This window comes from Quadrisphaera sp. RL12-1S (assembly GCF_014270065.1).
GTDB lineage: Bacteria > Actinomycetota > Actinomycetes > Actinomycetales > Quadrisphaeraceae > Quadrisphaera.
In genome coordinates this window covers 173,015-229,828 of record NZ_JACNME010000001.1, presented here as the reverse complement: position 1 = coordinate 229,828, position 56,814 = coordinate 173,015, and the positions used below count along the sequence as shown (strand labels likewise).

Annotated in this window: 51 protein-coding genes (2 of these 51 only partly in view); 27 read left to right on the top strand and 24 right to left on the bottom strand. The window is 74.6% G+C overall.

Annotated features, from left to right (window positions below; all coding sequences use genetic code 11):
- A protein-coding gene (locus H7K62_RS21430; protein ID WP_222436858.1) for a MerR family transcriptional regulator crosses the window boundary here: on the top strand, positions 1-308 show its final stretch. The gene continues 736 nt to the left of window position 1, outside the view; only the last 308 of its 1,044 coding nucleotides appear in the window; the start codon falls outside the window, past its left edge; the stop codon is at positions 306-308.
- A 137-nt stretch (positions 309-445) separates the two neighbouring features.
- Positions 446-1,051, top strand: coding sequence for a response regulator transcription factor (locus tag H7K62_RS00960; protein WP_186716429.1), 606 nt, complete (start codon positions 446-448; stop codon positions 1,049-1,051).
- Positions 1,052-1,149: 98 nt separating this feature from the next.
- Here H7K62_RS00960 and H7K62_RS00955 read toward each other — a convergent pair whose 3' ends face one another.
- Entirely contained in the window at positions 1,150-2,805 is a 1,656-nt protein-coding gene (locus H7K62_RS00955) for an APC family permease (protein ID WP_186715543.1), read from the bottom strand.
- A gap of 356 nt (positions 2,806-3,161) precedes the next feature.
- Here H7K62_RS00955 and guaB point away from each other — a divergent pair, with 356 nt between their 5' ends.
- The gene (guaB, locus tag H7K62_RS00950; protein WP_186715541.1) at positions 3,162-4,682 is read left to right on the top strand and encodes an IMP dehydrogenase; all 1,521 of its coding nucleotides are present in this window, start codon (positions 3,162-3,164) and stop codon (positions 4,680-4,682) included.
- 37 nt (positions 4,683-4,719) lie between these two features.
- A complete protein-coding gene (locus tag H7K62_RS00945; RefSeq protein ID WP_186715538.1) occupies positions 4,720-5,871 on the top strand; it encodes a GuaB3 family IMP dehydrogenase-related protein in 1,152 nt (383 codons plus the stop codon).
- Between the two features lie 66 nt (positions 5,872-5,937).
- Here H7K62_RS00945 and H7K62_RS00940 read toward each other — a convergent pair whose 3' ends face one another.
- The 3 genes from H7K62_RS00940 to H7K62_RS00930 all read right to left on the bottom strand — a co-directional run bounded on the left by H7K62_RS00940 (position 5,938) and on the right by H7K62_RS00930 (position 10,268).
- Positions 5,938-7,257 carry an MFS transporter gene (locus tag H7K62_RS00940; protein WP_186715536.1) on the bottom strand — a complete coding sequence of 440 codons (1,320 nt, stop codon included), beginning with the start codon at positions 7,255-7,257 and terminating at the stop codon, positions 5,938-5,940.
- Positions 7,258-7,397: 140 nt separating this feature from the next.
- Positions 7,398-9,113, bottom strand: coding sequence for a glycerol-3-phosphate dehydrogenase/oxidase (locus tag H7K62_RS00935; protein WP_186715535.1), 1,716 nt, complete (start codon positions 9,111-9,113; stop codon positions 7,398-7,400).
- A gap of 186 nt (positions 9,114-9,299) precedes the next feature.
- Entirely contained in the window at positions 9,300-10,268 is a 969-nt protein-coding gene (locus H7K62_RS00930; protein ID WP_222436857.1) for a sugar-binding transcriptional regulator, read from the bottom strand.
- Between the two features lie 155 nt (positions 10,269-10,423).
- On the opposite strand from H7K62_RS00930, the gene H7K62_RS00925 reads away from it, so the two are divergent.
- The 3 genes from H7K62_RS00925 to glpK all read left to right on the top strand — a co-directional run bounded on the left by H7K62_RS00925 (position 10,424) and on the right by glpK (position 14,617).
- On the top strand, positions 10,424-12,190 hold the full coding sequence (locus tag H7K62_RS00925) for a glycerol-3-phosphate dehydrogenase/oxidase (protein WP_186715533.1): 1,767 nt from the start codon (positions 10,424-10,426) through the stop codon (positions 12,188-12,190).
- 112 nt (positions 12,191-12,302) lie between these two features.
- Positions 12,303-13,028, top strand: a complete 726-nt coding sequence (locus H7K62_RS00920; RefSeq protein ID WP_370591546.1) for an MIP/aquaporin family protein — start codon at positions 12,303-12,305, stop codon at positions 13,026-13,028.
- A gap of 71 nt (positions 13,029-13,099) precedes the next feature.
- The gene (gene glpK, locus H7K62_RS00915; protein ID WP_186715532.1) at positions 13,100-14,617 is read left to right on the top strand and encodes a glycerol kinase GlpK; all 1,518 of its coding nucleotides are present in this window, start codon (positions 13,100-13,102) and stop codon (positions 14,615-14,617) included.
- Positions 14,618-14,715: 98 nt separating this feature from the next.
- Here the strand turns inward: glpK and H7K62_RS00910 are convergent, their stop codons facing one another.
- The 5 genes from H7K62_RS00910 to H7K62_RS00890 all read right to left on the bottom strand — a co-directional run bounded on the left by H7K62_RS00910 (position 14,716) and on the right by H7K62_RS00890 (position 20,458).
- Entirely contained in the window at positions 14,716-15,729 is a 1,014-nt protein-coding gene (locus H7K62_RS00910) for a D-ribose ABC transporter substrate-binding protein (protein WP_186715531.1), read from the bottom strand.
- A gap of 117 nt (positions 15,730-15,846) precedes the next feature.
- Positions 15,847-16,971: an ABC transporter permease gene (locus tag H7K62_RS00905; RefSeq protein WP_186715530.1), complete on the bottom strand. Its 1,125-nt coding sequence runs from the start codon at positions 16,969-16,971 to the stop codon at positions 15,847-15,849.
- A 58-nt stretch (positions 16,972-17,029) separates the two neighbouring features.
- The gene (locus H7K62_RS00900; RefSeq protein ID WP_186715529.1) at positions 17,030-18,571 is read right to left on the bottom strand and encodes a sugar ABC transporter ATP-binding protein; all 1,542 of its coding nucleotides are present in this window, start codon (positions 18,569-18,571) and stop codon (positions 17,030-17,032) included.
- A complete protein-coding gene (locus H7K62_RS00895) occupies positions 18,568-19,260 on the bottom strand; it encodes a DUF2291 family protein (RefSeq protein WP_186715528.1) in 693 nt (230 codons plus the stop codon). Before H7K62_RS00895 ends, H7K62_RS00900 begins: the two co-directional genes overlap by 4 nt.
- 106 nt (positions 19,261-19,366) lie before the next feature.
- Positions 19,367-20,458, bottom strand: coding sequence for a zinc-binding dehydrogenase (locus tag H7K62_RS00890; protein ID WP_186715527.1), 1,092 nt, complete (start codon positions 20,456-20,458; stop codon positions 19,367-19,369).
- 154 nt (positions 20,459-20,612) lie between these two features.
- Here H7K62_RS00890 and H7K62_RS00885 point away from each other — a divergent pair, with 154 nt between their 5' ends.
- Positions 20,613-21,578 (top strand): sugar-binding transcriptional regulator, encoded by a 966-nt coding sequence (locus tag H7K62_RS00885; protein WP_370591545.1) that lies wholly within the window; start codon positions 20,613-20,615, stop codon positions 21,576-21,578.
- Positions 21,579-21,625: 47 nt separating this feature from the next.
- Here the strand turns inward: H7K62_RS00885 and H7K62_RS00880 are convergent, their stop codons facing one another.
- From H7K62_RS00880 to H7K62_RS00865, 4 genes are all read right to left on the bottom strand, one after another.
- Positions 21,626-22,159, bottom strand: a complete 534-nt coding sequence (locus H7K62_RS00880) for a ribose-5-phosphate isomerase (protein ID WP_370591544.1) — start codon at positions 22,157-22,159, stop codon at positions 21,626-21,628.
- 51 nt (positions 22,160-22,210) lie between these two features.
- Entirely contained in the window at positions 22,211-23,986 is a 1,776-nt protein-coding gene (locus H7K62_RS00875) for a dihydroxyacetone kinase family protein (protein ID WP_186716420.1), read from the bottom strand.
- Between the two features lie 154 nt (positions 23,987-24,140).
- Positions 24,141-25,493, bottom strand: coding sequence for an MFS transporter (locus tag H7K62_RS00870; protein ID WP_186715523.1), 1,353 nt, complete (start codon positions 25,491-25,493; stop codon positions 24,141-24,143).
- Between the two features lie 156 nt (positions 25,494-25,649).
- Positions 25,650-26,354 (bottom strand): GntR family transcriptional regulator, encoded by a 705-nt coding sequence (locus H7K62_RS00865; RefSeq protein ID WP_222436856.1) that lies wholly within the window; start codon positions 26,352-26,354, stop codon positions 25,650-25,652.
- A 102-nt stretch (positions 26,355-26,456) separates the two neighbouring features.
- On the opposite strand from H7K62_RS00865, the gene H7K62_RS00860 reads away from it, so the two are divergent.
- The 7 genes from H7K62_RS00860 to H7K62_RS00830 all read left to right on the top strand — a co-directional run bounded on the left by H7K62_RS00860 (position 26,457) and on the right by H7K62_RS00830 (position 32,042).
- Positions 26,457-27,302 carry a sugar phosphate isomerase/epimerase family protein gene (locus tag H7K62_RS00860; protein WP_186715521.1) on the top strand — a complete coding sequence of 282 codons (846 nt, stop codon included), beginning with the start codon at positions 26,457-26,459 and terminating at the stop codon, positions 27,300-27,302.
- A gap of 62 nt (positions 27,303-27,364) precedes the next feature.
- Positions 27,365-28,141 carry an SDR family NAD(P)-dependent oxidoreductase gene (locus tag H7K62_RS00855; RefSeq protein ID WP_186715519.1) on the top strand — a complete coding sequence of 259 codons (777 nt, stop codon included), beginning with the start codon at positions 27,365-27,367 and terminating at the stop codon, positions 28,139-28,141.
- A 67-nt stretch (positions 28,142-28,208) separates the two neighbouring features.
- Positions 28,209-29,105, top strand: coding sequence for an SURF1 family protein (locus tag H7K62_RS00850; RefSeq protein ID WP_186715517.1), 897 nt, complete (start codon positions 28,209-28,211; stop codon positions 29,103-29,105).
- A complete protein-coding gene (locus tag H7K62_RS00845) occupies positions 29,102-29,503 on the top strand; it encodes a DUF3817 domain-containing protein (RefSeq protein ID WP_370591543.1) in 402 nt (133 codons plus the stop codon). The genes H7K62_RS00850 and H7K62_RS00845 overlap by 4 nt, the downstream gene beginning before the upstream one ends.
- Positions 29,500-31,140, top strand: a complete 1,641-nt coding sequence (gene guaA / locus H7K62_RS00840; RefSeq protein WP_370591542.1) for a glutamine-hydrolyzing GMP synthase — start codon at positions 29,500-29,502, stop codon at positions 31,138-31,140. Before H7K62_RS00845 ends, guaA begins: the two co-directional genes overlap by 4 nt.
- Before the next feature lie 7 nt (positions 31,141-31,147).
- Positions 31,148-31,501, top strand: coding sequence for a hypothetical protein (locus tag H7K62_RS00835; RefSeq protein ID WP_186715515.1), 354 nt, complete (start codon positions 31,148-31,150; stop codon positions 31,499-31,501).
- A gap of 70 nt (positions 31,502-31,571) precedes the next feature.
- Positions 31,572-32,042 (top strand): YdeI/OmpD-associated family protein, encoded by a 471-nt coding sequence (locus H7K62_RS00830; RefSeq protein ID WP_186715513.1) that lies wholly within the window; start codon positions 31,572-31,574, stop codon positions 32,040-32,042.
- A 188-nt stretch (positions 32,043-32,230) separates the two neighbouring features.
- On the opposite strand, the gene H7K62_RS00825 is transcribed toward H7K62_RS00830, so the two are convergent.
- The 5 genes from H7K62_RS00825 to H7K62_RS00805 are packed head-to-tail and all read right to left on the bottom strand — an operon-like array spanning position 32,231 to position 36,655.
- Positions 32,231-33,667 carry an AI-2E family transporter gene (locus tag H7K62_RS00825; RefSeq protein WP_222436855.1) on the bottom strand — a complete coding sequence of 479 codons (1,437 nt, stop codon included), beginning with the start codon at positions 33,665-33,667 and terminating at the stop codon, positions 32,231-32,233.
- Complete coding sequence (locus H7K62_RS00820) at positions 33,664-34,143, bottom strand: gluconokinase (protein ID WP_186716405.1); 480 nt, start codon at positions 34,141-34,143, stop codon at positions 33,664-33,666. The genes H7K62_RS00825 and H7K62_RS00820 overlap by 4 nt, the downstream gene beginning before the upstream one ends.
- Positions 34,144-34,160: 17 nt before the next feature.
- Entirely contained in the window at positions 34,161-35,135 is a 975-nt protein-coding gene (locus H7K62_RS00815; protein ID WP_186715511.1) for an aldose 1-epimerase family protein, read from the bottom strand.
- Between the two features lie 9 nt (positions 35,136-35,144).
- On the bottom strand, positions 35,145-36,050 hold the full coding sequence (locus H7K62_RS00810) for a sugar phosphate nucleotidyltransferase (RefSeq protein ID WP_222436854.1): 906 nt from the start codon (positions 36,048-36,050) through the stop codon (positions 35,145-35,147).
- 47 nt (positions 36,051-36,097) lie between these two features.
- Complete coding sequence (locus H7K62_RS00805) at positions 36,098-36,655, bottom strand: NUDIX hydrolase (protein WP_186715509.1); 558 nt, start codon at positions 36,653-36,655, stop codon at positions 36,098-36,100.
- Between the two features lie 207 nt (positions 36,656-36,862).
- Between H7K62_RS00805 and H7K62_RS00800 the strand changes: the two genes are divergently transcribed.
- The 3 genes from H7K62_RS00800 (at position 36,863) to H7K62_RS00790 (ending at position 41,395) form a co-directional block, all read left to right on the top strand.
- Complete coding sequence (locus H7K62_RS00800) at positions 36,863-37,933, top strand: glycerophosphodiester phosphodiesterase family protein (RefSeq protein ID WP_186715507.1); 1,071 nt, start codon at positions 36,863-36,865, stop codon at positions 37,931-37,933.
- A gap of 77 nt (positions 37,934-38,010) precedes the next feature.
- A complete protein-coding gene (gene pcrA / locus H7K62_RS00795) occupies positions 38,011-40,461 on the top strand; it encodes a DNA helicase PcrA (protein WP_186715505.1) in 2,451 nt (816 codons plus the stop codon).
- 124 nt (positions 40,462-40,585) lie between these two features.
- On the top strand, positions 40,586-41,395 hold the full coding sequence (locus tag H7K62_RS00790) for a carbon-nitrogen hydrolase family protein (protein ID WP_186716402.1): 810 nt from the start codon (positions 40,586-40,588) through the stop codon (positions 41,393-41,395).
- 116 nt (positions 41,396-41,511) lie between these two features.
- Here H7K62_RS00790 and H7K62_RS00785 read toward each other — a convergent pair whose 3' ends face one another.
- Complete coding sequence (locus tag H7K62_RS00785; protein WP_222436853.1) at positions 41,512-42,228, bottom strand: pyridoxamine 5'-phosphate oxidase family protein; 717 nt, start codon at positions 42,226-42,228, stop codon at positions 41,512-41,514.
- A gap of 90 nt (positions 42,229-42,318) precedes the next feature.
- Between H7K62_RS00785 and pdxR the strand changes: the two genes are divergently transcribed.
- The 4 genes from pdxR (at position 42,319) to sucD (ending at position 47,113) form a co-directional block, all read left to right on the top strand.
- Positions 42,319-43,788, top strand: a complete 1,470-nt coding sequence (pdxR, locus tag H7K62_RS00780) for a MocR-like pyridoxine biosynthesis transcription factor PdxR (RefSeq protein WP_186715503.1) — start codon at positions 42,319-42,321, stop codon at positions 43,786-43,788.
- Positions 43,785-44,852, top strand: a complete 1,068-nt coding sequence (locus tag H7K62_RS00775; protein ID WP_186715501.1) for a glycerophosphodiester phosphodiesterase family protein — start codon at positions 43,785-43,787, stop codon at positions 44,850-44,852. Before pdxR ends, H7K62_RS00775 begins: the two co-directional genes overlap by 4 nt.
- Before the next feature lie 143 nt (positions 44,853-44,995).
- Positions 44,996-46,177, top strand: a complete 1,182-nt coding sequence (sucC, locus tag H7K62_RS00770; RefSeq protein WP_186715499.1) for an ADP-forming succinate--CoA ligase subunit beta — start codon at positions 44,996-44,998, stop codon at positions 46,175-46,177.
- Between the two features lie 33 nt (positions 46,178-46,210).
- On the top strand, positions 46,211-47,113 hold the full coding sequence (gene sucD / locus H7K62_RS00765; protein WP_186715497.1) for a succinate--CoA ligase subunit alpha: 903 nt from the start codon (positions 46,211-46,213) through the stop codon (positions 47,111-47,113).
- Between the two features lie 87 nt (positions 47,114-47,200).
- On the opposite strand, the gene H7K62_RS21815 is transcribed toward sucD, so the two are convergent.
- Positions 47,201-47,782 (bottom strand): hypothetical protein, encoded by a 582-nt coding sequence (locus H7K62_RS21815; protein WP_186715495.1) that lies wholly within the window; start codon positions 47,780-47,782, stop codon positions 47,201-47,203.
- 79 nt (positions 47,783-47,861) lie between these two features.
- On the opposite strand from H7K62_RS21815, the gene purN reads away from it, so the two are divergent.
- Together purN and purH are read left to right on the top strand one after the other, a co-directional pair.
- Positions 47,862-48,497 carry a phosphoribosylglycinamide formyltransferase gene (gene purN, locus H7K62_RS21810; RefSeq protein ID WP_370591541.1) on the top strand — a complete coding sequence of 212 codons (636 nt, stop codon included), beginning with the start codon at positions 47,862-47,864 and terminating at the stop codon, positions 48,495-48,497.
- Positions 48,494-50,149, top strand: a complete 1,656-nt coding sequence (gene purH, locus H7K62_RS00755) for a bifunctional phosphoribosylaminoimidazolecarboxamide formyltransferase/IMP cyclohydrolase (RefSeq protein ID WP_370591540.1) — start codon at positions 48,494-48,496, stop codon at positions 50,147-50,149. The genes purN and purH overlap by 4 nt, the downstream gene beginning before the upstream one ends.
- A 97-nt stretch (positions 50,150-50,246) precedes the next feature.
- Here purH and H7K62_RS00750 read toward each other — a convergent pair whose 3' ends face one another.
- Positions 50,247-51,005 carry a Type 1 glutamine amidotransferase-like domain-containing protein gene (locus H7K62_RS00750; protein WP_186715491.1) on the bottom strand — a complete coding sequence of 253 codons (759 nt, stop codon included), beginning with the start codon at positions 51,003-51,005 and terminating at the stop codon, positions 50,247-50,249.
- Between the two features lie 47 nt (positions 51,006-51,052).
- The gene (locus tag H7K62_RS23405; RefSeq protein ID WP_370591539.1) at positions 51,053-52,816 is read right to left on the bottom strand and encodes a RecQ family ATP-dependent DNA helicase; all 1,764 of its coding nucleotides are present in this window, start codon (positions 52,814-52,816) and stop codon (positions 51,053-51,055) included.
- A gap of 97 nt (positions 52,817-52,913) precedes the next feature.
- On the opposite strand from H7K62_RS23405, the gene H7K62_RS23400 reads away from it, so the two are divergent.
- The 3 genes from H7K62_RS23400 to H7K62_RS23395 all read left to right on the top strand — a co-directional run bounded on the left by H7K62_RS23400 (position 52,914) and on the right by H7K62_RS23395 (position 55,860).
- Positions 52,914-53,348 carry a DUF3017 domain-containing protein gene (locus H7K62_RS23400; protein WP_222436851.1) on the top strand — a complete coding sequence of 145 codons (435 nt, stop codon included), beginning with the start codon at positions 52,914-52,916 and terminating at the stop codon, positions 53,346-53,348.
- Positions 53,349-53,599: 251 nt separating this feature from the next.
- On the top strand, positions 53,600-54,808 hold the full coding sequence (gene sfnG, locus H7K62_RS00735; protein WP_186715489.1) for a dimethylsulfone monooxygenase SfnG: 1,209 nt from the start codon (positions 53,600-53,602) through the stop codon (positions 54,806-54,808).
- 107 nt (positions 54,809-54,915) lie between these two features.
- Positions 54,916-55,860, top strand: a complete 945-nt coding sequence (locus tag H7K62_RS23395; protein WP_186715487.1) for an AEC family transporter — start codon at positions 54,916-54,918, stop codon at positions 55,858-55,860.
- A 28-nt stretch (positions 55,861-55,888) separates the two neighbouring features.
- On the opposite strand, the gene H7K62_RS00725 is transcribed toward H7K62_RS23395, so the two are convergent.
- Complete coding sequence (locus H7K62_RS00725) at positions 55,889-56,401, bottom strand: hypothetical protein (RefSeq protein ID WP_186715485.1); 513 nt, start codon at positions 56,399-56,401, stop codon at positions 55,889-55,891.
- A 156-nt stretch (positions 56,402-56,557) separates the two neighbouring features.
- A protein-coding gene (locus H7K62_RS00720; protein ID WP_186715483.1) for an alpha/beta hydrolase family protein crosses the window boundary here: on the bottom strand, positions 56,558-56,814 show its end. It continues 1,822 nt past the right edge of the window; only the last 257 of its 2,079 coding nucleotides appear in the window; the start codon falls outside the window, past its right edge; it ends in the stop codon at positions 56,558-56,560.

Here is a 56,814-nt window from a genome sequence, read left to right as displayed (position 1 = left end):
ACGTCCTGGCCGCCGCCGTGGCCGCCCACGGCGTCCGGCCGTGGGTCCTGGCCCCCGGGCTGCCCCGCGAGGCCGTGGCGGCCGCCGTGCGGCGCACGGGTCCGGCCGCCGTCCTCGTGCACGCCGAGGAGCCGGTGGCCGACGCCGCGGCCCAGCTGGGCCCGCTGCCGCGCCTGCGGCACCCGGTGCGCCTCGTGCTGTCCGGGCCGGGCTGGTCCCTCGCGCAGCTGCCGGCCGGCCGTGCGGCGCTGCGGGCCCCCGCCCTGCCCGCCGCGCTGGAGGTGCTGCTCGAGGCCACCGAGCCCTGAGCCCGCCGCAGCTGGGTCCGCGCCGGCCGGGGTCGCAGCCCCGCTAGCTCTCAGGTCCGCCCGATCCGTGCCGATGACACCTCCAGGACAGCCGACCGCACGGGTCGGCGCACACGGAGGTGGCGACGGTGTCTGCGATGGCGACGGTCATGGTCTGCGACGACTCCCCGCTGGTGCGGGAGAACCTGCGGCGAGCGGTCGCGGGCGTGGCCGGGGTGGGGCGCGTGATCGGCGCCAGCTCCGGTGAGGAGGTGCTCGCCCGCTGGCCGGTCGAGCGCCCCGCGCTCGTGCTCATGGACGTCCGCATGCCCGGCATCGGCGGGGTCGAGGCCGCCCGCCGCCTGCTGGCGCGCCACCCCGGTGCCGGCGTGCTCATGCTGACCGTGGCCGAGGACGTCGAGGGCGTGGCGCGCGCCGTCGCCGCCGGCGCCCGCGGCTACGTGGTCAAGGACGCCACCCGCTCCGAGCTGGTGGCCGCCGTCATCGGCGCCATCAGCGAGGCCGGCGTGCGCGGCCGAGGCGCCCGCCGCACCGAGGCCGGCGCCACCCCCGCGCTGACCGAGCGCGAGCTGCAGGTGCTCACCGGCATGGGCGAGGGGCGCAGCAACGCCGAGATCGGCAAGCAGCTCTTCCTGTCCGAGGACACCGTGAAGACCCACGCGCGCCGCCTGTTCCGCAAGCTGGACGCCGCTGACCGCGCCCAGGCCGTGGCCAAGGGCTTCCGCCTGGGCATGGTCCACTGACCCACCCGCCGGTCGGCCCTCGACCGGCGTCACGACGAGGCCCGGCCCCCCTCGGGGGTGCCGGGCCTTGTCGTCGTCGTCGTGAGGTGGTGCAGCCGTCAGTGGGACGGCAGCGACGGCAGCGCGTCCTCCTCGGCGGCGACCTGGTCGATCATGGCGCGGATCTCCTCGGCGGGCAGCGAGACCGCCACGGCCCAGTAGTGGATGGCCAGGCTGAACACCGCCGTCACCACGAGGCTCACGGACAGGTCGAGCCAGCCCTGCCCTCCGTAGGTGGAGGCGAAGGTGATGAGCAGCATGCCGACCAGCCACACGGGCAGCCACTGCGCCGAGCGCCAGTGCAGCGGCGGGCGGTGGCTCGTGAAGCCCCCGGCGCGGCTGACGAAGAGGATCACGTAGCCGATGACGATCGCGACGGCGAGCTTCCAGTCCGTGTCCCACCCCGACCACAGGATGATCAGGTCGGAGATGACGAAGCCCAGCGGCGCCAGCACGGCCGCACCCGGCAGCCGGTAGGGGCGCTCCACCTCCGGCAGGCGCTTGCGGAAGACCGCCAGCGCGAGCGGCGCGCCGGCGTACATGAGCACGCTGGCCGAGGTGATGAGGCCCACGAGGGACTGCCAGCTCGGGAACGGCAGGAAGCAGACGCAGCCGATGACGAAGCTGACGATGACGCCGACCCACGGCACGCCGTTGGCGTTCAGGCGCTCGAAGGCGGTGGGCACGTAGCCGTTGCGCGCCAGGCCGTAGCTGACGCGGCTGGTCGCCGCGGTGTAGATGAGGCCGGTGCCCCCGGGGGAGATGATCGCGTCGGCGTAGAGCACGGCGGCGAGCCAGCCCAGGCCCACGAGGGAGGCGAGCTGCGCCCAGGGGCCGGTGAAGGCGCCGACCACGTCACCGGTGGTCTGCGCCCACGTGGAGCCGATGGAGCTGGCGGGCAGGGCGAGCAGGAAGACCACCTGCAGCGCCACGTAGACGACCACGCCGATGACCACCGAGCCGATGATGGCCAGCGGGACGTCGCGCTTGGGGTTGGTGCTCTCGCCCGCCAGCTGGTCGGCCTGCTCGAAGCCCAGGTAGCTGAAGATGATGCCGCTGGTGGAGACGGCGCCGAGGACGCCCTGCAGGCCGCCGGGGGCGAAGCCGTCCGCGGCGGTGAAGTTGCCCGTGTGCAGGCCTCCGCCCGCCATCGCGATGGCGAAGATGGCGACCAGGGGGACCGCCACCTTCCACCACGTCGCCGTGCTGTTGGTCAGCGCCAGCGCGCGCACGCCCAGGAAGTTGATGGAGCTGATGACGGCCATGAGGAGGATCGCGACGACCAGGCCGCTCGCGGTGAGGGTCTTGTCCGCGGTGAGCCAGCCGCTGGCGAAGGAGTAGTGCTTCGCGTAGTTGATCATCGCCGAGACCTCGATCGGCGCCACGGTGGCCGTCTGCAGCCAGGCGTACCAGCCGAAGGAGGCGCCCGCCGCGCCTCCGAAGGCGTAGTGCGGGAACCGCGCCGAGCCCCCGGAGACGGGGTACATGCCGCCGAGCTCGGCGTGGATGAGTGCCAGGACGAGGACGGCGACCCCGCCGATGACCCAGGCGATGACCGCCGCGGGGCCGGCCGCTGTCAGCCCGTTCTGGGCGCCGAAGAGCCAGCCCGAGCCGATGATCGAGCCGACCGAGGCCCAGAGCATGCCGATCGCGCCGATCTCGCGCTTGAGGACCCGCCTCGGCGCCCCCGGTGGTGCGGCGGTGGAGCTGGTCATCGTTCCCTCCTCGGGTGTGCGGGCCGCCCCGCGGGCGCCCCTCCTCAGCGGCTGATGGTCCGAGCCTGAGAGGGGTCTGACAAGGCGCTGACCTGCGAGTTCGCTGGGTCTTCCCCGGGCCCTGGGGTTCCTTTGCCCCCGCTTGACCATCGGCCCCGGTTCCTTGACCAGCTCTTGACCGGTCCATGGGGATCTCATGACCCGGGCCGGAGGGCCACCGGGCTCACCGGCTCCCGTGGGCGGTTCCGGTGGTGGTCCGGTGGTGGTCCGGTGGTGGTCCGGTGGTGGTCCGGTGGTGGTCCGGTGGCGGTCCGGTGGCGGGAGGAGCAGGCCGTCGCGGCCTCTACGATCGGAGGGTGCCGTCTGACGACTCCCTCCTCGGTGCCTCCGCCCTCCCGATCGACGGACTCGGTCTGACCTTCGACGACGTCCTGCTCCTGCCGGGCCAGAGCGACGTCATCCCCAGCTCCGCCGTCACCGCCTCCCGGGTCTCCAAGCGCGTCGAGGTGGCGGTCCCGCTCCTCAGCTCCGCCATGGACACCGTCACCGAGTCGCGCATGGCCATCGCCATGGCGCGCCAGGGCGGCCTGGGCGTGCTGCACCGCAACCTCTCGCCGGAGGAGCAGGCCAACCAGGTGGACCTGGTGAAGCGCTCCGAGTCCGGCATGGTCACCGACCCGGTGGTGTGCACGCCCGAGACGACGCTCGACGAGGTCGACGCCCTCTGCGCGCGCTACCGCATCTCCGGCGTGCCCGTGGTCGACGAGGGCTCCCACCTGGTGGGCATCGTCACCAACCGCGACCTGCGCTTCGAGGCCGACCGCTCGCGCACCGCCGGCGAGGTGATGACCCGCATGCCGCTGGTCACCGCCCCCGTGGGCACCTCGGGCGAGGCGGCCATGGCGCTGCTGGCCCAGCACAAGGTCGAGAAGCTGCCCCTGGTCGACGGCGAGGGCCGGCTGCGCGGGCTCATCACCGTCAAGGACTTCACCAAGCGCGAGCAGTACCCGCTCGCCACCAAGGACGAGGCCGGCCGCCTGCGCGTGGCCGCCGCCATGGGCGTCTTCGAGGGTGCCTGGAAGCGCGCGATGCTGCTGGTCGAGGCCGGCGTGGACGTCCTCGTCGTCGACATGGCCCACGGGCACTCGCGCGCGGTGCTGGAGATGGTCGCCGCCCTCAAGGCCGAGCCGGCCGCCGCGCACGTGGACGTGGTCGGCGGCAACGTGGCCACGCGCGCCGCGGCCGCCGCGCTGGTGGAGGCCGGCGTCGACGGCGTCAAGGTGGGCGTGGGCCCCGGGTCGATCTGCACCACCCGCGTGGTGGCCGGCGTCGGCGTCCCGCAGGTCACCGCCATCGCCGAGGCCGCGGCGGCCTGCCGCCCCGCGGGCGTCCCGGTGATCGGCGACGGCGGTCTGCAGTACTCCGGCGACATCGCCAAGGCGCTCGTCGCCGGTGCCGACACCGTGATGCTCGGCTCGCTGCTGGCCGGCTGCGACGAGAGCCCGGGGGAGCTCGTCTTCATCAACGGCAAGCAGTACAAGTCCTACCGGGGCATGGGCTCCCTCGGCGCGCAGCAGACGCGGGCGGGCGGGCGCGGCTTCTCCAAGGACCGCTACTTCCAGAACGACGTCGCCGCCGCCGAGCAGTTCGTCCCCGAGGGCATCGAGGGCCAGGTGCCCTACCGCGGTCCCCTCGCCGCCGTCGCGCACCAGCTGGTGGGCGGCCTGCGGCAGTCGATGTTCTACACGGGCGCGGCCACGGTGCCCGAGCTCAAGGAGCGCGGCCGCTTTGTGCGCATCACGTCCGCGGGCCTCAAGGAGAGCCACCCGCACGACGTCCAGATGGTGCTCGAGGCGCCCAACTACACCGGTCGCTGAGAAGCCGACCACCACCTGCTGAGCAGCGAGGAGCCCCATGGCCTACGAGATCGAGATCGGGCGCGGCAAGCGCGGCCGGCGCGCCTACTCGCTGGACGACGTCGCCGTCGTCCCGAGCCGGCGCACCCGCGACCCGGAGCTGGTGAGCGTCTCCTGGCAGATCGACGCCTACCACTTCGCGATGCCCGTGATCTCGGCGCCGATGGACTCCGTGGTGAGCCCCGAGACCGCCATCGCCATCGGCCGGCTCGGTGGGCTCGGCGTGCTCGACCTCGAGGGCCTGTGGACCCGCTACGAGGACCCGCGCCCCCTGCTGGCGGAGGTGGCGGCCCTCAGCGACGGCGCCTCCGCCGACAGCACCGCCGTGACCCGGCGGATGCAGCAGATCTACAGCGCCCCCATCGACCCCGACCTCGTGGCCCAGCGGCTGCGGCAGGTGCGCGACGCCGGCGTGGTGGTGGCCGGGGCGCTGTCGCCGCAGCGCACCGCGCAGCTGTGGAAGACCGTCGTCGACGCCGGGGTGGACCTCTTCGTGATCCGCGGCACGACGGTGTCCGCCGAGCACGTCGCCGCCAGCGAGGCCGACGCGCCGCCGCTGAACCTCAAGCAGTTCATCTACGAGCTCGAGGTGCCCGTCATCGTGGGTGGCGCCTCGACGTACACCGCCGCCCTGCACCTCATGCGCACAGGTGCCGCCGGCGTCCTCGTGGGCTTCGGCGGGGGAGCGGCGCACACCACGCGCGGCGCCCTCGGCGTCCACGCCCCCATGGCCACGGCCATCGCCGACGTGGCCGCCGCCCGGCGCGACTACCTCGACGAGTCCGGGGGCCGCTACGTGCACGTCATCGCCGACGGCGGCATGGGCCGCTCCGGCGACGTGGTCAAGGCCGTCGCCTGCGGCGCTGACGCCGTGATGCTCGGTGCCGCGCTCGCCCGCGCCACCGAGGCCCCCGGCGGCGGCTGGCACTGGGGTCCCGAGGCGCACCACGCCGACCTGCCGCGCGGCCGCCGCGTCAAGGTGGGCACCGTGGGCTCGCTCGAGGAGATCCTCGTCGGTCCCGGCACCACCCCCGACGGCACCACCAACCTCCTCGGCGCCCTGCGCCGGGCGATGGCCACCACGGGCTACTCCGACCTCAAGGAGTTCCAGCGCGTCGAGGTGGTCGTCAGCCCCTACCAGCCGACCTGACCGGCGCCCCCGGCCGCTGCCCCCGCGACCACCGGCCCCGGTGGTCGCGGGCGCTGGTGGCAGGGGTCAGTGGTGGGCGTCCTTCGGCTGCTCCACCCGGAGCCAGTGGCACAGCACGAACGCCACGCCGTAGAGGACCACGAAGGCCCACACGGTGCCGGCGTCGCCGCCCCACGGCCGCACCAGCGCGACCACGGCGGCCCCCAGGAAGGCGGCCCCACCGGCGGCCGTCGTGTACACGGCCATCGCCGCCCCCTTGCGCTCGGTGAGCTGCGGCAGGATCGCGCCCAGCGGGACGAAGCCCGCCAGGAGGATGCCGAAGACCACTCCGGCCGCCACCGAGAGCGCGTAGCCCCAGTCGGAGCCGGGCGCCACCGCGTGCGGCACGTACCACCACAGCAGCAGGCCGATGGCGGAGCCGAGCACGCCGAACCACCGCACGGTGCGCACCCAGCCCCAGCGGTCGCCGATGGCGCCGAAGACGGCGTTGAAGGCGATGTTGGAGGCGTAGACGATGCTGCTCATCAGCAGCCACTGGGACTGCGACCAGCCCAGGGACCCGCCGATGACGCCCGGCAGGATGACGAACATCCCGTACTGCGGTGCGGTGTTGATGATGCGGACGAGGAAGCCCACGAGGACCTTCGGCTCCTGCGCCGCGAGCTTGACGCCGCTGCCGAGCACCGCCCCTGTCGACTCCTCCCGTGAGACCAGCCGCCGGCGCCCGTGGGGCTCGCGCACGAGGAACGTCAGCGCGTAGCCGGCCACCACGAGCGCGATCGACAGCCACATGGCGCCGGTCTCGCCCTGGTAGCCGCCCCCGAAGGCGGGGATGGCGGCGATCGCCACCAGCGCCCCGAGCGTGGGCAGCCCGCCGGTGAACATCACGTAGAACCAGCCGACGGCGGTGCCCGCCCGCTCCCGCGGTGCCACCGCGTTGATCCACACGAGGAAGGCGAAGGCGAAGAGCGGGTAGCCGAACCCGCGGACGAAGTACGTCGCGGCGATCGCGGGCAGGTTCCCGGTCTGCAGCGACAGCAGGAAGAGCACCTCGAAGACCACCCACACCGCGAAGCCGAGCGTCATCACCCGGTGGGGTCCGAGCAGGTCGGACAGCGCCCCCGCGAGGTAGGAGCCCAGCAGCGCCGCCAGGCCGTACGCGGAGATGATGGTGGCGGCCGCCGCGCCCTGCGAGCCGAGCGCCTGGGCCAGGTGGGGGGCGATGAAGTTGGTCTCCACCGCGTTGCCGGTCATGAAGACGATGACCGCCGCGAACCCCCAGCGGAGCACGTGCGGGATGCCGACCCGGTCCAGGCGCGTCTCGCGCGGGTCGTTCAGGGGCGGTGCCGTGGGACCGCCCACCGTCGTCCGGCTGCTGCCTGCCATCGCCGTGGCCCCCTCGCCGCGCTCGCCCTCGGTGCTCTCCACCTGGGTGCGCGGCGCTGGCAGCTCCGCGCACCGCCACCGTGGCACGCGCAGGGGGAGGCGGCGACCCGGCGGGCCGCCGCCTCCCCTCGGCGTGCTCGTCAGGCGTTGAGCAGCGGCCGCGAGTCGGGTGCCTCGCGGCGGGCGGCGTCGGCGGCCTCGTCGTCCGGGAGCTCCTGGCTGGCCCGCTCCGCGGCCACGCGCTCGCTGTAGCTGCGGACCTCCTCGGCCACCCGGTCCGCGTCCCAGCCGAGCACGGGCGCCACGAGGTCGGCCACCGCCTGCGCCGAGCCGACGCCGCGGTGGCCGTACTCGATGGACATGCGGGTGCGGCGCGCGAGCAGGTCGTCGAGGTGGAGGGCGCCCTCGTGCGTGGCGGCGTGGACGACCTCCACGCGCAGGTAGTCCTCGGCGCCCTCCAGCGGCTGCAGCAGGTCCGGCGTCTCGCGACCCAGCTCCAGCAGGTCCAGCGCCTCGGCCCCGTACCGGTTCAGCAGGTGCAGCACGCGGTGCTCCGGGACCCGGTACCGCTGGGCGAGGGAGGGGACCTGGTTCACCAGCGCGTGGTACCCGTCCGCGCCGAGCAGCGGGACGTGCTCGGTGACCGACGGCGGCACCTGGGAGCCGAGGTCGGCCCTGGCCGCGTCGACGGCGTCGGCCGCCATGACGCGGTACGTCGTGTACTTGCCGCCCGCGATGGACACCAGGCCGGGCTGCGGGCGGGCGACCGCGTGCTCGCGCGACAGCGTGCTCGTCCCCTCGGACTCCCCGGCCAGCAGCGGCCGCAGGCCCGCGTAGACCCCGCGGACGTCGTCGCGGGTCAGCGGGGTCCGCAGCACCGTGTTCGCGTGCTCGAGGATGTAGTCGATGTCGGCCCGGGTGGCCGCGGGGTGCGCCCTGTCGAGCGACCAGTCGGTGTCCGTGGTCCCGATGATCCACCGGGTGCCCCACGGGATGAAGAAGAGCACCGACTTCTCGGTGCGCAGGATCAGCCCGGTCTCGGAGGCGAACCGGTCCCGGGGGACGACGATGTGCACGCCCTTGGAGGCGCGCACCCGGAACCGCCCGCGGCCGCCGGCGAGGTGCTGCATGTCGTCGGTCCACACGCCGGTGCAGTTGATGACCACCGTCGCCCGGACGTCGGTGGTCTGGCCGGTCTCGACGTCGCGCACCGTGGCCCCGACGATCCGGTCGCCCTCGTGCAGCAGGGACACCACCTCGGTGCTGTTGCGCACCACCGCGCCGTAGTGGGCTGCGGTGCGCACGACGGCGAGGGTGTGGCGGGCGTCGTCGGCCTGGGCGTCGTAGTAGCGCATCGCGCCCACGAAGGCGTCGGGCTTCAGGCCAGGCGCCAGGCGGAGCGCGCCGCGGCGGGTGAGGCTCTTGAAGCCCGGCACCGAGCGCGCGCCGCCCATGGTGTCGTACATGGTCAGGCCGGCCGCCATGTACGGCCGCTCCCAGATCCGGTGGTTGAGCGGGTAGAGGAACGAGACCGGCTTCACCAGGTGCGGACAGATGCGCGTGAGCATCAGCTCGCGCTCCTTCAGCGCCTCGCGCACCAGCGAGAAGTTCAGCTGCTCCAGGTAGCGCAGGCCGCCGTGGAAGAGCTTGGACGAGCGCGAGGACGTGCCCGAGGCCCAGTCGCGCTGCTCCACCACGGCCGTGCGCAGCCCGCGCGTCGCGGCGTCGAGGGCCACACCGGCGCCGGTGACGCCGCCGCCGATGACGAGCACGTCGAACGGGGCCTCGCCGAGGGCCTGCCAGGACCGCTCCCGGTACTCCGGACCCAGCGTGCTCATCTGCGTCGCAGCCGTCATGGCGATCGCTCCCTCGCGCTGTCAGAACCGGGGGGCGGTGCCGGGAGGGGCCCGCCCAGGTGGCGCCAGCGTAGGTCGGGGGCCCGGCGGTCGCAGTCCGGCTCCCGGGCTCCCGGTCGGCTCCCGGTCGGCTCCCGGTCGGCTCCCGGTCGGCTCCCGGTCGGTTCCGGCGGACCCCGGCCCTCCTCAGCTGCCGCCCCGGCGCGCCACGGGCCGTGCCAGGAGCAGCTCCCGCGCCGTCCTCTCGTCGAGCACCAGGTCGGTGACCACGCCCGCTGCGAGGGCGGCCAGCAGTCCCGGCACCTTGGCCTCGTCGGCGACGGCGCAGATGCGGCGCGGGATGCGCCGCAGCACCGGGGGGACCGGGCCCGAGGAGCGGGCGTTGAGGGGCAGCCCCTCCCAGGAGCCGTCGGCGCGCAGGAAGACCGTGCAGACGTCGCCGACGGCCGCCGCGGTGAGGGCGGCGCGGTCAGGACCGGTGAGGTACCCCTCCGCCCACACCCGGCTGGGCACCGCTCCCCCCACCGCCCCGATGCCGAACAGGGCGACGTCGGCGGCGTGCTGGAGGCGCAGCACGCGCTGGACGCTGCGCTCGCGCCACATGGCCCTGCGGGTCTCGACGTGGTCGAAGAAGGCGGGCACGGGGAAGTGGTGGACCTGGGCGTCCCACGCGCTCGCGAAGCGGCCCAGGACGTCGCTGCCGTAGCCGACGCCGGTGCTGAGGGTGTTCATGGCGCCGTTGAGCTGCACCACCTGGACGTCGCTCAGGGGGCGGGCCAGGAGGTGCTCGCTGACGGCGCTGGTGGTGGTGCCCCACGCCACCCCGACGATCATGCCGGCGCCCACGGACCGGTCCAGCACCCTGCCCGTCGCGCGCGCTACGTGGTGGAGCCGTTCGACGGCGCCGACCCCCTCCGGGAGGGGCACCACCCGCGCCGAGACGCCGAAGCGCTGGGCCACCTCCTGCTCCACCGCCTGTGCACGTCCGTGCACCGGGGTGACCTGGATCGAGACGATGCCGGCGGCGCGAGCGGCCTCGAGCATGCGTGACACCGTCGAGCGGGAGACCCCCTCCTCGGAAGCGATCGACTCCATGGTCGCCCTGCTCACGTAGTACTTCCGGGCCACGCGCTCGAGACGCTCGTCATCGGCCACCCGGCTCCACCCCTCCGCTCGCGGACCGCTCCCGCCGCCTCGTCGCGGCGTGCACGTCCGTGCACCAGATTGCCCCGCCGGGGCCCACGGCGCCAGGGTCGAGAGGACACCACGGGCCGCTCGAGGTCGACGGCCCACGACGGAGAGGTCCCGCCATGACGTCCTCCACCACCGCCCTGTCACCGGCCGCCCGGGAGCGCGCCCTGGAGCGCCTGCGCGGCGAGGTCCTCGACGTCCTCGTCATCGGCGGCGGGGTCACCGGAGCGGGGGCAGCCCTCGACGCGGCGAGCCGCGGGCTGTCGGTGGGCCTCCTCGAGCAGCGCGACTGGGCCTCCGGGACCTCCAGCCGCGCCAGCAAGCTCGTGCACGGCGGTCTGCGGTACCTGGAGATGCTCGACTTCGCGCTCGTGCACGAGGCCCTGCAGGAGCGCGGCCTCCTGGTGGGTCGGCTCGCCCCGCACCTGGTCCACCCGGTGCCCTTCCTGTACCCGCTGCAGCACCGGGTCTGGGAGCGCGCCTACGTGGGCGCCGGCATCGCCCTCTACGACGCCCTCGCCGGGGTCTTCGGCCGGATCGGTGGGCGCGGCGTGCCGCTGCACCGCCACCTGTCGCACCGCGCCCTGGCCCGCGTCGCGCCGTCGCTGCGCCCCGACGCCGCCGTCGGCGCCATCCGCTACTACGACGCCAAGGTCGACGACGCGCGCTTCGTCGAGGTGCTCGTGCGCACCGCCGCCGGGCACGGGGTGGCCGCCGCGAGCCGGGTCAGCGTCACCGGGTACCTCGAGGAGGGCGGCCGCGTGGCCGGGGTCACCGCGGTGGACCTGGAGACCGGCCGCGAGCTGCAGGTCCGCGCCCGGCACGTCATCGGAGCGACCGGCGTGTGGACCGAGGCGACCCAGGAGCTGTTCCGCGCGCAGGGCCTGCAGGTGCGGGCCTCGAAGGGCGTGCACGTCGTCGTCCCCCGGGACGCCGTGGCCGGTGAGGACGGCTTCATCCTCAAGACCGAGAAGAGCGTGCTCTTCATCATCCCGTGGACCACGCACTGGGTCATCGGGACCACGGACACCCCCTGGGACCTCGCGAAGGACCACCCGGTGGCCAGCGCCGCCGACGTCGACTACCTGCTGGACCAGGCCAACGCCGTGCTGCGGCGCCCGCTCACCCGCGACGACGTGCTGGGCGTCTGGACGGGGCTGCGCCCGCTCATCCAGCCGGTCTCCTCCGACGGCTCGGCCACCACGAAGGTCTCCCGCGAGCACACCACCGCCACCGTGCGCCCCGGCCTGACGGTCATCGCCGGGGGCAAGTACACGACGTACCGGGTGATGGCCCGCGACGTCGTCGACGTCGCCCTGGCCGACAGGGCCCCGGGCGACCCGGGGACCCCCGGCGGCGAGGTCCCCGCCTCGCTCACCGGCCAGCTGCCCCTGGCCGGTGCGGACGGCTACGCGGTCCGCTGGAACCAGCGCCACCGCCTGGCCGCCTCCCGCGGCTGGAGCGAGGAGCGCGTCGTCCACCTGCTGCACCGCTACGGCTCCCTGGTCGACGAGGTGCTCGCCCTCGTGGACGCCGACCCGTCCCTCGGCGAGCCGCTGGAGGGCGCGCCGCACCACCTGCGGGCCGAGGTCGTCTACGCCGCCACCCACGAGGGCGCCCTGCACCTGGAGGACGTGCTCACCCGCCGTACGCGGCTGTCCTACGAGCAGGCCGACCGGGGCACGGCGTCCGCGCGCTCCGCCGCCGAGCTCATGGCCGGACCCCTGGGGTGGAGCGCCGAGCAGGTCGAGCAGGAGGTGGCCACCTACCTCGAGCGGGTCGCCGCCGAGCGGGCCGCCGAGGTCGAGCCCGACGACGCCTCAGCGGAGCGCGCCCGCCTGCGCGCGCCGGAGATCCGGCCGCTTCCGGTGGCCGAGGGCGCCTGACCGCAGGAGGGTGCCTGCGAGCACCCGACACCCACCCGAGAGGGGTACCACCAGAAGGAACCCCCGCGCCGCGCGTGCGGCGCGGGGCCGACCGGGACAGAGAGGTCCGACCGTGTCACTCACCAGCGTCTTCTTCTCCGAGGTCTTCGGGACGGCGATGCTGACGCTCTTCGGCGTCGGCGTGGTCGCCAACGTGCTGCTCGCACGGACCAAGGGACGGGGCGCCGACTGGCTGCTCGTCAGCTTCGGCTGGGGCCTGGCCGTCTTCGTCGGCGTCTTCGTCGCCTGGCGCTCCGGCGCCCACCTCAACCCCGCCGTGACCCTGGGGCTGCTGTCCTCGGGAGCGTCCGAGTACGCCCCGGACGTGCCGGTGACCTTCGCCAGCACCGTCGTCTACCTCGTGGCGGAGATGGTGGGGGCCTTCGTCGGCGCCGTCCTCGCCTGGCTGGTCTACCGCAAGCACTACGACGCCGAGGAGGACGCCGGTCTCGTGCTCGGCACCTTCTCCACCGGCCCGGAGATCCGCAGCCACGGCTGGAACCTCGTCACCGAGGTGATCGCCACCTTCACCCTCGTCTACGTGATCCTCCAGCTCGGCAACACGCCCACCCAGGTCGGCCCGCTCAACGTGGCGCTGCTCGTGGTGGCGATCGGCGCCTCCCTCGGAGGCCCCACCGGCTACGCCATCAACCCCGCCCGCGACCTCGGCCCGCGCCTGGCCCACGCCGTCCTGCCGATCCGGCACAAGGGCGGCAACGACTGGGGCTACTCGTGGGTCCCGGTGGTGGGACCGATCATCGGCGGCGTGCTCGCCGGACTGGTCTCCCAGGTCTTCTGAGACCCCCGCCACGACTGGCGGACACCTGACTCAACATCCCCGGACCTGCAACGACGCACAGGAGGAACGACGTGGCCAGTGTCATCGCCGCCATCGACCAGGGCACCACGAGCACCCGCTGCATGCTGTTCGACCACGACGGGAAGGTCGTGGCCGTCGGCCAGAAGGAGCACCAGCAGATCTTCCCGCGCGCCGGGTGGGTCGAGCACGACGCCGAGGAGATCTGGTCCAACACCCGCGAGGTGGTCGGGCAGGCCCTCGGCAAGGGGAACGTCAGCTCCGGCGACATCGCCGCCGTCGGCATCACCAACCAGCGCGAGACCGCGGTGGTCTGGGACCGGACGACCGGCAAGCCCGTCTGCAACGCCATCGTCTGGCAGGACACCCGCACCGACAGGACCGTGCGCGAGCTGGGCGACCTGGGCGGGGGAGCGGAGCGCTACAAGGACAGGGTCGGGCTGCCCCTGGCCACCTACTTCGCCGGGCCCAAGGTGAAGTGGATCCTCGACAACGTCGACGGCGCCCGCGACAGGGCCGAGGCCGGTGACCTGCTCATGGGCACCATCGAGACCTGGCTGATCTGGAACATGACCGGCGGGGTCGACGGTGGCCTGCACATCACCGACGTCTCCAACGCCTCGCGCACGATGCTCATGGACTACCGGTCGCTGAGCTGGGACGAGGACATCGCCGCGGAGATGACCATCCCGGTCTCGATGCTGCCGCGGATCGTGTCCAACTCGGAGGTCTACGGGAAGGCCCGCGCGCAGGGCCTGCTGGCGGGCGTGCCGATCGCCGGGTCGCTGGGTGACCAGCAGGCGGCGACCTTCGGGCAGGTCTGCTTCACCAAGGGCATGGCCAAGAACACCTACGGCACGGGCAACTTCATGCTGCTCAACACCGGCGAGGAGGCCGTGCCCAGCAAGAACGGCCTGCTCACCACGCTGTGCTACCAGATCGGGGACCGCAAGCCCGTCTACGCGCTGGAGGGCTCCATCGCGGTCACGGGCTCGCTGGTGCAGTGGGTGCGCGACAACCTGCGGATGATCGGCGGCGCGGGGGAGATCGAGGCGGTCGCCCGCTCGGTCGAGGACAACGGCGGTGCCTACTTCGTGCCGGCGTTCTCGGGCCTGTTCGCCCCGCACTGGCGCTCGGACGCGCGCGGGGCGATCGTCGGGCTGACGCGGTACGTCAACCGCGGCCACCTGGCGCGCGCCGTGCTGGAGGCCACGGCCTACCAGACCCGCGAGGTGCTGGAGGCGATGAACGCCGACTCCGGGGTCGACCTCACCGAGCTGCGCGTGGACGGCGGCATGATCGCCAACGAGCTGCTGATGCAGTTCCAGGCCGACGTGCTGGGCGTGCCGGTGGTCCGCCCGAAGATCGCCGAGACCACGGCCCTGGGGGCCGCGTACGCGGCCGGTCTCGCGGTGGGCTTCTGGGCCGACGAGGACGAGCTGACCGCCCAGTGGGCCGAGGACAAGCGCTGGGAGCCGGCCATGGACCGCGCCCAGGCCGACAGGTACTACCGCAAGTGGGGCAAGGCCGTGCAGCGCACCCTGGACTGGGTCGACGACGACGACGACTGACGGCCGGGGCGCACGAGCGCCGCAGGGCCGGTGGGACGCGCTCGCTGAGCGGGTCCCACCGGCCCTGCGGCCGCCGTCACCGGCGGGTCACCGGCGGATCACGAGGACATCGTGAAGGGGGCCGTGTACTTGTCGACGTTGTCCTTGGTGATGAGCGTGCAGTCGAACGCCTGCTTCTCCGCGTCGACGCCGGTCTTGCCGGTCTTGAGGAAGGAGTCGGCCTGCTTGACGGCCTCCTTGGAGAACGTCACGACCGGCTGCAGCACCGTGTAGGAGAGGGTGCCCGCCTTGATGGCGGCGACGGCGTCCGGAGAGCCGTCGAAGCCGCCGACGGCCTTCATCTGGCCGATCTGGCCGGACTCCTGCAGCGCCGCGATCGCGCCGAGCGCCATCTCGTCGTTGCCCGAGATCACCGCGTTGACACCCGGGTTGGCCTGGAGCATCGCCTGCATCTTGTCGTGGCCCTGGGTGCGGTCCCAGTTGGCGACCTGCTCCGCGACCTTCTTCAGGCCCGGGTACTGCGACAGCACCGTCTTGTAGCCGTTGGAGCGCGTGGCGGCGTTGTTGTCGCTGGGAGCGCCCAGCAGCTCCGCGTACTGGGCGTCCTGGCCCACCAGCTGGGCCCACTGCTGGGCGCCGAGGGCGGCGCCCTGGGCGTTGTTGGAGACCAGCTGGGCCTTGGCGATGCCGGTCTTGTTGATCTCGGCGTTGATGAGGAAGACGGGGATCCCCGCCGAGGCGGCCTTCTGCACCGCGCCCACGGAGCCGTCGGCGTTGGCCGGGTCGAGCAGGAGGGCGACGGACCCGCTGGAGATGGCGGTGTCGACCAGCTGGCTCTCGGTGTTCGTGTCGCCGCGGTGCGCCGCGACCGTGGCCTTGTAGCCCAGCGCCTCGGCAGCGGCCTTGGCGGAGTCGCCCTCGGCGGCCCAGTACGGGTTGGAGGGGTTGTTCACGATGATCGTGATGAGGCCGCCGGCCTTGGAGCTGCCCGCGGAGGTGGAGCTGGCTCCCGCGGAGGCCGCGGGGGCGCTGGTGCTGCCACCGCCGCAGGCGGCCAGGGCCAGGGTGAGCACGGAACCGCCGGCGGCGGCGAGCAGGGACCTGCGCTTCATGGTGTTCCTTCCAGAGGGTGCCGGCGTCACCGACGGCTGAGGTGTGGCTGAGGTGTGGCTGAGGTGTGGCTGGGGTGGGCGAGGGGAGGTCCCGGGGCCCCGGTGGGGAGGCGGTCCTCACACCGCCGCGGCGGAGGAGGGCTTCGGCGCGGTCGGAGGGGGCGCCTGGCCTGTGCCACCGGCGCCGGCGGAGGGGACGGCGGGGCGCCGGCCGCGGTACTGCACCGAGTTCAGCAGGACCGCGCCGACGATGACGGCGCCGGTGAAGACGGTCTGCCAGTAGACCGAGACGCCGACGATGACCAGGCCGTCGGAGAGGAAGCCGATGACGAAGGCGCCGAGCAGCGTGCCGCGCACGGTGCCCCGACCACCGGAGAGGGCCGCGCCGCCGATGACGACGGCGGCGATGGCGGTCAGCTCGTAGGTGGTGCCGGCGGTGGGACCCGCCGACGTCAGCTGCGAGGTGAGGATGAGGCCGGCGATGGCGGCGGTGACGCCCGACATGACGTACACCCAGACCTTGACGCGCTTGACGGGGACACCCGACAGCTCGGCGGCGCGCTCGTTGCCGCCGGAGGCGTAGAGCCAGCGGCCGAACACGGAGCGGTTCAGCACCCCCGAGAGCACGACGGCGACGGCCACCATGACCAGCACCCCGATCGGCACCGTGGCGATGCGGTTGAAGCCGAGCCAGGCGAAGCCGGTGTTGCCGAGGGCCGGGTCACCCCCGAAGGAGTTGTAGGTGAGGCCGTTGGTCATGAGGCTGGCCAGGCCGCGGACGGCGTAGAGCGTGCCCAGCGTCGCGACGAACGGCGCGACGTTGAAGCGGGCGACCAGCACGCCGTTGACCAGCCCGATGAGGGCGCCGACGCCGATCGCCGCGAGCGCCACCACCCACACCGGCGGGAAGAGCGTGACCGCCACGCCGAAGGGGGACAGGTCGACGCCCTTCATGAGGAACCCGGCGATCATGCCGGCCATCCCCAGCGTCGAGCCCACGGACAGGTCGATGCCGCCGTTGAGGATGACCAGCAGCATGCCCATCGCCAGCAGCGCGTAGATCGCGACGTGCGAGGCCATGACCAGGACGTTGGAGACGGTGGGGTAGGCGTTCGGCGCGAGCGCGGAGAAGATCACGAAGATCGCGACGAGCGCCAGGAAGGCGCGGCCCTCCAGCAGCAGCGCACCGAGGTCGGTGCGCCGCCGCGCGGGTGCGGTGGCGGTGGCGGTGGGCGAGCTCATGGGAGTCCTTCCTCGACGGCGAGGGGGTGCGCGGGGCGGGCAGCGCCCGGGGCCGCGATCAGTGGGTGGTCGCCTCGCCGGAGGCGGCCATGATCTGTTCCTTGCGGGCGTCGGGTCCGAACTCCGCCGCGATGCGGCCCCGCGAGAGCACGACGATCCGGTGGGCGATGGCGAAGCACTCGTTGAGCTCGGAGGTGGAGTAGACGACCGCGAGCCCGTCGCGCGCCTTCTCGGCGAGGAGGCGGAAGACCTCCCCCTTGGCGCCGATGTCGATGCCGCGGCTGGGCTCGTCGAGCAGGATCACGTCGGGGCTGGTGGCCAGCACCTTGCCGATGACGACCTTCTGCTGGTTGCCGCCGGACAGGGAGCCGATCGGGGCCCCGCCGCCAGCGGTCTTGACCCGCACGCTGCGGATGCCCTCCTCCACCACCGAGCGCTCGCCGCGCCGCGAGACCACCGCGCCGCGCACGAAGGAGCGCAGGGACGCCAGGGACAGGTTCTGCCCGACGCTCATGGTCTGGACGAGCCCGTCGCGCTGGCGGTCCTCGGGCACGAGGCCCAGGCCGCGCTCGATGCGCTGGGCGATGCTCAGCCCCGCCACGTCCTCGCCCTTGAGCAGCACCCGCCCCCCGGTGGTGGGCACCCGGCCCGCCAGGGCCTCGAGGAGCTCGGTGCGCCCGGCGCCCATGAGCCCGTACAGGCACACCACCTCGCCGGCCCTCACGGTCAGCGAGACGCGGTCCACCACGGAGCGCTCGGGGTTCTCGACGTCGGTGACGCTGACCTGCTCGACCTCGAGGGCGGGGGTGGTCAGCTCGTACCCGGTGGGCGGGGTCCCGAGGTCGTAGGAGTCGCCCACCATCTGCCGCACGACCCACTCGAGGTCGATCTGGGAGCGGTGCGCGGCCGCCGTGATGGCGCCGTCGCGCAGGACGACGGCGTAGTCGGTGATCTCGAGGGCCTCCTCGAGGTGGTGGGAGATGTAGACGATCGACACGCCCCTGGAGGTGAGGTCGCGCACGACGCCGAAGAGCACCTCGACCTCGGAGGCCGACAGCGCCGACGTGGGCTCGTCCATGATGAGGATGCGCGAGTCGACCAGCAGCGCCCGGGCGATCTCCACCAGCTGCTGCTGCCCGACGCGCAGGTCGGCGACCGGGGTGGCGGGGTCGATCGCCTGGCCCAGCTCGGCCAGCACCGCGCGCGCCTGGCGGGTCTCCTCGGCGAAGTCGACGCCCGCCGGACCGCGCAGCTCGCGGCCCATGAAGAGGTTGTCGCGGACGCTGAGGTTCGGGGCGAGGCTGAGCTCCTGGTGGATGATGGAGATGCCGCGCTCGCGGGCGTCGACCGTGCTGGTGATCTCGACGGGCTCGCCGTCCAGGACGATCTGGCCCGACGTGGGCTGGGTGACCCCCGACAGGATCTTCATCAGCGTCGACTTGCCAGCGCCGTTCTCGCCGAACAGCGTGGTGACGCGTCCGCGGTGGACGTCGAAGGCGACGCCCTTGAGGGCCCGGGTCGCGCCGTAGGTCTTGACGACGTCGTGCGCGGACAGGACGACCTCGTCGGCCGCGGGCCCCGCGGCCGGGCCGGCCGTCACTTCTGGACCTCGAGCGAGGCCGGGGTGACGTTCCAGCTCTTGGGGTTGATGAGCGTCACCACGCCCGTGGCGGTGATGGTCTTGCCGGTGAGGTCCTGCCCGCCCAGCGGGGCGAGCACCACCTTCTTGAGCTGGTCGTTGAGCGCCGCGCCGGCGTCCTGGTACTGGATCTGGTTCTCGAAGTCGTTCAGGGAGACCTTCCCGGTGACGTCGCGCAGGTCCGTGCCGTTGATGGCCGGGCCGAGCTGCACGTGCACGAGGTAGCCCTCGGGCACGCCCGGGACCGTGACGACGGGCAGCCCCGTCTGGTCGGGAGCGCCGACCGTGCCGGTGAACTTGACCGGCACCACCGCACCGATGCCGCTGCTGCTGGCCACCCCGTACTTGGTGGCCGCGCCGGGGTCCGACTGCAGCGCGGTGGCCAGCTGGGCGGCGTCGACGGCCTTCTCGGAGACGTAGGACTGGACCGCGGGGAACTGCTTCTCGCCGTAGGTGGCCGCGTCGAAGGCGGCCGGGCCCGCGAGGGTCTCGGAGGTGTTGGAGACCACCTTGGTGCTCAGCGCCGCGGCGACGACGACGACGAGCACCGCGCCGACGACCACCAGGCGGCCCCGACGGCGGGGGGTGGACGGACGGCGGGCGGCGCGGGGCGCGGACGGCTGCGTCGCCGGAGGTGTGGCGGTGCTCATGGCTCGGCCTCCTCGGAACGGGTGCGGGGGTGGCGGGGGTGGGGTCGCGCGGGCAGGGGTGCTCCGTCGTCCGGCTGGCAGCCGGACGACGGAGGGACCTCGGAGGTCAGCCGGTGTAGCTGGAGTCCGGGATGAGGGAGACCTTGACCGACGACGCGCCGCTGCCGACGAGGTCCAGGCCCTCCTGGAACCGCGAGAGCGGCAGCTGGTGGGTGCAGATGTCCTCCAGGGGCAGCACCCCGGACTCGATCATCTGGACGGCCTTGGGCCAGGTGTGCGGGCCGAGGTGCGCGCCGCGCACGTCGAGCTCCTTGTCGTCGCTGATGATCGACCAGTCGGCGCTGGCCTCGGAGCCGAAGACGCCGTACTCCACGTAGGTCCCCAGCTTGCGCAGCAGGTTCAGGCCCTGCTTGACCGCCGCCGGGTGGCCCGTGCCCTCCAGGTAGACGTCGGCGCCGAAGCCGCCGGTGAGGTCCCGCACGGCGGCGTAGATGTCGTCCTGGGTGATGTCGAGGACCACGTCGGCCCCGGCGGCGCGGGCGAGGTCGAGCTTGCTGGCGATGGCGTCGAGGGCGACGACGGTCGCGGCGCCCTTCGCCTTGGCGCCAGCGATCATGCCCAGGCCGATCGGCCCGCAGCCGGCGACCACCACGACGTCCTCGAACTGGATGTCGGCGCGCTCCACCGCGTGCAGCGCGCACGACAGCGGCTCCGCGAAGGCCGCGTGCGCCGGGGGGAGGTCCTTGGAGATCTTGTGCACGAGCGCCTTGGCCGGGAAGGCGATGAACTCCGCCATGGCGCCGTCGTAGCCCTTGAAGCCGTACATGTCGTGCGTGGCGCACATGTGGTACGCCCCGCGCAGGCAGTAGCGGCAGTCCCAGTCGGGGACGATCTGCTCGCTGACCACCCGGTCCCCGACGGCCACGCCCCAGCGCGCCGCGGCCTCGTCGGTGATCTCGACGACCTCGCCGACGAGCTCGTGACCCGGGATGCGGCCCTTCTCGGCCCAGGGGGAGCGGTGCTCGTCACCCCAGAACTTCGCGGCGCCGTGGTAGCACTTCAGGTCGGACGCGCAGATGCCCACGGCCTCGACGCGGACGAGGGCACCGCCCTCGGGCAGCGACGGGCGGGGCACCTGCTCGAGCCGGTAGTCCTCGGGGCCGTGGCAGACGACCGCCTGCATGGTCTCGGTCGTCATCACGACCTCCTCGTCGTCGGGGCCAGCGTCCTCACCGGCCCGTCTGGCGAGGACACTAGACACGCCCCTGCACCCATGTCCAGCACATCTGTGCAAAAGAACATCACGATCTGGTCTCCCGTTCATGGCGTCCCGCGTGCCAGGATCGCTGGTCGTGAGCGCAGGCGTGGCCGAGGGGCCCGGGGGCAGCCCCGACGAGCTGCTCTACGCCGTGGCCGTGGAGTACTACCTCAAGGACGCCACGCAGGCCGAGATCGCCCAGCGCCACCGCACGAGCCGCGCCACAGTGAGCCGCCAGCTCGCCGAGGCGCGTCGTCGCGGGATCGTCTCGATCGAGGTCAGGCAGCCCTCCGGGAGGCCCGACGGCGACCTGGCCGTGGCCGTCGCCAGGGCTCTCGGCCTGGACGAGGTGCACCTCTACTCCGGGCCGCCGCCGGGCGCGCCGCCCAGCGTCCTGTCCACCGCGATGGCACCGCCGCTCGCCGCTGCCCTCCGGGGGGCGCGCCTGGCCGCGGGCGACGTCCTGCTGCTCTCGAGCGGCCGGATGGTCTACGCGGCCGCCCACGGAGAGCTCCCGCCGATGCCGGGGGTGCTGGTCGCCCCCACCGTGGGCGGGCAGCTGGAGCCCGAGCCCTGGTACCAGACCAACGAGATCATCCGGGCGTTCGCCGCCGCGGTGCAGGGGAACCCCGCCTTCCTCTACGCCCCAGCGCTGCCCAGCGCCGCACTGCGCGAGGAGCTGCTGGAGGACCCGAGCATCCGGCGCGTCGTCGACACCTGGGGCACGGCTCGGGCCGCCGTCATGGGCATCGGTGCGCCCCCCCAGCAGCGCGTGTCCCTGCCCCACTTCGTGCCGGCGCACAGCGCGGCCCTCGACCGGGCTGTCGGTGACCTCTGCTCGCGGTTCTTCGACCGCGACGGCGAGCCGGTCGAGTTCCCCGGCAGTGACCGCCTCGTCGCCATCCCCCTGGAGATGCTGCGCCGCATCCCCGTGACGATCGCGGTCGCCAGCGGCGCGGAGAAGGTCGCCGGCATCTCGGCGGGAGCGCGGGCCGGCTACTTCAAGCAGCTCGTGACCGACGTCGCTACGGCGACCCTCCTGGCCTCCGCCAGCACGTGAAGCGCCGCCCCGGCCGGGCGGACCCGGCCGGGGCGGCGCTCCGGTCGTCAGACGCGGTCGGCCGCTGCGGCCTCTCGCTCGGCGTCCTCGAGGGACCGCTGCCCGTCGGCGCCGTCGTGCTCGTACTCGGTGATGGCCGCGACCTTCGCCGCTGAGGCGCTGGAGGTGTCGAAGGTGTACCCCAGCCACTCCCGCGCCAGGCGCCGGGCCAGCTCGATCCCCACCACGCGCTGGCCGAAGCACAGCACCTGGGCGTCGTTGCTCAGCACCGCGCGCTCCACCGAGAAGCTGTCGTGCGCGGTCACCGCCCGGATGCCGGGCACCTTGTTGGCGCTGATCGCCACGCCCAAGCCGGTGCCGCACACCAGCAGCGCCCGGTCGGCCTTGCCGTCTCGGACCAGACGGGCCGCCGCGACGGCGACGTGGGGGTAGGCGGTGTCGCCCTCGGCGTCCACGCCGACGTCGGTGACCTCCGAGACGCGCTCATCGCCCTGCAGGTCCTTCTTGAGGACCTCCTTGTAGTCGAACCCCGCGTCGTCGCTGCCGACGACGATCCTCAGCTTCTGCGACTGCTCAGCCACGTCGATCTCCTCCTGCTCGTCGTGCGGGTCCTGTACCCGTCCTGGCCCCGCTCAGCGGTCCGCGAGGACGCCGGCGACCACCTGGGCCACCATGCCCAGGCTGACGGCGCCCGCGTCCGGGGTGCCCTTGCTGCGCTCGGCCAGCGGCCGGGCGCGCCCCACCTTGGGCGTGAGGTCCTTCGTCTCGTCCGCGGCCCGCGCCGCCCGGTCGGCCGCCCGTGCCCAGGCCTCGCGCAGCCGCTGCCCCTCGGCGACCCCAGTGTCCAGGGCGTCGCAGAAGGGACCGAGCGCATCCAGCATCGTCTTGTCACCGGGCTTGGCGCCGCCGAGCTCCCCGAGGCGCTCGTAGCCGGCGCGGACCCCCGCGGCCACCGCAGCGGCGTCGGGGGCGGCGTCGTCACCGACGCGCCTGGCGAGGGCGCCCAGAAGCTCCCCCCACAGCACCCCCGAGGTGCCGCCGGCGCGGGCCGCCCACTCATCGCCGGCGGCCTGCAGCACGGTGCCGGCACCGGCGCCGGCGTCCACAGCAGCGCGAGCAGCGTCGCGGGCAGCAGCCGAACCGCGGACCATGCCCCGGCCGTGGTCGCCGTCGCCGGCGACGGCGTCGATGCGCCCGAGCTCGTCCTCGGCCTGCGCCATCCTGTCGGCGATCGCGGCCAGCGCGTCGGCCACCACGGCGCCGGCGGCGCGCGAGCCCTCATCGGCCGGCCCCGCCGACAGCGGCGGCGCCTCGGCGTCGGCCGCGGCCTCGTCGTCGCTGCGCACCGCGCCGGCGGAGCCGTCCTCGCCGTCCGCGTCCTCAGCCTCCTGGGCGCCCTGGACGAGCCGGCCCTTGCGGTAGGCCGGGGTGTCGGCGGGCGCGGCCCACAGCCGCTCCAGCTCCTCATCCAGCCACGTCAGCGTCAGGGAGCACCCGGCCATGTCCAAGCTGGTCACCAGCTCACCGACCTCAGGCTCGACCACCACCAGGCCCCGCTCGCCCAGCAGACGGGCGACGTCCTTCCACACCACGAACAGCTCTTCGTACTTGGTGTTGCCCAACCCGTTCAGCAGCGCCGTCACCCGCGCCCCCTCCACGCCGACGCCCTCGGGGGCATCACCGAGCACCCCCTCCACCAGGGTCCGGGCCAGCTCAGCAGCGCTCGGCAGGTCCACCTCCTCGATGCCCGCCTCCCCGTGGATGCCCAGGCCCACGCTCATCCGGCCCTCCGGGACGGTGAACAGCGGCCCCTCAGCGCCCGGCAGCGTGCACCCGCCGAAGGCCACCCCGAGGGTGCGGGTGCGCTCGTTGGTCTTCTCCGCCACGCGCACGACCTCGTCCAGGGACATGCCCTCCTCGGCGGCGGCGCTGGCGCACTTGAACACCGGCACGTCCCCGGCGATGCCGCGGCGCCTGCCGTCGGCGCCCTTGCCGACCGAGGCGACGTCGTCAGTGACCGCCACGTACCGCGCGGGGATGCCCTCAGCCTCCAGGCGCTCCACGGCCAGGCCGAAGTTCAGCACGTCCCCGGCGTAGTTGCCGGTGGTCAGCAGCACCCCCGCCCCACCCGAGGCGGCCCGGCCCACCGCGGCGGCCTCGGCCGCGGAGGGGGAGGTGAACACGTTGCCCATCACCGCCCCGTCGGCGTACCCGGGCCCGACGATGCCGGCGAAGGCGGGGTAGTGCCCCGATCCGCCGCCGACGACGACGGCGACCTTGCCCGCGCGGGTGCGACGGCGGCGGACCACGCCGCCGGGCACGTCGACCACGTAGGCGGCGAAGGCGTCGCAGAAGCCGGCCTTGGCGTCTTCGGCGAACGCTGACGGGTCGTTGAACAGGCGGGTCATCCTCGTCCTCACGTGTCCGGGCTGAGTGCACAAGATTTCGGAACAAGTGTGCACGCAGCACTCTAGGGGTGCGGGGGCCTGCAGGACCAGGCTGTCCCCGGCGCGGGTCGGTGCCCGCGCCAGCGGTCCGCCCCGGCGGGGCGGACCGCTGCCGTCAGGCGGACGCCGGCGAGGGCGTCGTCGTCATCGGCTCGGCGGCAGCCGTGGCCTCGTCGACCTCGCGGCGACGGCGGGCGCCGAACGTCTCGCGGGTGCTCAGCGCCGCGACCAGGCCGACGAGGCCGTACGCGCTGTAGAGCACCGCGGGGCCGGTCCAGCCGAAGGCGTCGAACAGGCTCACGCACCAGAAGGCGGTGAAGCCGGAGATGACGGCCGCGAGCTGGTAGGCGAGCGATGCGCCCGAGGAGCGGGTGCCCGTGCTGAAGAGCTCCGGGAACCACGCGGACTGCGTGCCGGCGAGGCAGTTCTGGACCACCGCGAAGCTGATGACGAAGACGGCGACGACCAGGAGCAGCTCTCCGGACTGCACCAGGAGGAAGAACGGCACGCCCATGACCACCATGACTGCGGTGCCGAACAGGTACACGGGCTTGCGGCCCACGCGGTCGGTGAGGCGCCCCCAGAGCAGCGTGGCGGGGAAGCCGAGCAGGGCGGCGATGACCAGCGCCAGGATGGTCTGCGAGGTGCTGGCGAAGCCGCTGTCGCGGACGTACGCCGTCAGGTAGGTGATGGCGACGGCGTAGCCGGCGGTCTCGGCGATGCGCATGCCGAAGGCGCGCAGCAGGTTGCGCCAGTCGCGGGTGATGACGGTGCGCAGCGGGTTCGACTCGAGCTCACCGTCCTCCTTGGCGGTCTCGAACTCCGGGCTCTCGGTGATGCGCAGGCGGATGTAGATGCCGGCACCGATGAGCAGGGCGGACAGCAGGAACGGCACGCGCCAGGCCCAGTCGCCGGGGAGCGGGGAGGAGGCCAGGAAGGCGAGGTTGGCCAGGAGCAGCCCGAGCGGGAAGCCGGCCTGGGGGATGGCCCCGTACTGGCCCTTCTTCTTCCACGGCGCGTGCTCGTAGGTCATGAGGATGGCGCCGCCCCACTCAGCGCCGAACGCGAGGCCCTGGATGATCCTGACGATGACGAGGAGCACCGGAGCCAGTGCGCCGACCGTCGCGTAGGTCGGCAGCAGTCCGATGGCGAACGTGGCCAGGCCCATGACGAGCAGGGACCCGATGAGGACGGGCTTGCGGCCCACCTTGTCGCCGAGGTAGCCGCCCACGATGCCGCCGATCGGACGGGCCGCGAACCCGACGCCGAGGGTGGCGAAGCTGAGCAGCGTCGCGGTGAGAGGGTCCTCGCTGGGGAAGAAGGCGTGGCCGAAGTACAGGCCAGCGGCGGTCCCGTAGCCGATGAAGTCGTAGTTCTCGACGGTGGTGCCGACGGTGGCGCCGATGGCCACGCGCTTGCGGTGCGCGGTGCCGAGGACCGGGGTGCTCGTGACGGTGGCGGAGCTCATGTCGATCTCCTTCGATGCGACGGGGCCGCGGCTCATCCAGCGGCGGAGCAGAGACTGCCCGGTCCAGCGTTCTACTGTCAACAGTAAGACGGAGGAAGATCGTCGTGCTGCGTCGTCACCAGGGGGTGGCCTGTGGGGTGAGTGCCGGGGAGGCGCTCAGGAGGGCGTGGAGCCGTCGCCCATCTGGGTGAGCAGGTTCTGCGCCGCCTCGGCCATGTGCTGGCGCAGGAAGCGCTGCGCCCCCTCGCCGTCTCCGTCGCGGACCAGGGCCACGAGGGGGGCGTGGCGGGCGGCGGCGGTGTTCGCCAGGGCCGCGGACGGCCCGGCCGCGGTCACGGCGGCCCGTGCGAGCCCGGAGACGTTGCGCCAGGAGGCGTGCAGGACGTCGTTGCCGCTGAGCGTGCACAGCGCCTCGTGGAAGGCCAGGTCCCGCGTCACGCGCTCACCCATGTCCGCCGCCGGCTGGGCCATGGCGGCCAGCCGGTCCTCGAGGACGGCGACCGCGCCCGAGCGGTCCTGGCGGGAGCAGACCTGCTCGGCGGCCAGGGCCTCGAGGGCTGCGCGGACGGCGAAGATGTCGGCCACCTCGTGGGCGGAGACCACGCGCACCGAGAGCCGGCCGCGGTTGTCGGGCACGAGCAGCCCGTCCTGCTGCAGGTGGCGCAGCGCCTCCCGCAGGGTGCCCCTGCTCACGCCCAGCTGCTCGGACAGCTCCACCTCGGCCAGGTGCACGCCGGGTGCGAGGGTGCCGTCGCTGACGGCGGCCCTGAGCACCTCGAGGATCTGCTCGCGGCGCGTGGTGCGGTCGACGGGGCGCAGACCGGAGGGGCGTCCGGGGCCGGGCGCGTCGAGGAGGGTCACGCGCCGAGGCTACCGGCGGAAGGGGTGGGTGCCGGGGCGACGATTGACTGTCAACAATCGAACACCTAGCATCGTCGCACCACCCTCGACGAGGAGGACCGCATGTCGCTCGACGCCCACCGCGTCATCTGCTCGACCATCACGCTGCGCCACCTGCCGCTGCAGGAGGCCCTGGACACCATCGCCGGCCTCGGCTTCACCCAGATCGACCTGGGCGCCCTGCCCGGTGTCTGCGACCACGTGCCCTACGAGCTCGACGACGCCGCGGTGCGTGCCGTCGCCGAGGTCGTGACGGCCTCCGGCCTGGGCGTCGTCTCCGTCAACGGCGACGTGGGCGACCTCAACGCCGTCCTCGACGAGGCCGCCCAGCGCTCCCGGGACGCCCACCTGGAGCAGCTGCTCACCCTGGCCCAGACCATCGGCGCCCGGGCCCTGGTGCTGCCCAACGGCCGCCAGGACCACGCGCCGGTGACCGACCTGGACAGCGACCTCGAGCGCAGCGCCGGCCAGCTGGTCCGGGCCGGCGCCGCAGCCGCGCGGCACGGCCTGGAGCTGTGGGTCGAGGCACCGCACCACTTCCGCCTCGCCCACGACCTGCAGCGCACCGCGGCCCTGCTCGCGCAGCTGCCGCCCTCGATCGGGGTGGTCTGCGACGTGAGCCACATCACCGCCTCTGGCGCCACCCCGCGCGAGTTCCTCGCCGCCCACGCAGGGCGCACCCGCCACGTGCACCTGCGCGACGCCGAGCCCGGCTACATCCACCACAGCATCGGGCGCGGGCAGGTCGACTTCGCAGACCTGGTCGCTGCTCTGGACGAGACCGGGTACGCCGGCGCCCTCGCCCTGGAGCTGGAGACGCGCGACACCGCCGACGCCGACCGGCCTGCCGCGGCGCTCGCCGCCGGGGAGCTCATCAGCGACCTGCTGGCGCGCACCCCCGCCCGCTGACCCGCCCTCACCGCCACTCACGTCCCGCTGCTCGTCCACTCGCACCGACGCCGGAGGTCACCATGAGCACCACCACCCCGCAGCCCACCCCGCGCACGGCCGTCGTCACGGGCGCGGCCTCCCCCCGCGGCATCGGCCGCGCCACGGCGCTGCGCCTGGCCCGCGACGGCTGGGCCGTCGCCGTCCTCGACCTCGACGGCGGCCTCGCCGTCGAGACCGCCGAGGCCATCGCCGCCGAGACCGGCGCCGTCGTGCGCGGCTACAAGGTCGACGTGGCCGACGAGGCCTCCGTCGACGAGGCGCTCTCGGCCGTCGAGGCCGAGATGCCCGCCATCGCGGGCCTGGCGACCATCGCCGGCATCACCTCCCCGACCCGCTTCTTCGACACCACGCTCGCCGAGTGGAACCGGATCATGGCCGTCAACGCCACCGGCACCTACCTGGTGGCGCGCCGCACTGCGGCAGGGATGGCCGAGCGCGGCTACGGCCGCATCGTCACCATGAGCTCGGTCTCCGCCATCCGCGGCGGCGGCGTGTTCGGCGGCGTGCCCTACTCCGCGGCCAAGGCCGCTGTGCTCGGGCTCACCCGGGCGATGGCCCGCGAGCTCGGCCCCCGCGGTGTCACCGTGAACTCCGTCACCCCGGGCGTCGTGTCCACCGACATCCGCGCCGGCAAGACCAGCCCCGAGCTGGAGGCCTCGCTGGCCGCCGACGTGCCCCTGGGCCGACAGGCCACCGCCGAGGACGTCGCCGCGCTGTTCGCCTTCCTGCTCAGCGAGGAGTCCGGGTACATCACCGGCGCCACGTACGACATCAACGGCGGCTCCCACATCTCCTGACGCCGGTCTCCTGGCCCCGCGGCCCGCGCGGGACGGTCGACCGTCCCGCGCGCCGTAGCCTGGAGGCGTGCTGCGCACGGCCCTGAGACCCGCCAACCTGGGGCTCCTCCTGCTCATGGTGGCCGCGGCGGTGGTCTTCTCCCTGCTGGGGGAGTGGCAGCTGGGGCGCTCCCAGGAGCACGCGCGGGTCTCGCCGACCGAGACGGTGGTCCCGATCGGCGAGGTGCTGCGGCCGGCGGCCGACTTCACCGGGCACGCGGACCACCAGCGCGTGGAGGTGAGCGGCGCGTGGGCGGACCTCCCGGTGGAGGAGGTGCCCGACCGCGAGCTCGACGGCCGCAGCGGCACGTGGGTGGTCGCGGCGCTGCAGGACGGCAGCACCGGCGGCCTGCTGCCGGTGCTCCTCGGCTGGCAGCCCGCCGGCGCGCCCGCGCCCGAGGCGCCGACGGGCGCCGCGCAGCTCACCGGCAGGCTGCTGCCGTCCGAGCAGCCCGAGGGCCTCGGACCGGACGGCCAGCTGCGCGCCGTGAGCTCCGGCGACCTCGTCAACACCTGGCCGGGCCGCCTCTACACCGGGTACCTCGTCGCTGACGCCGGCTCGGTGCCGGCGAGCGGGCCCGGCGGCGTCCTGACCGCCGTGCCCAGCGAGGCGCCCGTGCCCCGCCTGGACCCGCAGAACCTCTCCTACGCCTTCCAGTGGTGGCTCTTCGCCGCCTTCGCCCTGGTCATGTGGGGGAAGATCGTCAAGGACCGCCACGCCGACGAGCTGGAGGACCGCCGCCTGGCCGCGCTCGAGGCCGCCGGTGCCGGTGGAGAGGACGACGACGCGGGCGGCGGCTCTGCCGCCGGACGGCCGGAGCCGGCCCACCGGCCGGTCCGAGCAGGGCTGCGGGCCTGGGAGGATGAGGCCGTGCCCGACGCCCGTCCGACCCTCCAGCCCGAGACCCCCGAGGTGCACCGGTGAGCACGGCCGACCAGCGCCGCGGCGGTGCCAGCGCCCCGGCCCCGCGGGTCCACCGCGATCCGGGTGCCTCGCTGACCCGGTACCGGGTCATGGCCCTCATCACCGGCTGGATGCTGCTCGTCCTCACCGTCGAGGTCTTCGTCAACTACGTCATCACCGACGCCGGCACGCTGGGGCGGGTCGTCGCCACCGCCCACGGCTGGATCTACTTCGTCTACCTCATCACGGTGGCCGACCTGTGGAGCAAGCTCCGGTGGCCGCTCGGGCGCCTCGTCGTCCTGGTGCTGTGCGGCGTGGTGCCGTTCCTGTCGTTCTGGGCCGAGCGCCGGGTGGTCGCCGACGTGCGCGCCGGCCGCTCCGGCCCCTCCGTGTCCCCGACCCCTGGAGCTCGTGCGTGACCGACCAGACCGCCGCCACCCCGCCCGCTGAGGTGGCCGCCGAGGCCAAGCACCGCCCGGTGCTGGTGGTGGACTACGGCGCCCAGTACGCCCAGCTCATCGCGCGTCGCGTGCGCGAGGCAGACGCCTACTCCGAGGTGGTGCCCAGCACCGCGTCCGTGGCCGACATCCTCGCCAAGGACCCGGCCGCCGTGATCCTGTCCGGCGGGCCGAGCTCGGTGTACGCCGACGGCGCCCCCCAGGTCGACCCGGCGCTGTTCGAGGCCGGCGTGCCCGTGCTGGGCATCTGCTACGGCTTCCAGGCGATGGCCTCCGCCCTCGGCGGCACCGTCGCCCAGACCGGTCTGCGCGAGTACGGCGGCACGCAGCTGCGCGCCTCCACCGACGGCTCCACCCTGCTCGACGGCCAGCCCGCCGAGCAGAGCGTCTGGATGTCGCACGGCGATGCGGTGACCGCCGCGCCCGACGGCTTCTCCGTGGTCGCGCAGAGCGCCGGGGCCGAGGTCGCCGCGTTCGAGGACGACGAGCGCCGCCTCTACGGCGTGCAGTGGCACCCCGAGGTCGCCCACTCCAGCTTCGGGCAGCAGGTGCTGGAGAACTTCCTGCGCCGCGGCGCAGGGGTCCCGGCCGACTGGACCGCCGGCAGCATCATCGACGAGCAGGTCGCACTCATCCGCGCCCAGGTGGGCAGCGGACGCGTCATCTGCGGGCTGTCCGGCGGTGTCGACTCCGCCGTCGCCGCCGCCCTCGTGCAGAAGGCCGTCGGTGACCAGCTGACCTGCGTCTTCGTCGACCACGGCCTGCTGCGCGCCGGCGAGGCCGAGCAGGTCGAGCGCGACTACGTGGCCGCCACCGGCGTCAACCTCAAGGTGTGGGACGCCTCCGAGGCGTTCCTGGCCGCGCTGGCCGGCGTCACCGACCCGGAGGCCAAGCGCAAGGCGATCGGCCGGGAGTTCATCCGGGCCTTCGAGGCCGCGGCCCGCGAGGTCATCGAGGACGCAGCGGAGGCCTCGACAGCCGCGGGGTCTGGCGACGACGACGGCGAGGTGCGCTTCCTCGTGCAGGGGACGCTGTACCCCGACGTCGTGGAGTCGGGCGGCGGCGAGGGCGCCGCGAACATCAAGAGCCACCACAACGTCGGCGGCCTGCCCGACGACCTGCAGTTCGAGCTGGTCGAGCCGCTGCGCGCGCTCTTCAAGGACGAGGTCCGCGCGGTCGGCGCGCAGCTCGGCCTGCCTGCCGAGATCGTCGGGCGCCAGCCCTTCCCCGGTCCCGGGCTGGGCATCCGCATCATCGGCGAGGTCACGAGGGAGCGCCTCGAGGTCCTCCGCGCGGCGGACCTCATCGCCCGCCAGGAGCTGACGGCCGCCGGGCTCGACTCCACCATCTGGCAGTGCCCCGTGGTGCTCCTGGCCGACGTCCGCTCCGTGGGCGTGCAGGGCGACGGGCGCACCTACGGGCACCCGGTCGTGCTGCGGCCCGTGAGCAGCGAGGACGCCATGACGGCGGACTGGACCCGCATGCCGTACGACGTGCTGGCCCGGATCTCCACGCGCATCACCAACGAGGTGGCCGAGGTCAACCGCGTGGTACTGGACGTGACCAGCAAGCCGCCGGGCACCATCGAGTGGGAGTGAGGCGCTCATGAGCGAGAAGAGCTCGACGACGAGCACGGGGCTGCTGCTGCGGCCCTCCGTCGTGGCCGCAGCCGGGCTCCTCGGCGGCTTCGCCGTCGCCCGCGCGACGAAGCGGGAGGTCGGCGGCACGCTGTTCGGCCTGGCCGGGACCTGGTGCGGCAAGCGCTGGGCGAAGACCACCGGGCCGCTGGGCGCCGCGGTGCTCGGCGCGCTGTACACGGCGGCCATGGGCGGGTCCCACCCGCTCGCCAAGCGGATCGGCGCCTGGCCGTCGGTGCTGCTCGTCACGGCAGGCGTCGTGGTGGCCAGCGAGGCAGCTGAGGCGTGGGGTCGCAGCCGGGGCCTGCCGAAGGCCGACTGACCTCCTCGCGGCAGCCGGCCAGGCCCCCGGGTCTGGACGGCGGCCGCGGTGGCCGGGCAGCATCCGCTGCGTGAGGTACCGCACCAGCGTGCTCAACCCGCGCGGGAACGCCACGGGTCTCGAGGTCCCCACCGACGTGCTCGACGCCCTGGGGGCCGGGAGGCGACCGCTGCTGCGGGTGACCGTGGCGCGTGCTGACGGGACCTCGGCGCCGTACTCGTGGACCACCACCCCGGGCTCGATGGGCGGCGCGGTGATGGTCCCGCTGTCGTCGGAGCACCGCACCGCCGCTGGCCTCGCCGCCGGGGACGAGGTGGACGTCGACGTCGAGGTGGCGTCCGCGCCCGCTCCCCTGGCCGTCCCGGACGACCTCGCCGCGGCCGTGGAGGCGGCCGGTGCCACGGCCTTCTTCGACGGGCTCGCGCCCAGCCACCGCAAGGAGTGGGTGCGCTGGGTGGAGGACGCCAAGAAGGCCGAGACGCGCAGCTCGCGCGTCACCCAGGCCGCCGAGGCCCTGGCCGCCGGCAAGCCCCGCCGCTGACGCGCGGCGCCGGTCGTAGGGCCGTGGGCCTCGGGCCGCGCCGCCGGGTGGGCAGGCCGGGCCCCGGTGGGCAGGCTGAGGCCCGCTTCCGGGGTCGGAACCGGGCGTGAGCCTGCCCACCGGGTCTGAGGCTCCCCAGTGCTCCCCGCGGACGTGGCGCGCAGGTGCGTGATCGTCGCGAGGGGCGGTCAGCGGAGGCGGTCAGCGGCGGAGCGCAGCCGCCTGGCGAGGGACCCGCGACGGCTGCTCCCCTCCTCAGGAGCCGCCTCCTGCCCGCGCGGCCAGCCCTGCTCGGCCGGGACACCGGTCCACTCCTCGGCGGCCGACGTCGGGCTGGGCTGCTCGACCTGCTCGACCGTCTGGGCGGGCTCGACCGGCTGGGCGGGCGGGGGCGGCGGGACGGGAGCGGGCGGAGCCGCGGCGTCCGTCGTCGTCGTGACCCCGGGGACGGGCGCGGGGACCGGTGCCGCGTGCCGCTGGGGGAGGTGCGGACGGGGGACGTGCGCCAGCGCCGGCCGGCGCACCGGCACGCCGCGGGTGCTGCCGGCGACCAGGGGGAGCATCCAGCGGGCGCGGGGGTCAGCGTCGACCAGCACCGCGCGGGCCAGCAGGCTCAGCGGCACCGCGAGCAGCGCCCCCAGCCCGCCCAGCACGAAGCCCCAGAACACCACCGACAGGAACGTCAGCGTGGCCGAGAGCCCGACGGCGCCGCCCACGATCTTGGGCTGGATGAGGCCCTGGATCACCACGTTGATGACCGTGTAGATGACCACCACCAGCAGCGCGCTCTCCGGCCCGTTGGCGAGCAGCGCGAGCAGCGCCGGCGGGGCCACGCCGAGCAGGAAGCCGATGTTGGCGATGTAGTTGGTGACGAACGAGACCAGGCCCCACAGCAGCGCCAGCGGCACGCCCAGGTACACCAGCGCCACCACGTCGAGCACCGCCACGATGGCGCCGAAGACGGTGGAGACCACGAGGTAGCGGCGGGTGCCGGAGGCGAAGGTGCGCATCGCCTCCACGGCGTCGCGGTGCAGCTCGGAGGCCTGGTCCAGCAGCCGGGGGAACGGAGCGGCGTCGAGCACGAGGAAGAACAGCAGCAGCAGCACGAACGCGAAGTCCGTCAGGCCCGACGCCAGGCCCGAGACGAGCGTCTGCGCGTAGCCGAGCAGCTCGTAGGGGTTGGCGCTGTTGATCATCCGGATGAGCTCGGCCTGGTTGAGCCCGATCTGGGTGAGCAGGTCCAGCAGCTGGTCGCGCAGCTCGATGAGCTGGGGCGCGTACTGCGGCAGCGTGGTGGCCAGCTCCACCGCCGACCAGGCCAGCGACGCCGCCAGCGCCGCCACGATGAGGTAGACCACCACGAGGTTGACGGCCACCCCGGTCCACGTGGCCACCCACTGCGGCACCCACGGAGAGGAGCCCAGGCGCTGGACGCGGGCGCCGAGCGGGTGCACCACGATGACCAGCACGACCGCCAGGAACGCCGGTCCGATGCTGCCCGAGAAGGCCTTGAGGCCGGCGACGGCGACGACGACGGCCGCGAACGCCACGAGCAGCCGCAGGCTGCGCGACCCCGCGGCGGGGTCCGGGGGCGGCGCCGCGGGGACGTCGGGCGCCGAGGTCACAGCCCGAGCGCCTCAGCGGCGGCGCGGGCGCACTCCTGCGGTGTCGCGTCGATCGAGACCACCGCGCCGTCCTCGTCGGCGCCGAGCGGCTCGAGGGCCTCCAGCTGGGAGCCGAGCAGCGAGCTGGGCATGAAGTGGCCGGTGCGCCCGCCGATGCGCTGCGCCAGCAGCTCGGGGGGCCCGTCGAGGTGGACGAAGCGCACCCGCGCGCGCGACCCGCGCAGCAGGTCGCGGTAGCTGCGCTTCAGCGCCGAGCACGTCACCACGGCGTCCTCGCCGGCCTCGGCCCGCTCGTCGGCCCAGTCGCGCAGGGAGCGCAGCCAGGGCCACCGGTCCTCGTCGGTGAGGGGGTGCCCGCTCTCCATCTTCGCGACGTTGGCCGGCGGGTGGAAGTCGTCGGCCTCGGCGAACGTCCAGCCGAGGTCCTGCGCGAGCAGCTGGGCGACGGTGGTCTTGCCGCTGCCGGAGACCCCCATCACCACCACCAGCTGGCTCACGAGGGGTCCGCGGTGGACGCCGGGGCGCGCAGCGGCTCGATCCGCCACCACGAGCGGGTGCTCTGGCCGCGCTCGAGCACGCGCAGGTCGGTGCCGGTGCGCAAGGCGTCGGGCGGGCAGGTCATGGGCTCCACGGCGAGGCCCACGCGGTCGTCCTCGGGCTCGGGCCGGTCGGCGGTGTGCACCTGCACCCAGGGGCAGTCCTGCGGGTCCCAGTGCACGGCCACGCCGGTGCCGTCGGGGGCGAGCACCCGGGCCGTGCCGGCGTCGGGGCCGGTCAGCTGCGCGTACGCGTCGTCCACGGAGCGCCCGCGCAGCGGGGCGCCGCCGCGGAAGTCCAGGTCGGTGCCGTCCACGGGGCGCAGCTGCTCGCGGCCCGCGTCGTCGAGCAGCGGCAGGAGGCGGTCGGGGTCCACCGCGAGCGTCGCGCCCGCGGACAGCTCGAAGGTCCAGTCGTCCACGCGGCCGGGACCAGCCACCACGTAGGGGTGGATCGAGGTGCCGTAGGGCGCCGGCACGTCACCGACACCGGTGGCCTCCAGCTCCCACGTGAGGCCGGCGTCGGGCCCCTCCTCCACGAGCCGGTAGCTGACCCGCAGGTCCAGGTGCCCCGGGTACCCCGCCTGGGGCCAGACGGTGGTGCCGAGCACCACGGAGTCCGCGGAGCGCTCCACCAGGTCCCACGGCTGCCAGCACACGAGGCCGTGCAGGGCGCACGCGCGGTCGGGCTCGGTCAGCGCCAGCTGCTGCTCGGCGCCCCGCCAGGTCCACCGCCCGTCACCGGTGCGGTTGGGCCACGGCGCCAGCACCGACCCGCGGTAGTGCTTGCGGGGGGAGGCCTGGTCGAAGGGGACCACGAGGTCGCGGCCGCCGTCGGTGTACGACCGCAGGGCACCGCCGACCTCGGTGATCACCGCCCTCAGCGCGCCGGCGCTGATCTCGTGCTGCTCACCGGACGCGGGGACGGTCATGGGGGGAGGTTAGGCGCTCGGCGCGGAGGCGGGCACCGTGACCGGCCTGCGCGCGGACCCGGCCCGCACCACCTCGACCAGGTGCTCGTGGGCCGCGACGACGGCGCCCGGCCACACGACGCACCGCTCGACGCGTCCGAGGACCTCGGCGCCCGGGTCCACGGCGCTCTCGCCGCCGGTGGCCAGGAGGTTGGCCCGCAGGTAGTCGGCGGGGGTGCCGCAGTCGACCGCGCTGCCGGGTGGCACCACCGCGAGGTCGAGGCCGTCGTCACCGGGCTGGGCGGCCAGCTCCCGCCAGAGGACCTCGTACAGGCCGGAGGGGACGGGCCGCAGCCGGGCGACCAGGTGCGCCGGCAGGACGCACGAGCCCACGTAGCGGACCCCGGTGCCGTCCGGCGTGCGGAAGTCGGCGCGGGCGCCGGGCGCGGCGGGCTCGCACAGCAGGCGGCAGCGCCGACCGTCCCACCCGCGCACCAGGTCGGTGAGCAAGGCCGGCCCGTCGGGCATCCACGCGTCCGCGTTGGTGACCAGCACCGGGCGCCCGTCGAGCCAGTCCCGCAGCGCCCCCAGCGCCCCGGCCGTGCCCAGCGCCGGAGGCGGTGTCAACGGGCCCAGCGCCGGAGGCGCCGGGCGCGCAGCGGGGCGGGCGCCGGCGCGCTCGTCGTCCTCGTCTGCGGCGGGCAGGAGGTCCTCACGGCTCAGGTGGGCCCTGCCGGCCGCGGCCTGCGCCACCAGCTCCGCGAGCGCGTGCGCGTTGACGGCCACGCGGTCCGGGGTGGGCCGGTCGTCGCCGAGGGCCGCGGCCAGGCGGTCCAGCGCGCTGTCGAGCAGCGGCACGCAGCCGACGGGCACCAGGGCCTTGGGCAGCTGGTCAGTGAGGGGGCGCAGGCGGGTGCCGGCGCCAGCGGCGAGCACTACGCCCGCCAGCCCCTGCAGCGGGCCGTCCGCGGAGGCGGGGCGGCTCAGGGGAGGAGCCGTCCGCCGCGCGCGCCGTCGGCGAGGGCCTCGACCAGGCCGGTGAGGATGGACCGGGTGGCGGAGTCGGCGTCGCGGGAGGCCTCCGCGGGGGTCAGCCAGGCGAAGCCACGGGCCTCCCCGCCGGGCACGACCTCTGGGCGCTCGTCGACGACCACCCGGTAGACGACGTCCACCCGCCGCACCCGGGGCTCCACGAGCGCCGTCACGGGCGCGCCCACGCGCACGCGCAGACCGGTCTCCTCGCGCACCTCGCGCTCCACGCCCGGGGCCGGCGCCTCGCCGCGGTCGAGCAGGCCGCCCGGCAGGGACCAGCCGCCCCGGTGGGGCTGGCGCAGGAACAGGACGGCGCCCTCGTGCTCCACCGCGCAGACCGCGCCCACCGTGAAGCTGGGGGTGCCGGCGCGCACCAGCGCTCGCCGCACGGGGGCGGGGGTGACGCGGAAGGCGCTGAGCAGCGCGGTCTGCGCGCTGGCGCGCAGACCCGGGGGGACGCGCTCGAGCAGCGCGCCCAGCGGACCCGACCGGTGCCCCTGATCGCCCATCCCCGGAGCCTAGGCGCAGCGGCGCGACGGGCTCGGCGGGCTGCTCCTGCCGGGTGGAGTCCACCCCACCGGGCGCACCGGACGTCCCTCGTGGGCTCAGCACCGGGCGGCTGGTGGCCGATGGGAGCGGCGAAGTCGTCACTTCTGCACCTCCTGTTCATCCGTTGTCCCGCGGGCATCCAGGTCCGAGGAGGAGAGTTGGGTTCCGTGAGCAGTGCTGCACCGCTCGTCGGCGGGGTCCCGTCTGTCATCGGACACCGCGGCGCCAGCGGGTACCGGCCCGAGAACACCCTGGCCTCCTACGAGCTCGCGGCCCGCCTGGGGGCGGACCGCATCGAGCCGGACATCGTGCCGACGCGCGACGGGGTGCTGGTGCTGCGGCACGAGAGCGAGGTGACGCACTCCACCGACGTGGCGAGCCGTCCGGACCTCGCCGCCCGCCGCACCACCCGCGTGGTGGACGGCGAGGTGGTCACGGGCTGGTTCACCGAGGACCTCACCTTCGAGGAGCTCCGCTCGCTGCGCGCCGTGGAGCCGCGCCCGCACCTGCGCCCCACCACCACCGTCTACGACGGCCTCTACGAGGTGCCGACCTTCGCCGAGCTGCTCGAGCTGGCCGCGCAGCTGCGGCTGGAGCTGGGGCGCGCGGTGGTGGTGACCGCCGAGGTGAAGGACCCCTCCCGGTACGCCGCCGACGGCTTCGACATCGCCGCGCTGGTCATCGCCGAGCTGCGCCGGCTCGGGCTGGACTCCGCCGACGCGCCCGTGGCGGTGCAGTGCTTCGAGGCAGCGTTCCTGCGGCGGCTGCGGGCCGAGGGCCTGCGCGTGCCGCTGGTCCAGCTGGTCGAGGACGACGACGCCGGCCGCGCCGCGTGCACGCCCTGGGGCTTGCGCGAGGTCTCCACCTACGCGCAGGTGCTGGCGCCCTGCAAGGACATGGTGCTGCCGGTGGGCGCCGACGGGACGCTCGGCCCGGTGACGCCGCTCGTGGCCGACGCGCACCGCGCGGGCCTGGACGTGCACGTGTGGACGCTGCGCAACGAGAACGCCTTCCTGCCGCCGTCGCTGCGCGTGGGGCCCTCGGAGGCCGCGCCCGGGCGTGCGCTCGTGGAGCACCTGGCGTTCCTGGACGCCGGGGTGGACGGCATCTTCACCGACCACCCCGACACCGCCTTCGAGGCGCGGCGCCTGTGGGCCGCGGGCAAGGTGGTGCCCGGCGCGCGCCGCGCCGGCAGCGCCACGGGCGCCTCGGCCCCGGGGCAGCGCCTCGCCGGCTGAGGCCGCTGCCCGACGCCCGCGGGGGACGGCCTCGGGCGACCCCGGGTGTCGGTGGTCGGACGTAGGCTCGTCGAACGATGAGCACGCTCTTCGACGACCTTCCCCTCCCGGTCCCGCAGACCCCCGCCGGGTCGCCCTCGGACGACGGGCGCCCGGGCGTGCTCGCCGACAGGCCGGTGGTCCGGATCGACCCCGCGGCCCTGCTGGAGGGGCTCAACCCCGCCCAGCGCGAGGGCGTGCTGCACGAGGGGTCGCCGCTGCTGCTGGTCGCCGGCGCCGGCTCGGGCAAGACGCGCGTGCTCACGCACCGCATCGCCCACCTCGTGGCAGCCCGGGGCGCCCGGCCCGGGCAGGTGCTGGCGATCACCTTCACCAACAAGGCCGCCGGCGAGATGAAGGAGCGGCTGGAGGGGCTGGTCGGTCCCGCCGTCCGCTCGATGTGGGTCTCCACCTTCCACTCGGCGTGCGTGCGGATCCTGCGCCGCGAGGCGGAGGCTGCCGGGCTGCGGTCCAGCTTCTCCATCTACGACGCCGACGACTCCCGCCGCCTGCTGGCGCTCGTCGTCCGCGAGCTCGACCTCGACCCCAAGCGCTACGCCCCCCGCGCGCTGGCCACGCAGATCAGCAACCTCAAGAACGAGCTGGTCACGCCGGAGGCGCACGCCGCGAAGGCCGCCGACGGCACGCACGCCGAGCGGATCCTCGCCGAGGTCTACGCGCTCTACCAGGCGCGGCTGCGGCAGGCCAACGCGCTCGACTTCGACGACCTCATCATGACCACGGTCCGGGTGCTGCAGACCGTGCCCGCCGTCGCCGAGCACTACCGCCGCCGCTTCCGGCACGTGCTCGTCGACGAGTACCAGGACACCAACCACGCCCAGTACACGCTCGTGCGCGAGCTGGTCGGCGGCCCCGGCGCCACCTGGGGGCCCGAGGGACAGCCGGACGGGGTTCCGCAGGCCGAGCTGACGGTCGTCGGTGACGCCGACCAGTCCATCTACGCCTTCCGCGGCGCGACGATCCGCAACATCGTCGAGTTCGAGGAGGACTACCCGGACGCGAAGACCGTGCTGCTGGAGCAGAACTACCGCTCCACCCAGACGATCCTGTCTGCGGCCAACGCCGTCATCGCCAAGAACTCCGACCGCCGCCCCAAGAACCTGTGGACAGCCGAGGGCGCCGGCGAGCAGATCGTCGGGTACGTGGCCGACGCCGAGCACGACGAGGCGGCCTTCGTCGCCTCCGAGATCGACAGGCTCGTCGACGACGAGGGCGTGCGCTACGGCGACGTGGCCGTCTTCTACCGGACCAACGCGCAGTCGCGGGCGCTGGAGGAGGTGTTCGTGCGCGTCGGCATGCCGTACAAGGTGGTCGGCGGCACGCGCTTCTACGAGCGCCGCGAGGTCCGCGACGCCCTCGCCTACCTGCGGGCCCTCGCCAACCCCGACGACGTCGTCAGCCTGCGCCGCATCCTCAACGTGCCCAAGCGCGGCATCGGCGAGCGCGCCGAGGCGTGCGTGGCCGCCCTGGCCGACCGCGAGCGCATCGGGTTCCCCGCGGCGCTGGAGCGGGCCGTGGAGGCTCCCGGCATCGCCGCGCGCTCGCTGACGTGCATCCGCGGCTTCACCGACCTCATGGACGAGCTGCGCACCGTCGTCGAGGGCGGCGCCGGTCCGTCGACCGTGCTCGAGGCCGTGCTCGACAGGTCCGGGCTGCTCGCCGAGCTGCGCGCCAGCCTCGACCCGCAGGACGAGTCCCGCGTGGAGAACCTCGCCGAGCTGTCGGCCGTGGCGGCCGAGTACGAGCAGGCCAACCCCGAGGGGACCCTGGCCGACTTCCTCGAGACGGTCTCGCTCGTGGCCGACGCCGACCAGATCCCCGGCTCCGCCGTGGCCGACGGGGCCGACGAGGAGGCCGGGGAGGACAGCGGAGTCGTCACGCTGATGACCCTCCACACCGCCAAGGGCCTGGAGTTCCCGGTCGTCTTCCTCACCGGCCTGGAGGACGGCACGTTCCCCCACCAGCGGTCGCTGGCGGACGACGACGAGCTCGCCGAGGAGCGGCGCCTGGCGTACGTGGGGATCACCCGCGCCCGCCGCTACCTGCGGATCTCACGGGCGGCGTCCCGCAGCGCGTGGGGGCAGCCGCAGTACTTCCCGCCGTCGCGCTTCCTCGACGAGATCCCGCACGAGCTGGTCCGCTGGGAGCGCGCCGAGGCCTCGGGTGCGTCCGGGTGGGGCGGCGGTGCCGGCGGAGGCCGCGGTGGCTCGACCTACAACGCCGGTGGCTACGGCAGCAGCCACTCCTCGGCGCAGGCGAAGCTGGCCGGCACGCCAGGAGTGCGCACCGCGGGCACGCGGCCGGTGATCTCGCTGGCGGCGGGGGACCGCGTCACGCACGACTCCTTCGGCATGGGCACGGTCGTGGCCGTCGAGGGCACGGGCGACAAGACCGTGGCGCACGTGGACTTCCGCAGCGAGGGCACCAAGCGCCTGCTGCTGCGCTACGCCCCCGTCCAGAAGCTCTGACCCCCTTCGTGATCATGGGCGTTCCGCACACCGCAGCCCGTGATCACGGACCCGCCGCAGCGGTCCTCGCCACCGGCCCGTCCCCAGCACCGCACCGGCGGGGCAGGATGACGGGGTGACCGTGCTGCGCCTCGCGCTCCTGCAGTCCGCCGGCGTCCTGGGGGACGTCGCCGCCAACCTCGCCGAGCTCGACGAGCGCGCCGCGGAGGCCGCCGACGCCGGCGCCGGTCTGCTGCTGACACCGGAGATGTTCCTCACCGGGTACGAGCTGGGCGTGCAGCGGACGGCGGAGATGGCCGACCGCGCCGCCGGTGAGCTGGTGCCGGCAGTCGCCGAGGTGGCCCGGCGGCACGGGATCGCGCTGCTGGTCGGCATGCCGGAGCGGGTCGACGGGCAGGTGGTCAACACCGCTGTGCTCGTGGGCTCCGACGGCGAGGTGCTGGGGCACCACGTGAAGACCCACCTGTTCGGCCCGGACGAGCGCGACGCCTTCGTGCCGGGAGACCGGCCGGTGTCGCTGTTCGACGTCGGCGGCGTCAGGGTCGCCGTCCTCATCTGCTACGACGTGGAGTTCCCCGAGGCGGTGCGCGCCGCCGCGGCGGCCGGGGCGCACCTCGTGGCGGTGCCGACCGCCCAGATGGAGCCGTTCTCCTTCATCGCCGACGTGATCATCCGCGCCCGGGCCTGGGAGAACCAGGTCTACGTGGCGTACGCCAACCACTGCGGGCGCGAGGTCGACCTCGCCTTCGTGGGGCTGAGCAGCATCGTGGCCCCGACCGGCCAGGTGCTGGCGGCGGCGCCGCCCGGTGACGTCACGTCCAGCACGCTGCTGCTGGCCGACGTCGACACCGCCGTCGTCGAGGCGGGCCGCCGCGACAACCCCTACCTGGTCGACCGCCGGCTCGACATCCACCCCGGCCCCGCCACCACCTGATCCGCCCGACGCCCCGGCGCTGGGGGGATCCGGTCCACTCCTCGTGTGGCTCAGGGTGGCCCCGGTCCACTCCGAGCGGACCAGGGCCACCCTGAGCCGAACGAGGGCGGGGCCGGTCAGCGGTAGGGCGGCAGCCAGCCGGCCAGGCGCTGCGCGCCGGCGGCCACGCTCGCCGGGACGGGCACGCTCGACGGCACGTCGTCACCGGCGCGGGGCGCGCCCACCGCGGTGTGCAGCGGCAGCACGCCCGCCCAGGCACCGGGGTCCTCCGCCTCGTCCTCGCTGGCGCCGGCGGCGCGGACCTTGACGCTGGCCTCGTCCAGCGGCAGTCGCAGCACCAGCGTCGCGGCGAGCTCGCGGCGGGTCGGGCGGCGCACCTCCTCCCACCGGCCGGGCATGAGGTGCTCGGACAGCACCCGCAGTGCCTCCTCCTTCTCCTCGTCCGGCACCACGGTCGGCACTCCGTAGACCACGGCGCAGCGGTAGTTCATGGAGCTGTCGAACACTGTGCGGGCATACACCACGCCGTCGAGCACGGTCACCGTGGCGGTCACCGTCTGCCCGGCGGCCGCCGCGCGCAGCAGGCCGCCGCCGGTGGAGCCGTGCAGCAGCAGCGACTCGCCGTCGCGCGCCGACGCGATCGGCAGGACGACGGCGGCCGGCGCAGGAGTCTCGCGGACCACGGCGACGTGCGCGACCAGCGCGGTGTCGAGCACGTCGTGCAGCGCGGCGCGGTCGGTCACCTGGCGGTGCCCGTAGCGCGTGAAGCGGGTGCGGTCGGTCACGGGGAGCTCGGCCGAGGACGGTCCGGTGGTGGCGGGGCTGGCGGTCACAGGAGCAGACTGGCCGCCCAGTGGACCGGCCGGGGAGTCCACTCGAGCCCCGGACGAGCAGTCCACTGAGCCACTGCCGCGAGGAGGCCCGTGCGCACCGCAGCCGACCTGGACCTGCCCGTCACCCTGCAGCGCAGGGCCGGCGCGCCGCTGCACGTCCAGCTGGCCGACGCCCTGCGCGCCGCCGTCCGCGACCGTCGCCTCCCGCCCGGCGCGCAGCTGCCGGCCACCCGGCGCCTGTCCGAGCAGCTGGGCCTGTCCCGCGCCACCGTCACCGCCGCCTACGACCAGCTCGCGGGGGAGGGCTTCCTCGAGGCCCGCCACGGCAGCGGCACCCGCGTCAGCGAGCACGTCGGCGCGCTCCCGCAGCCGCGGACGCCTGCCCCGCCGGTGGTCGCGGCGCCCGAGGTCCCGGCAGCGGTGGACCTGCGCCCCGGGCGGCCGGACACCTCCCGCCTGGCCGACGCGGCGTGGCGCACCGCGTGGCGGGAGGCCACCCTCGCCGTCGTCCCCGACGACGAGCCACCGCCCACCGGGCTGCGGTCCCTGCGGGAGCAGGTGGCCGCCCACCTGCGGGCCGCCCGCGGCATCGACGCCGACCCCGCCGACGTGGTCGTGACCGCCGGCACCGGCGACGGCCTCGCCCTCGTCGCCCACGCCCTGCGCGCCCAGCGCGGCCGCGACCTGCGCGTGGTCGTCGAGGACCCGGGGTACCCCTCGTCGGCGCGCTGCCTGCGCCGCCTCGGGGCCCAGCTCCTCCCCGTGGACGCCGACGACGACGGCCTGCGCGTCGAGGCGCTCCCCGCTCCCAGCTCCGGCGCGGACGCGGTGCTCGTCACCCCCAGCCACCAGTACCCGTGGGGCGGTGTGCTGCCGCTGGAGCGCCGCGCGGCGCTGCTGGCCTGGGCGCGCCAGGCGGGCGCCGTCGTCGTCGAGGACGACTACGACGGCGAGTTCCGCTACGGCGCGGCGCCGCTGCCCGCCCTGGCGTCGCTGGCCCCCGAGCTGGTGGTGCACCTCGGGACGTTCTCCAAGGTGCTCTCGCCGTGGCTGCGCGCGGGCTACCTCCTGGCGCCCCCGGGGCTGCGCGGGGCGCTCGCAGCGGTCCGCGAGGACCTCGGCGCCCCCGTGAGCGGCGTCCTCCAGCGCGCTCTGGCGGCGCACCTGGCCGGCGGGGGCCTGCGGCGGCACGTGGCCAGGGTGCGCCGCGACCACGCCCACCGCCGCGACCTCCTGCGCCAGCTCCTGGCCGAGCACCCCCACCTGCGCCCCCGCGGGGCGGCAGCCGGTCTGCACGTGGTGGTCGAGCTGCCCGCGGGGACGGACGCCGCCGCCGTCGTGGCGGCCGTAAGGGCTGACGGCTTCGTGCTGGCGGACCTCGCCGCGTACGCGGTGGCCCGCACCGACCTGCCGCCGGCCGTCGTCCTCGGCTACGGCGCGGCGACGCTCACCGAGCTGCGCGGAGCCGTCACCGCGCTGGTCCGCGCCGCGCCGCCACCCGGTCGGCGAGACGCCCACCCCCCCGGTCGACGGCCAGGAGAGAGCAGGGGTGGGGCATGAGCACCCCTGAGGGACGGCGGCCGGTGGTGGTCGGCCACCGCGGAGCCAGCGCGCGCCGCCCGGAGCACACGCGCGCCGCGTACGAGCTGGCGGTGGCCGAGGGCGCGGACGGCGTGGACGTCGACCTGGTGGCCACCGCCGACGGCGAGCTGGTGGTCCGGCACGAGGCCGAGCTCAGCGACACCACGGACGTCGCCGACCACCCCGAGCTGGCCCACCTGCGCCGCACGCGCGTCGTCGACGGCGTCGCGCTGACCGGCTGGTTCTCCCAGGACCTCACCCTCGCGCAGGTGCGCACCCTGCGCGCCCGCGAGCGGCTGCCCCAGCTGCGGCCCGCCAGCGCCGCCCACGACGGCGAGCAGCCGGTGATGACCTTCGGTGAGGTGCTCGCGCTGCGCGAGGAGCTCGCGGCGCGGTCCGGCCGGCCGGTGGCGGTGTGGCCGGAGCTGAAGCACCCGGCGCACTTCGAGGCGGCCGGCCTGGCGCTGGAGCCGCGGCTGCTCACAGCGCTGGAGGCGTCCGGGCTGCTGGAGGACCAGGACGACGACGAGCCGCGCAGCGGCGGCCCGGCCGCTGCTGCCGCCGCCGTCGTCGTCGTCCAGTGCTTCGAGGTGGCACCCCTGCAGCGGCTGCGAGCAGCAGCCCCCGCGCTGCACCTGGCCCAGCTGACGCAGCCCACCGGAGCGCCCCCGGACCTGCGGCTGGCGGGCGACCACCGCGACTACGCCGACCTGTGCACCCCCGACGGACTGGCCGAGCTGCGGGGGTGGGCCGACGTCCTGGCCCCGCACCTGGTGCAGGTGGAGCCGCGCGACGCCCGCGGCCGGTCCGGTGCCCGTCGCGGCAGCCGCCTCGTGGACGACGCGCACGCCGCCGGGCTGGCCGTGGTGCCGTACACCGTGCGGCCGGAGAACACCTTCCTGCCCGCTGAGCTGCGCAGCGGCGACGGGCGCGACCTCGCGGCCCGCGGTGACGTGGCGGGGCTGCTGCGCCAGCTGCGCGACGACGGGGTGGACGGCCTGTTCACCGACGACCCCGCCGCGGCGCTCGCGGTGCTCGGCTGAGGCTGGTCAGGGGCTCGTCCGAGGGCCTGCGCGCGGCTCGTTAGGCTCGCGGGCGCACCCCGCGTGCAGGCCGGGCGGCCGACGAGCAGGTCCCGCCGGTGCGCGGGACACCCGCAGCGGCCGACGATGGAGGCGCAGCCCCAGTGGACCTGTACGAGTACCAAGCGCGCGACCTGTTCGAGTCCCACGGCGTCCCGGTGCTGCCGGGCCTCGTGGCCACGACGCCCGAGGAGGCCCGCGCGGCCGCCGAGCAGCTCGGCGCGGGCGACGGGAAGGTCGTCGTCGTCAAGGCCCAGGTGAAGGTCGGCGGCCGCGGCAAGGCCGGCGGCGTCAAGGTGGCGAAGACCGCTGACGAGGCCGAGGCGCGCGCCCGGGACATCCTCGGGATGGACATCAAGGGCCACACGGTCCACAAGGTGATGATCGCGGCCGGCGCCGACATCGCCACCGAGTACTACGTCTCCCTGCTGCTGGACCGCGCCGAACGGCGCTACCTGGCCATGGCCAGCGTCGAGGGCGGCATGGAGATCGAGCAGCTCGCGGTGGAGCGCCCCGAGGCCCTCGCCCGCGTGGCCGTCGACCCCTCGGTGGGCATCGACGCCGCCAAGGCGACGGAGATCACCACCGCCGCCGGCTTCGGCGACGACGTCGCGCCGCAGGTGGCCGACGTCCTCGAGAAGCTCTGGACCGTGTACCGCGAGGCCGACGCCACGCTGGTCGAGGTCAACCCGCTCGTGCTCACCGGTGACGGCCGCGTGGTGGCTCTGGACGGCAAGGTGTCGCTGGACGACAACGCCTCCTTCCGCCACCCCGACACCGCGGCCCTGGCCGAGGAGGAGGCCGCTGCCGGCGACCCGCTCGAGGCCAAGGCCCGCGCCAGCCACCTCAACTACGTCAAGCTCGACGGCGAGGTCGGCATCATCGGCAACGGCGCGGGGCTGGTCATGAGCACCCTCGACGTGGTCGCGCAGGCCGGCGAGGAGTTCGGCGGCGTCAAGCCCGCCAACTTCCTGGACATCGGCGGCGGCGCCTCGGCGCAGGTCATGGCCAACGGCCTCGACGTCATCCTCGGCGACCCGCAGGTCAAGAGCGTCTTCGTCAACGTCTTCGGCGGCATCACCGCGTGCGACGCGGTGGCCAACGGCATCGTCCAGGCGCTGGAGATCCTCGGCGACGAGGCCACCAAGCCCCTGGTCGTGCGCCTCGACGGCAACAACGTGGTGGAGGGCCGGCGCATCCTCGCCGAGGCCGCCCACCCGCTGGTGACCGTGGTGGACACGATGGACGGCGCGGCCCGCAAGGCCGCCGAGCTGGCCTCCCGCTGACGGCCCGGCTGAGCAGCTGAGAGAGGAACAGACATGGCGATCTTCCTGACCAAGGACTCCAAGGTCATCGTGCAGGGCATGACCGGCTCCGAGGGCCGCAAGCACACCCAGCGCATGCTGACCTCCGGCACCACCGTCGTCGGTGGCGTCAACCCCAAGAAGGCCGGCGAGACGGTCGAGTTCACGGGCGCCGACGGCGCTGCCGTGCAGGTGCCGGTCTTCGGGTCCGTGGCCGACGCCGTCAAGGAGACCGGTGCCGACGTCACGGTCATCTTCGTGCCGGCCTCCGGCACCAAGGCCGCCGCCGTCGAGGCGATCGACGCCGAGGTGCCCCTCGTGGTCGTCATCACCGAGGGCGTGCCGGTCAAGGACACCGCGGAGTTCTTCGCGCACGCGCAGGCGAAGGGCACGAGCCGGCTCATCGGCCCGAACTGCCCCGGCCTCATCACCCCGGGTGCGTCCAACGCCGGCATCATCCCCGCCGACATCACGCCCGCCGGGCGCATCGGCCTGGTCAGCAAGTCCGGCACGCTGACCTACCAGATGATGTACGAGCTGGCCGACTTCGGGTTCTCCACGGCCGTGGGCATCGGTGGTGACCCGATCATCGGCACCACCCACATCGACGCCCTCGAGGCGTTCCAGGCCGACCCCGACACCGACGTCATCGTCATGATCGGTGAGATCGGCGGCGACGCGGAGGAGCGCGCGGCGGCGTTCATCAAGGAGAACGTCACCAAGCCGGTCATCGGCTACGTGGCGGGCTTCACCGCCCCGGAGGGCAAGACCATGGGCCACGCCGGCGCCATCGTCTCCGGCTCCGCGGGCACCGCGCAGGCCAAGAAGGAGGCCCTCGAGGCCGCCGGCGTCAAGGTCGGCCGCACGCCGTCCGAGACGGCCGCCCTGGCGCGCGAGGTCATGCAGTCCCTCGCCTGACCTGCGCGTCGCAGCGGCGTCGCTGACGAGCAGCGGGCGCCCGCCCCCTCCACGAGGAGGGGCGGGCGCCCGCTGTCGTCCCGCGGGTCAGCCGCCCGCGGCGGGGCTCTGCAGCGAGGGCAGCAGGCTCTGCAGCCCCTGCTGGTACTCGGCCTGGCACTGCTCGAGGCCGCTGCGGGTGATGGCGCTGGCCGTGCACCGCTGCATGTCGGACATCTGCGGCCACAGGACGAGCATCGCCGCCTGCAGGAGCAGCAGCACGAGCGCCAGGGCCAGGCCCGCGCCCAGGGTCACGAAGGACGGCCAGCGCAGCCGCGCCCGCACCGCGGAGACCAGCGCCACCACCCCGACCACCAGGCCGACCAGCACGAACACCGGGCCGCCGAGGCTCCACGGCAGGGGCAGCGACGTGGTGGCGACCAGGCCGGCGAGCACGCACAGGGAGAAGCGCAGCCCCAGCCGCGCCGTGCGCAGCTGCCCGTCGGGGTCCGGCGGACGCCGGTCGGGGGTGCGGTGGGGGACCGATGGCGGCAGCTGGCGGCGCTGCGCGCGCGGGTCCGGGCGGCCCTGCCCGCCCGGACCGCCGCCGGCTCCGTCGGGACCGCCGTGGCCGCCGGGCACCTCGCCGGTGCCGCGCCGCGACCCCGGGGGCGCGTACGGGTCGCTCATCCCTGGGTGCTCCTGCTCTGCTCGCACTGGCCTCGCCTGCGCGGAACGCCCGCTGCCGGCCTCGCTATGGTCTCCGACCGTGACCTCGCCCAGCACACCCCCCTCGCGCTCGCGCCTGGTGGTGCTGGCCTCCGGCTCCGGCACGCTGCTCCAGGCGCTGCTCGACGCCGCCGCGGCACCGGGCGCCCCGTTCGAGGTGGTGGCCGTCGGCGCCGACTCCGCGCACCGCGCGGCGCCCGCCCTGGCCCGTGCGGAACGGGCCGGCACCGGGAGGTTCGTGGTGGAGGTGCGCGACCACCCCGACCGCGCCGCCTGGGACGCCGCGCTCGCCGCCGAGGTGGCCCGGCACCGTCCCGACCTCGTGGTCAGCGCCGGCTTCATGCGCGTGCTGGGCCCCGCCGTCCTGGAGGCCTTCGGCGGCCGGGTGGTCAACACCCACCCCGCCCTGCTGCCGTCCTTCCCGGGGGCGCACGGCGTCCGGGACGCCCTCGCCCACGGGGTGAAGGTCACCGGCTGCACCGTCCACCTCGTCGACGACGGCGTCGACACCGGCCCGGTGCTGGCCCAGCGCGCCGTCGACGTGCTCGACGACGACGACGAGACCGCGCTCCACGAGCGCATCAAGACCGTCGAGCGGGCGCTGCTCGTCGACGTCGTGACCCGCATGACCACCGGCGGCTGGACCGTCGAGGGAAGGAAGGCCCGGTTCTCGTGACGCAGCAGACCCAGCAGAAGACCAGCTCGACGTCGGAGGACGGCCGCAAGCCCGTCCGCCGCGCCCTCGTCAGCGTCTCCGACAAGTCCGGGCTGGTGGAGCTCGCGCGCGGGCTGCACGAGGCCGGCGTCGACATCGTCTCCACCGGCTCCACCGCCCACAGGGTGGCCGCCGCCGGCATCCCGGTGACACCCGTCGAGCGCATCACCGGCTTCCCCGAGAGCCTCGGCGGCCGCGTCAAGACGCTGCACCCGAGCGTCCACGCCGGCCTGCTCGCCGACGTGCGCGACCCCGACCACCGCCGCCAGCTGGAGGAGCTGGGCATCGAGGCGTTCGAGCTGGTGGTGGTGAACCTCTACCCGTTCGAGCAGACCGTCGCCTCCGGCGCCGGACCCGAGGACTGCGTGGAGCAGATTGACATCGGCGGCCCGGCGATGGTGCGCGCCAGCGCGAAGAACTCCGCGTCGGTGGCCGTGGTCGTCGACCCGGCCGACTACGAGGCCGTGCTGGCCGAGGTGCGCGTCGGCGGCACCACGCTCGCGCAGCGCCGCCGCCTGGCCGGCAAGGCGTTCGCCGCGACCGCCGCCTACGACGTCGCCGTCGCCTCGTGGTGGGCCACCACGCTGGTCACCGAGGAGGGTGGCGAGGGGGCCGACACCACCGCAGCGCCGCAGTTCCCGAGCTTCGTCGGCGCGACCTGGACCCGCTCGCAGGTGCTGCGCTACGGCGAGAACCCCCACCAGAGCGCCGCGGTCTACACCGCCCGCACCGGCGGGCTCGCCGGTGGCGACACCGGCCTGGCGCGCGCCGAGCAGCTGCACGGCAAGGCGATGAGCTACAACAACTACGTCGACGCCGACGCGGCCCGCCGCGCCGCCTCGGACTTCGCCGAGCCCGCCGTGGCGATCATCAAGCACGCCAACCCGTGCGGCGTCGCCGTCGGCGCGGACGTCGCGACCGCTCACGCCGCCGCGCACGCCTGCGACCCCGTCTCCGCCTTCGGCGGCGTCATCGCCACCAACCGTCCCGTGACGCTGGCGATGGCGCAGCAGGTGGCCGAGGTGTTCACCGAGGTGGTCGTCGCCCCCGACTTCGACGACGACGCCCTCGAGGTGCTGCGCGGCCGGAAGAACGTGCGCCTGCTGCGCGCGCCCCTGCCGGCGGCGGGCGTGGCGCGGCCGGAGTTCCGCGCCGTCTCCGGCGGGCTGCTGCTGCAGCAGGCCGACGTGCTCGACGCCGCCGGTGACGACCCGTCGGGCTGGACGCTGGCCACCGGCGAGGCGGCCTCGCCGGAGGTCCTCGCCGACCTCGCGTTCGCGTGGCGGGCCCTGCGCTCGGTGAAGTCCAACGCGATCCTCCTGGCGCGCGGGGGAGCGTCGGTGGGCGTGGGCATGGGGCAGGTCAACCGGGTCGACTCCTGCCGCCTGGCGGTGGAGCGGGCCAACAGCCACGGCGAGGAGCGCGCCCGCGGCGCCGTCGCCGCCTCCGACGCGTTCTTCCCCTTCGCCGACGGCCTGCAGGTGCTGCTCGACGCCGGCGTGCGCGCCGTCGTCCAGCCCGGTGGGTCGGTGCGCGACGACGAGGTCGTCGCCGCGGCGCAGGCCGCCGGCGTGACGATGTACCTCACCGGCGCCCGCCACTTCACGCACTGACCCCCCGGCGGAGCAGGTGCACGGGAAGCCCATGATCACCGTGATCATGGGCTTCCCGTGCACCTCCCACCCGTGATCATGGACCTCCCGAGCAGTGTCAGCGGGCTCCGGGGAGGGCGCGGGGCTCCAGGCGCTCCTCGACGGCGACGGCGCCTCCGTCGTCGTCCTGATCGGTGGACGAGCGGGTGACGGTGTAGGCGCCCTTGCCGCGCACCTCGCTCACCGCCTCGACCAGCTCGGTGCCGCGGTAGACCAGGCCGACGCCGTCGTCGGTGCAGTGCGTGGTGGGCAGCACCCCTTCGGCGACGAGCCGCTGCACGAGGGGGCGCCGCTCGGCCTCGGAGTCGTAGTGGACGCCGTTGCCGTAGGGGAGCAGGGCGAGGCCGTCGGTCACCGGGCGCAGCGCCGGGCCGAAGGAGTCGGTGGTGCCGCCGACGTGCCAGCAGATGGAGCCGGCACTCACCCCGCCGAGCACCACGCCCGCCTGCCAGACCCGGCGGAAGACCTGGTCGAGGCCGTGCGCCCGCCACACCGCGAGCAGGTTGACCACGGAGCCGCCGCCCACCCAGACGACGTCGGCGTCCAGGAGCAGCGCCTCGGGATCGTCGACGCTCGGCATGGTGAAGAGGTTGAGGTGGCGCAGGTCCCAGCCGGCGTTGGCCGCGGCCTCGTCGAGCTCGGCGTTCCACCAGCGCTGGTCGCCGGAGGCGGTGCCGAGGTGCACGAGCTTGGGGCGGCCGGTGGTACCGGACAGCTCGACGGCGTGCTCGACGAGCGGGGCGAAGGCGAAACGGCTGCGCCGACCGGGCTTCATGCCGCCGGATGTGGCGACGATCGTGGGGGCGTCTGCAGGCATGTCGCGCACGGTAGTCGCCGGTGACGCGGTGGGCGCAGCGCCCATGATCATGGACGGGCGGGAGTCAGCAGGTGGCCCTTCTCGACGGCGGCCAGGGCGAGGGTCTTGTAGCCCTCGCGCTCGAACAGCACGGTGATCCGGTCGCCGTCGGTGCTCATGACGACGCCAGGGCCCCAGGCGGCGTGCTCCACGGCGTCGTCCACCCCGTACGAGCCGGCGCCGGACGCGGCGCTGGCGCGCTCGGCGTGGACGGCGGCCGCCGAGCCGGAGGCGCAGGTGTCGCAGTTCCCGCACGGGGCGTCCAGGCGCTCGCCGAAGTACGCCAGGAGGAACTGGCGCCGGCAGCCGGTGGTCTCGGCGTACCCGCGCAGCATCTCCAGTCGGGACCTGTCGGTGCGGCGGCGCTCCTGCGCGGTCTCGACGGCGGCCCTCACGGCGGCGCCGACCGCGGTGCCCTCCTCCGCCCACGCCGCACCGTCGCGCGTGACCCTCACGGCGCCGGCCTGCTCCAGGAGGTTCAGCAGCCCGGTGGTCCGGGTGGCGGTCAGCCCCGCGGCGCCGCGGACGTCGGCCGCCGGCACGGGGGAGCCACCGCCGTCGTGGACCGCGCCGGCCACCTGCGCGAGCGCCTGCTCGTCGGGACCGCCGCCGGCGTGGAAGCGCTGCAGGCCCAGGTCCTCCGGGCGGTAGCACAGCGTGGCCAGGGACGGCTCGCCGTCGCGTCCCGCGCGGCCGACCTCCTGGTAGTAGCTGTCCAGGGAGTCCGTCACCGACGCGTGCAGCACGAAGCGGACGTCGGGCTTGTCGATGCCCATGCCGAACGCCGACGTCGCCACCACCACGTCGAGGTCTCCCTGCGTGAAGGCCTCGTGCACCCAGTGCCGGTCCTCCGCGGACAGGCCCGCGTGGTAGGCCTCCACGTCCAGACCCAGGTGGGACAGGTCGTCGGCGTACGCCTCGGCGTCCTTGCGGGTGGCCACGTACACGATGCCCGGCTTGGCGGCCGTCGCCGCCCGCTCCACCACCACGGCGCGCTTGGCGTCGGCGCCGTCGGTCTCGCGGACCACCTCGAGGAAGATGTTCGGCCTGTCGAAGCCCTGGACCACCACCTCGGGGTCGCGCATGCCGAGGCGGGCCACCACCTCGCGGCGCACCGGCGGTGCGGCGGTGGCGGTCAGCGCGCACACCACCGGCCGGTGCTGCTCGCCGTCGTCGTCGTGGGTGGTGAGCTCGGCGACGACGTCGCCCAGGCGCAGGTACTCCGGCCGGAAGTCGTGGCCCCAGGAGGACACGCAGTGCGCCTCGTCCACCACGAAGAGGCTGGGCCGCAGGGCCCGCAGCCGCTCGCGGACGTCGGTGCGGGCCAGCTGCTCCGGCGCCAGGAAGACGAACTCCGCGTCACCGGTGCCCAGCGCGTCCCACGCCGCGCCGTTCTCGCGGGCCGACTGCGAGGAGTTCACCGCCACCGCGTCGTGCACGCCCGTGCGGGCCAGGGCCTGCACCTGGTCGCGCTGGAGGGCGATGAGCGGGGAGACCACCACGGTCGGCCCCGGCAGCCACAGCGCCGCCAGCTGGTACACCGCCGACTTGCCGCGGCCCGTGGGCATCACGGCCAGCACGTCGCGCCCGGCCAGCAGCGACTCCACGGCCTCGCCCTGCCCGGGGCGCAGCTGCGAGAAGCCGAAGCGCTCCCGAGCGGTCCGCTCCACGTCGGCGCGCGTGGGCCGCCCGTCGCCGGGCTGCTGCTGGGGCCGCTGCTGGGGCTGCTGCCCGGCGGGGGCCGCGGGGCGCGAGGTGGTGCGGGTGGTCACACGCCAGTGCTACCCGCTGCGGTGATCGACACGCCCGCCGTGCGTGCGACGAGCGTCACCACCGCTCGGGCGGCTCACGCGCGGCTAGCCTGAGCGGGTGGAGCCTGCACGGACGGACACCGGTCCGCCCGAGCCACCCCGTCAGCCCGGTCCTGCACCTGGTCCGGACGGCGACGGCGGCGGCGCCCCGCCGGCGGGGTCCGGCGGTGCTGCCGAGGACCGGGCCGCCCCCTCGACCGGGCCGACCGGGCCCGCGCGCTCGCCCTGGCCGCCGCCCGCCGCCCTCGTGTGGGGCTTCGGGGCGGGCCTGCTGGCGGTGCTCGTCGCCGCCGCGGTCGTCTCCTTCTGGCTGGCGGGGCTCATCCTGGCCGCGCTCCTGCTCGTGCTGGGCGTGCTGCACCTCGTGCTGCCCCTCTCGGCGCTCGGCCCCCTCGCCGTGCGCACGCCGTGGGTCGACGCCACCACCTGCTTCGTGCTGGCCGTGGGGGTCGCGGTGCTCGCCGTCGTCGCCCCGCGCGGTCTGCAGGGCTGACCCACCGCGCGAGCGGCCGAGCGCCGGAGCGCTCGAGCCGCGCGTCCGTCCGTGCGGCTCCCGGCCCTGCGGCGCGCCGGGCCGGGAGATTTGACGGGAGCCCGTCCTCCGGGACACGCTGCGCGCACCCATCCAGAGCGGCTGAGAGACCTGGCTCGCTGACGCCGCAGCAACCGACCGACCGAGGGCCCCGAGGGGCCTGCGGGGAGCGGTGCTCCCGCCAGGACCGATGAGGAGTCGAGGAGACCCCGATGAGCACGCCCCTGCCCCACTCCGCGTCCACGCGATCCGAGCTCGCTCCGGTGGAGTTCGCCTACTGGGTGCCCAACGTCTCGGGCGGCCTGGTGGTGTCCAACCTCCCGCAGCGCACGTCCCACGAGCCCGCCTACAACATCGAGACAGCCCGGGCCGCGGAGAAGGCGGGCTTCACGTACGCCCTCTCCCAGGTGCGCTACGCCGCCTCCTACGGCGCGGACGCCCAGCACGAGTCGACGTCCTTCTCCCTGGCGCTGCTGCTGGCCACTGAGAAGCTGAAGGTCATCGCCGCCGTGCACCCCTACTTCTGGCCGCCGGCGGTGCTGGCCAAGTGGGCCGCCACCGCGCAGGCGCTGACGGGTGACCGCCTGTGCCTCAACGTCGTCTCGGGGTGGTTCAAGAAGGAGGCGCTCGACCTGGGCGCCACCTGGCTCGAGCACGACGAGCGCTACGAGCAGTCCGAGGAGTTCATCCAGATCCTCCGCGGCGCCTGGACCACCGACCACTTCGCCTTCCAGGGCAAGCACTTCCAGGTGGGCGACCTCAACTTCCGCCCCCAGCCCGACGTGCTGCCCGAGGTCTTCCAGGGCGGCAACTCCACCGCCGCCCGCCAGATGGCCGGCCGCGTCTCGGACTGGTACTTCATGAACGGCAACACCCCCGAGGGCGTCGCCGAGCAGGTCGCCCAGGTGGGCGGGTACGCCGCCGAGAACGGCCGCACCATCAAGTTCGGGCTCAACGCCTTCGCCGTGGTCCGCGAGACCGAGGCCGAGGCCGTCGAGGTGCTCGACGCGATCATCGCCAACGCCGACGCCGACAAGGTCAACGACTTCGGCAACGCCGTCAAGGAGGCCGGCCAGGCGTCCAAGGACGGCAAGGGCATGTGGGCCGACAGTGAGTTCAAGGACCTCGTCCAGTACAACGACGGGTTCCGCACCGGCCTCATCGGCACCCCCGAGCAGGTCGCGCGCCGCGTGCTGGCGTTCCGCCTCATCGGCGTCGACCTCGTGCTGCTCGGCTTCCTCCACGTCAAGGAGGAGATCGAGGCGTTCGGTGAGACGGTCATCCCGCGGGTGCGCGAGCTCGAGGCCGAGCTGGCCGCTCTTCCCGAGGGCACCGACCCGGTCGCGCACCTCGGCCTCACCGAGGAGCTGGCCTCCGCGATCGAGGTCCTCGGGCGCCCGGGCGCCGTCGTCCCCGTCTGACCCGCATGATGGAGCCCGGCCGGTGCAGCAGCACCGGCCGGGCTCCTGCGCGTCCACGGCTGCGGCGACGAGAGGCCAGCGACCAGGGGGGTTGAGCGATCGGCGGCGTGCTCGAGGGGTTCGCCGTGGTGGCGGCCGTGGTGCTCGTCGGCTGGGTGCTGGGGCGCCGCGGCACCCTCGGCGGCGACGCGCAGCGGGTGCTGGCGCGGCTGGTCTACGCCGTGGGGACGCCCGCGCTGCTGGTGCGCACGCTGTCGACCACCGACGTCACCGCCGTCCTCGGCCGACCGCTCGTGGTCACCGCCGCCGCGGCGCTGGCCTGCGCGACGGTCTCCCTCCTGCTCTCGCGGCTGCGGCGGCGCACCGTGGAGGAGGGCGTCGTCGCGGCCTTCTCGGCCAGCTACGTCAACGCGGTGAACCTGGGCCTGCCGATCGCCGTCTTCGTGCTCGGGAACGGCGCGATCGTCGCTCCGGCGCTGCTGTTCCAGATCGTCGTCCTGGCGCCGCTGGGGGTGGGGGTGCTCGACGCGCGGCGCCACCGCGCCGAGCGCTCCTCCTCCGCCGCTGACCAGGACGACGACGGCGGCGGCCTGTGGGCGCGCACCCTGCTGCGCCTGGCGCGCAACCCGCTGCTGCTCGGAGCGGCCGTCGGGCTGGTGCTCGGGCTGCTCCGGGTCCCGCCGCCGGAGCCGCTGTCGTCGGCGCTCGACCTGCTGGCCGGCACGGCCGTGCCGTGCGCGCTGCTGGCCTTCGGCATCTCCCTGTCCGCGGGGCCCGGACCGCGGTGGGCCGACCCCGACGCCTGGACGGCGGTGGCCCTCAAGCTGGCCCTGTCGCCGCTGGTCGCGTGGCTCGTGGGTGGCCCCCTGCTGGGCCTGCGCGGCGACGCCCTGCTCGCGGTGGTGCTGGTGGCGGCGCTCCCGACGGCGCAGAACGTGTTCGTCTACGCCACGCGCTTCGGGGCCGCCGAGCGCCTGGCCCGTGACAGCGTGCTCATCAGCACGCTCATGAGCGTGCCCGCCCTCGCCGCGGTGGTGCTGCTCCTCGGCTGACGGCGCCCGGTCCGGGACGGGGCCGGCGTCAGCCGCAGGTGGACCGCTGCACCCGCTCGTTGAGGAGCCGCCGCGCCAGGGGAGCGGCACCGGCCGCCCAGAGGCGCTCGTGGTCCACCAGGGAGCTCCACAGGGCCCGCGTGGCGATGCCCAGCTGCTGGAGGGCGCCGACGCCCGCGGTCTGGGCGAGCAGGGCGCTGGCGCCCGGGTCCACCCCGCCGACCAGCTCCAGCACGCGGTCCGCCGACCGCATCGACGCGGAGAGCAGCTCCGCGCCCGTCCCGCCGTCCGCTGCGGCAAGCACCGGCGCGATGACGTCCCGCTGGCGGCCGACCTGCTCGCGCACCGCGGAGGCGGCGGCTGCCAGGTGCAGGCCGAGCGCCCGCGCTCGCACCCCGGAGGCGAGCTCGCCGGAGACGGCCACGCGCACGGACATGACGTCGACCGCCTGTGCCAGCAGCGCCAGCTCGTCCAGGAGCGGGCGCGGCTGCGGCTGCGCACGGCGCGGCGCTGGCACGGGGCCCGATCCGGAGGACGTCATGGGAGGAGCATGCACGCCGACGCCGACAGTCCGCTGGGATCGCGCCCAGATCGTGATCGAGAGTCATCCACGAGGGAGTCCGCACGCCCGTGACCTGCGACGACGCAGGTCACGGACGTGCGGGGCGAATCCGGTCAGACCTGAGTCAGACCTGAGTCAGACCGGCAGGTGCCGGGCCCACCACCGCTGCAGGTGCTCGAAGCGGGCCGTGCGGTGGCTCGGACGGCCAGACCGGGTCAGCTCGTGCCCCTCACCGGGGAAGAGCAGCAGCTCGGACTCCACCCCCTGGCGCCGCAGCGCCGTCCACCACCGCTGCCCCTGCTCCACCGGGCAGCGCCAGTCCTGCTCGGAGTGGATGACGAGCGTGGGCGTGCGGACCGAGGAGACGTGCGTGAGCGGTGACTGCTCACGCA

Bases quoted from the DNA above. Each gene is read 5' to 3' on its own strand.
- H7K62_RS00935 (WP_186715535.1), bottom strand. From the start codon at position 9,113: ATGACGGCTGCGACGCAGATGAGCACGCTGGGTCCGGAGTACCGGGAG.
- H7K62_RS00895 (WP_186715528.1), bottom strand. From the start codon at position 19,260: ATGAGCACCGCCACACCTCCGGCGACGCAGCCGTCCGCGCCCCGCGCC.
- H7K62_RS00910 (WP_186715531.1), bottom strand. From the start codon at position 15,729: ATGAAGCGCAGGTCCCTGCTCGCCGCCGCCGGCGGTTCCGTGCTCACC.
- sucD (WP_186715497.1), top strand. From the start codon at position 46,211: ATGGCGATCTTCCTGACCAAGGACTCCAAGGTCATCGTGCAGGGCATG.
- H7K62_RS00820 (WP_186716405.1), bottom strand. From the start codon at position 34,143: ATGGGGGTCTCCGGCAGCGGCAAGACCACCGTCGCCCAGCTGCTCGCG.
- H7K62_RS00750 (WP_186715491.1), bottom strand. From the start codon at position 51,005: ATGCCTGCAGACGCCCCCACGATCGTCGCCACATCCGGCGGCATGAAG.
- H7K62_RS00855 (WP_186715519.1), top strand. From the start codon at position 27,365: ATGAGCACCACCACCCCGCAGCCCACCCCGCGCACGGCCGTCGTCACG.
- H7K62_RS00945 (WP_186715538.1), top strand. From the start codon at position 4,720: ATGGCCTACGAGATCGAGATCGGGCGCGGCAAGCGCGGCCGGCGCGCC.
- pcrA (WP_186715505.1), top strand. From the start codon at position 38,011: ATGAGCACGCTCTTCGACGACCTTCCCCTCCCGGTCCCGCAGACCCCC.
- H7K62_RS00890 (WP_186715527.1), bottom strand. From the start codon at position 20,458: ATGACGACCGAGACCATGCAGGCGGTCGTCTGCCACGGCCCCGAGGAC.
- H7K62_RS00960 (WP_186716429.1), top strand. From the start codon at position 446: ATGGCGACGGTCATGGTCTGCGACGACTCCCCGCTGGTGCGGGAGAAC.
- H7K62_RS00775 (WP_186715501.1), top strand. From the start codon at position 43,785: ATGAGCACCCCTGAGGGACGGCGGCCGGTGGTGGTCGGCCACCGCGGA.
- H7K62_RS21815 (WP_186715495.1), bottom strand. From the start codon at position 47,782: ATGAGCGACCCGTACGCGCCCCCGGGGTCGCGGCGCGGCACCGGCGAG.
- H7K62_RS00875 (WP_186716420.1), bottom strand. From the start codon at position 23,986: ATGACCCGCCTGTTCAACGACCCGTCAGCGTTCGCCGAAGACGCCAAG.
- H7K62_RS00905 (WP_186715530.1), bottom strand. From the start codon at position 16,971: ATGAGCTCGCCCACCGCCACCGCCACCGCACCCGCGCGGCGGCGCACC.
- H7K62_RS00805 (WP_186715509.1), bottom strand. From the start codon at position 36,655: ATGGGCGATCAGGGGCACCGGTCGGGTCCGCTGGGCGCGCTGCTCGAG.
- H7K62_RS00925 (WP_186715533.1), top strand. From the start codon at position 10,424: ATGACGTCCTCCACCACCGCCCTGTCACCGGCCGCCCGGGAGCGCGCC.
- H7K62_RS00955 (WP_186715543.1), bottom strand. From the start codon at position 2,805: ATGACCAGCTCCACCGCCGCACCACCGGGGGCGCCGAGGCGGGTCCTC.
- H7K62_RS00860 (WP_186715521.1), top strand. From the start codon at position 26,457: ATGTCGCTCGACGCCCACCGCGTCATCTGCTCGACCATCACGCTGCGC.
- H7K62_RS00940 (WP_186715536.1), bottom strand. From the start codon at position 7,257: ATGGCAGGCAGCAGCCGGACGACGGTGGGCGGTCCCACGGCACCGCCC.
- H7K62_RS00815 (WP_186715511.1), bottom strand. From the start codon at position 35,135: ATGACCGTCCCCGCGTCCGGTGAGCAGCACGAGATCAGCGCCGGCGCG.
- H7K62_RS00835 (WP_186715515.1), top strand. From the start codon at position 31,148: ATGAGCGAGAAGAGCTCGACGACGAGCACGGGGCTGCTGCTGCGGCCC.
- H7K62_RS00725 (WP_186715485.1), bottom strand. From the start codon at position 56,401: ATGACGTCCTCCGGATCGGGCCCCGTGCCAGCGCCGCGCCGTGCGCAG.
- H7K62_RS00870 (WP_186715523.1), bottom strand. From the start codon at position 25,493: ATGAGCTCCGCCACCGTCACGAGCACCCCGGTCCTCGGCACCGCGCAC.
- sfnG (WP_186715489.1), top strand. From the start codon at position 53,600: ATGAGCACGCCCCTGCCCCACTCCGCGTCCACGCGATCCGAGCTCGCT.